This is a genomic window from Vibrio sp. dhg (genome assembly GCF_003443775.1).
Classification (GTDB): Bacteria; Pseudomonadota; Gammaproteobacteria; order Enterobacterales; family Vibrionaceae; genus Vibrio; species Vibrio natriegens.
In genome coordinates, this window is the sequence record NZ_CP028944.1 from 1,729,852 (window position 1) to 1,786,021 (window position 56,170).

Consider the following 56,170-nt stretch of genomic DNA (forward strand, 5'->3'; position numbering starts at 1 on the left):
ATGTTTACTGGTTTGGCGCTATTGACCTCGTTCTTAGGGGTGGCGATGGCCCTTTACGATCAAAATGCAGACTTGTTACAAGCGGGTAAGCCAGTGGTATTTGTCACCACGTTTATTTTACCGTTACTGGGAGCCGTGTTTGCACCAGAGCACTTCTTAGCCATCCTTAGCTATGCAGGTATTATTCTGGTATTCCTTGCGGTATTCGTTCCTTTGTCTATGACAATGAAAGTTCGTCGTGTACCAGTAGAAGATAACAGTATTTATGAAGCTGGTGGCGGCGTAATGGGAATGAGCATGATGTTCCTGTTTGGTTGCTTCTTGCTGGTTGCTCAAGCTGTGTAAGCTTTTACAGTCAAATTTAGTAGAGCCGCGCTGATAAAACAGCGCGGCTTTTTTATTTGTTATGAAATGTGTAGCTAAAGTGGGGGGGGCATAAGGAGAGTAATTGTTCTGACGTAAACCTGATATATGGCAAAAACTCTGACGGTTTGGTGAAAAACCTTAGCGGTGGTCTGACATGAGTAGGATAGCTGCTGCCTAAGATTAGAGTGGTAATTTCGATGAGAGGAACTGTTGTGTCAAAACAATTATCTGTTGCCATGGCTGGCGTTATGCTGACTTTAGGCATATTTAGTGCCGACGCGATGGCGGATCCGAAGCATAAGCATCGCTATGAACGTGAGCATCATCACTACCACGATGATCATGACCATGATCGTCACCACCATAAGCACAAGCGTAAACATAAGCATCGAGATGTAATAGTGGTTGAGCATAGACCACCAAGACACCGCTACTATTACCGCGATCGCGTTCCTAGTAATAGTGTCTTTATCCAAATTGGTAATTTGACCTATTTAAAAGTCGATGATCACTATTATCGTCGTTCAAATGATCGTTATGTTCACGTTGATTTAAGACTCTAGTCTGAATTAACAAGTGGCTGAAACAAAAACAGCGAGCCTAGCTCGCTGTTTTTGTTGCAGATGACGTTATACCGTAAATCGGTTGAGGATATCATCTTGCTTATGAACATCCTCCTGCTGAGTTCGCATCGCTTCGTTGGTTCGATTCGCTGATTCAGCGACCTGAGTCGACAGGTCTTTAATATTAACGGTATTGTTGTTGATCTCTTCAGCAACTAAGCTTTGCTCTTCAGCCGCAGAAGCGATCTGTAAGTTCATATCCGAAATTCTCTGAATAGCATCTCGAATACGTTGCAATGAGTTATTAGCTAACTCAGCTTTTTCCACGGCTTCAACTGCGCTGCCTTTACTTTGGTGCATTGCGCTGGCAACAGATGAAGCGCCAGACTGAAGCTGCTCAATCATACTGCGAATCTCCGTTGTAGACTCTTGTGTGCGCTGAGCCAACGTACGCACTTCATCAGCAACGACCGCAAAACCTCGGCCAGACTCACCCGCTCGAGCGGCTTCTATTGCTGCGTTTAGAGCCAGTAGGTTGGTTTGATCCGCGATATCGTTAATCACTTTAAGGATCGTTTCAATGTTCGCTGTTGCCGATTCAAGAACATGAACTTCTTCGACGGCCAAATCGATGCTGTCTGAAAGCAAGTTGATGGTTTGTGTCGACTCGCTTACGACGGATGAACCCTCTACCGTCGCTTGATCGGCTTCTTTCGCTGCACTTGCGGCACCTTGAGCATTGTTCGCCACTTCGGTTGCTGTAACCGACATTTCGTGCATGGCCGTTGCTAACTGTTCAAGCTCCTGTAGCTGAGTTTGAATAGCGCCTGCGGAGTCTTCAGCACCTTTGGCGGTAATTTGCGTACCACTTAGGATCTGGTCAGAAATACTCTTCGATTCAATGATTTGGTGCTGTAAATTTTCTATAAAGGTGTTGAAGTTTTTTGCAAGCTCAGAAAACTCCGGATCGGTATTGGTTTCCAGACGTTGAGTGAGATCGCCTTTTCCTGATGCCACATCTTTAATCGCGTTGTTGAGAGTATCAAGCGGGCGCATTAATGTGCGAATCAACAGAGTTAACGCGATAATTGACGCGATAATCGCAATAATTGAATAAATGATTGCACTGTTACGTAACTCGGCCACATCCGCATAAGCGATGGTTTCGTCGATCACTGATCCCAGATACCAGTCTTCACTCGGGATGTGTTCCAGGCTGACCATGTATGGGCTGCCATCAATTTCAATCTTCTGAGTTGTGCTCTCCAGTTTTACTTGCGGCAAGTAGCTGCTGATTTTCTCGCCATGGAGCTTGCTGTTAGGGTGTGCAATGGTTGTGCCGTCTGATGACACAAGAAATAGATAGCCCGCATCAAACAAGTTTACTTGATTGACCAAATCGGAAAGTGTCGTGAGTGCTAAGTCATAAAACATAGCACCTGTAAACTGGCCGTTGTTTTTAACTGGCGTCCCAACGGAGATGATTACGCTTTTTGTAGAGACATCAACGTACGGTGCGGTCACTACCAAGTCGCCTTTTCTTTTTGCGGCGGTAAACCAAGGACGTTTACGCGGATCGTAAGTCGCATCTGGCTCCCAGCCATCGTCGTTTTCGACAACCACTCCGTTACGCTCGTAGCCTAAACCAATGGCGATGAAGCTGGATTTTAGGGTTGGTTTCTCGACAATGCTCTTAACATAGTCCTGTGAGTTTGGGTCGAGCTCTATGATCTCGGTTGTGGCGCGAGCGAGATTCTTCTTGGCTGACATTTCTGATTCTACCGTGTTCCCTACGCTCGTTAAGATTTCTTGTACGCTAGAATCGATATGTTCGCTGGTTTGAGCTCGGATCGTTATGACCTGCTCTATCGACAGTAGCGACACAGTAATGAGCAACAAAATTGAAGAGGCGGTGACAACCTTGTGTCTGAATTTCATAGTTTTCCTCTGAGTATCCCTATGGCTTATCCCTGCTTTCACCTCTGCTTACTCGGGTGAATTGACAGCAAAAGAAACCGGTGTGTTTGGTTCTTCATTACTTATCGACAATATTGTGAAAAACTTGAAACCAAACATGCGCGATTTGGATGAAAAAACGCGTAATTTGGCACTTTGGTTATGGATGAAAAATAAAGTGGTTATTTATTGCTTGTATATGAATGAGTTAGAGGGTAGTGCTCGTTGAGGGGAAAATATCCAGACTGGTCTGATGAGAAAATACGCATCTCGGCAACAAGAGAAATTACTCTTTTCTAAGGTTGATATTGTTGGCCAAGATTGGAATTAAGGAGGGCGAGGGGCGTTGTGTTCAAACAAAAAAGGCCCCGCCGAAGCAGAGCCTTTATGAGAGCAAGTGACGTTAGAATATCAAGTGCGCCATACCAGCAATCACAGGTAGTGTGATTAGGGTACGTAGAATAAAGATAACGAACAATTCTACGATGTTTACCGGGATCTTACTGCCTAGCAGCAGCGCGCCCACTTCAGACATGTAGATAAGCTGAGTTACAGACATTGCCGCAATAACAAAGCGCGTCATTTCATTATCAATTGAAGCAGCCAGAATCGCAGGGATAAACATATCAGCAAAGCCCACAACGATAGTTTGCGATGCAGCAACCGCTTCTGGGATTTGCAGCAATTCAAGGTAAGGGATGAATGGCTGGCCCAAGATCTCAAATACTGGCGTGTATTCTGCAATGACCAAAGCAACCGTACCAAGACCCATTACTACAGGTAGTACGCCAAAGACCATGTCTATTGCGTTGTGAACACCTTCTTTAAATACAGACTGGAACGATGTCACTTCTGACGCCCGTTTCAGAGCCAGATCCATACCCCAAGAGAACGTTGTATGGCCTTCAGGAACTGCATCTGCATCTTTGTCTGGCTTGCTGTCATCAATGTAGCGATCTTTTTTCAGGCTTAGTGGTGGTAAGCGTGGAATGATCACTGCAGCAACAATACCTGCAAGACAGATGGTGCCGTAAAATGGCAAGAACAAGTGCTCAAGTTGAACCTGAGCGATAACGACTAAGCTGAACGTAATCGAAACTGCTGAGAAAGTGGTACCCACTACCGCAGCTTCACGTTGCGTGTAAAACTTGTTTTCGTACTGTTTACTGGTCAGCAAGATACCAACACTGCCATCACCCAACCAAGATGCCATACAATCGATAGCACTGCGGCCTGGTAGGTTAAACACTGGACGCATTATTTTACTTAGCAGTGCGCCAAACAGCTCCAACAGACCAAAGTTAAGCAGCAAAGGCAGTAATAGGCCAGCAAAGATGAATACCGCAAACAGTGTCGGTAACAGGCCTGTCAGAACCAATCCACCTGTGTTTTCTTCCCAGACGGCTTTAGGGCCGATCTCAAAGAAAGTCATCAACACGGCAGCTGCGCCAATTAAGCGAACAAGCAACCAAAGTGGGGATGGGTTAAACAAACCGTTAAGGAAACCATTACGAAGGATCGCAGCAGGCTGGAAAATTTTGCAAAGAACAGAAGCGACAGCCATAAAAGAGATGATAACGGTAATAATGGCAATCAATGTATCGCCAAGTACAGCAGGAATGACTTTAGCCATGACCGCAACTGGGATAGTAAGATCACCATCGTAAGAGATTGGTGCCATAAAAAGCAGAAGACCGATTAAGGATGGAATCAGGAACATCCAAAAGTTGCCTTTAGGTGCTTCAGTAGCATTAGTATTATTGTGCATAATTGTCTCGTGTTACTACTAGTCAATACTTGCCATAATCCATGACATAAATATTCACTAAACATCCGTATTTAATCGCAGGTTGCGGAGGGTACCCGCAAACTACATCCATTGCAATACTATTCATTAAATACATTTACTTATTCAGTCGATTTGTCGGAAAATTGATTGAATAATGCGTTTCTGTATACGAATATGTTGCTTGTGTTAGAAAATTGTATCATTAATTGGCTTGTGTGAAGGTAATTCTGAGAAGCAGTGTGATTGGAATAGTAAAAACGTGGCTAAGTGTGATTTAAATCACGCAACAATTGCGGGATTTTTCACCATTACACTTTCTTAACATAAGGACTTTCTCCTGACTCTCGGCAAGTTTGAGTGTTGAACACGGGAAAGGCAAAGTGAGGGATTGTCGTCAGATTTGGGATTGGAGTTTAGCGGCGTGTTTGTGGCGGTATTCAGTTGAGTTCCTGCTTGCAGCCTAAGCGTTATGAAGCCATTTGCACTTAGGCTGCTGTGCCATTGTTACTTGACGGTTTGTCTGAATTATCAAGACGTTGGGCTATGGTTTAGCCTGTACAAATACATCCAGTAAATGATGGCGGTTCCGAACGCTAAGAGCGCTGGAAATATCAATGTATGCAGACCATACACAGTAAAAAGCGCGGCACCTGCAACGCCACCGAGTAAAAATCCGGAAAAGATGAATAAGAACAATAGGGCCTTTCGACGGTCAAATTGACGTCCGCGCAAGCTTTCTCCAATCATAATGCCCAAATCAGTAATAATACCGGTCATGTGAGTGGTTCTGACTACAGCGCCACTAAACGTCGTAATCATCGCGTTTTGCAATCCGCAGGCAGCGGAAGCTAAATATTGGCCATAAACGTTGCCCTGTACCAAGAAGCCTAAACTAAGAAGAAGTAAGCTGCCTTCTATACACAGTGCGACCCCGTAACGACGTCCAAGTTTTAATGCACTGCTTTCGATAAAGAAACCACTGAACGCAGCACCAATCAAAAAGCTAAATACGATGAAGAGCAGGTGAATGGAGCTGTCCACACCTGTTAGTAAGCTATTCCCTAGCTGAGTTACGGTTCCGGAGATGTGTGTTATCGCTTGATGTTGAAAGCCGAGAAGACCGACGGCATTGACGCAGCCTGCGAGAAGGGCAAGTAGAAACGCGCCATATTCCACCCAACGAGGAAGTCTGGAAATCACAATAAAACCCCACTAAATGTTAGGAGCCGATTATAGCGCTCACATTGAGATACGAAACCCCTTACAGTACAACTCGGTTGATCATTCTCAAAAAAAACTCAAAAAAGCAGGGATAGGCCAATCACAACAAATGATTGATAAGAAAACGTGTCGGAAAAACGCTTGAGAACAAGTTACTTTTTGGAAAGCGTGTACCGTCCTAAATAAGGTTGCCACTCATTCGATGTGCTCCATCGTGCATTCGAAACTGACCCAGCCATGCTTTCGCTCTTCATAGATCGAAACGGTCGGTTCTTGAAATTCTTTGTCACTAAAGAGCCCGACAGGCACAACACTAATGTCGGGTGCAGCGGAGAGTAACAGGCGCATGGTGGTGCCACAGGCAGGACAAAATTCGTATCGGACTTCGCTCCCGTCATCGCTGATTCTGGTATAGCTAATTACGTCACCATCTAAAATGACGTGCTTTTTGGCGAAGCGAGCCTGAACGCCAAATACACTGCCAGTTCGCTTTTGACACTCAAAGCAATGGCAAATCGATGTACGCATGGGTTCACCTAAGCAGCGAAGCTGAATCAAGCCACACGCACACTCACATGAGTGGGTTCTGTTTGGTTTTGGCATCGTTAAAATTAAATAACCTCAAACTGTCTTCATGTCCCGTGGAGCACCTGTACTGGCAATCGAATGGTTAGTGCCACGCGGGGCTAAATCTTCTCAAGTTCTCAGAGAACAGTTTAGGACATTTAAGGCCGAATACCTCATGGCAGCGATCACCTTTCAAACGAAAACTCGAAGAACTTAGGCTGGCTAGGTCAGTTTTATTTTGAAACATTTGATGTATTGATTCGAAGGTTGTATTACGGTTATGGCTCTTTATTTGGTATATACTCCGAGCGCGATTTATAAAATATAAAAACAAGGAAGTCTTCATGGCCCGCAATAGAATTCTGCCTATTCCACTTATCCTTCTTATTCCCGTTGTATTATTAATCATCGTGATTGTTGCTGGTGTTTACCGATTTAGCCTCTCTGATGACGAAATATTAGCCAAGTTTCCGCAAAGCGAAGTTCAGACTAATACGATTATTTCGGACGTGCTAAATATCAAATCTTCAAATCCGTGGACAATTCAGGTTCCCGAACAAAATGCAGTGAGTTTCATTGATGAGTGGGATAAAGAACATGGTTATTTGATTGGTCAATACGATGCTGGGGCGACGAAAGGTAAGGTTTTGTTACCGACAGAATTTATTGTTCAACGCCAGATAGAAGACGTGCCTTGGATTGTTGCCCCTATGATTGTTACCTCACAGGGAACAGGATCGTTTTATTATATTGGTCTGTTTAAATTTGATGCTGTTCCAAGCCGAGTTATATTACTTGATAGTGTATTCATTGGCGATCGTATTAAATTTAATCAACTGGAATGGCGAGACGATACAATTATCGATGCCTCCTATCTGACGCACGATGAAAATCAAGCGATGTCTGAAGTGCCTAAACAATTAAATTCTGTATCGCTGAAGCGTGTAGGCAATTTCCTACATATGCAACAAAGATGAATTTATTTTACTTATGTAAAAAATAGGTGTTTTCTGAGCTAGATCTCGAAATTTCCTAGTGATTTCTTATGCGGGAATGAATAAGCTATTAGGCCTGTTTATAAGGAGATAGTAATTCCCGTGTCTACAAATGAAATTACAAGACGGTTGCCGAATCTGACAGGTCGTAGAGCGCTGCTGTTGTACTCCTTACCTGTTTTGTTCGCGATTGGTGTTTCCCACTCTCTCAAAGAGTCACCATTAACGAAAACCATCGCTTTAAACCTGCCGGAATCGCAGGTTGTTGAAAGAATTCTTGATGCGACGACTGCAGAAGTTGTCACCCCACCAAACTTTGAGTATCAAATCCAAGCAGGCGACAATCTTAGTACCATTTTTAGTCAGCTTGGTTTCGGCTACAGCTCGCTAATGAAAGTCATGGAAACGGACTTAAACTACCTTGCGCTTGATACGCTAAAACCAGGCAATACACTGCGATTTTGGCGTGACGATATCGAAGGTGAACTGCTTAAAATGGAACTGCAATTTTCCATTGCAGACAAAGTGGTTTATGAGCTGAACCGTGACGGCAATTATGACTTTACCGACATTTCAATTCCTGGCGTATGGAATCAAGAACCACTGGTTGGTGTGATCCAAGGCAGCTTCTCTTCATCAGCGAGTCGTCTTGGTTTAACTTCGGCTGAAATCAGTCAGGTTGTGACCTTGCTGAAAGAGCAATTAAACTTTGGCAAAGATCTTCGTGCCGGCGATCGCTTTGAAGTGGTTCGACGTTCACAGAGCATCAATGGTGTCTCTACTGGTAAGAACGAAATTGAAGCGATAAAGATTTATAATCGCGGTCGTGAAATTACCGCTTACCTGCATACCGATGGTCAATTTTATAACGCGAAAGGTGAGAGCCTACAACGAGCTTTCCAGCGTTATCCTGTGAGTCGTGGTTGGCGAATCAGTTCTGGGTTCAATCCTAATCGTCATCACCCCGTGACAGGCCGTGTCGCGCCACATAATGGTACCGACTTCGCAACACCAATCGGAACGCCTGTGGTTTCGACAGGTGACGGAACGGTTATCATGACACGTAAACACCCATACGCGGGTAATTACGTGGTGGTTGAACACGGTAGTAAGTTCAAAACCCGCTATCTACACTTAAGTAAGATCCTGGTGAAGAAAGGGCAAAAAGTGTCACGTGGTCAACGCATTGGTCTATCTGGTAAAACAGGCCGTGTAACTGGTCCTCATCTGCACTATGAATTGATCCAGTATGGCCGACCAGTCAACGCAATGAGAGCGAACATTCCAATGGCGAGTTCGGTGCCTAAGAAGGAAATGGCAACGTTTGTTGCTAACCGTGATGCGATGGATAAGCTTCTGAAGAATAAAGAGAAAGCGGTTTTATAACAGTCCGGTTTTCCCTTTGCGCAAAATTTAACCTTGAAAGGCCAGGCATTGCTTGGCCTTTTGTTTATTCACTTTTTTATGCGCTTTTAACTTGTCGTTTATTAATCAGCGTGATCATCTCGCTTACACGGCTTGGTTTGGCGTAGAAATAGCCTTGTATGTAATTGCATCCCATCTCAATGAGCTTGTCTGAGGCATTCTTATCTTCCACACCCTCTGCGATTAAGTTCACGTTGAGCAATTGGGAAAGTTGCACGATCAATAAAACCACTTGTTCAGACGTTTTGTTCGAAAGCATATTTCTCACAAACGTCGCATCAATTTTTATGATGTCGATAGGGTAGTTATGAATGTAGTTCAGGCTTGAATAGCCAGTACCAAAGTCATCCAAGGCGACTTGAAACCCGAGATAACGTAATGAATTCAGAACCATCTGTTCTTGCCCACTTAGGGACAGTAAAACGGTTTCGGTGAGTTCGATAACAAAGTCGCAGGTCGAGTGTTGGTACTTGTCTATCATGGACGTTAAATGGTTGATGTAGCGCTTAGAATCCACCAACTCATAAGCAGAACAATTTATCGATAACTTTACGCTGTGACCTAGTTGAGATTCCAATTCTTGTTTGGCAATACAAGCGAGCTCAATAATGCGCTCACCGAGCTCTACGATTAAGCCAGATTGTTCGGCTGCTTCTATAAACTCAGAAGGGGCGATGTTGCCCAATGTGTCACTTTCCCAGCGGGAGAGTATTTCAAAGTAATCCCACTGGTCAGCGTTGATGTCCACGATCGGTTGAACAACGACATACAGTTCATGATTGTCTGTAATGCTCGTTTTCAGCTGCTGACGTATCACCTCAATAAGTTGCGTTTGTCGATGATAAAGGGCACTAAGCTGCGTGTCATAGTGCTGTATACGCGTCTCTCGGTGTTTCTTGCAATCTTTCAATGCCAGGCTGGCGTTTAGGATAAGCCCATCTGTTTTTGGGCTGTGATTGGCGGCTCGCGCAATACCAATACTCACTGTGAACGAGATGTGGTTCGATTTATCAATGTAACCCGTTTCTATGATGTCGAGAATCTGCTGGCACACCGCAACAGGGTCTTCGTCATAGGTGATAAATGCAAACTCGTCGCCAGCAACCCGAAACGCGTTTTCTGGGGAGGACAGGCTTTCTTGGATCGCATTTGCCGTGAATTTTATAATCTGGTCACCAATATAATTCCCGTTTATATCGTTAATCGACTTGAAGTTATCGATATCCAGATAAGCAAGGTTAAAAGGGCGCGACGACTGTTGTGTTAAAGTTTCCAGGGTATCAGCCAGGCAACTGCGGTTAAGTAGTCCTGTCAGATTGTCGTGCGAAACTTCGTAACTCAGCTGGTTTAGAAGTTTATCCGAACGCTCACTGACCCATTTTTCTCGTAAACTGTGGATGATGACATTAGCGTAGAAGCGATGCAGTTCGAGCAATGCTTGCGCTTCTAGTGCGGAAAAGAGATGGGTAAAAGTAGATATCAAAATACCGAGTACATCGCCATTTTGTGTTTTCAGTGGCAATCCTAAATACGCTTCTATGCCAATTTCGCGAAACATTTTATCTTCGGATACATCACGATATACATGATCTTGAAAGAAGATATTCTCACCGATATCGTTAACCACTTCCTCGCATGGTGAGCCAGAAAGCGGGTACTCAAGGTGATCTTCGATTTTATCGTTTCTAGCAACCGATATTGTATGAGCTGAGTGCTGGAGATGAGCCACCTCGACAATACAGGTACAGTGCGTGTTCACCTGTTGATGAATATCTAAAATCACCCTGTTTAGTAGAGCACTACCACTCAGCTTCAAGATCTCATCAAGCTTTTGAAAACTGATTTGTACATGATCCATTGTACACGTCACCTAGCGTTGTTTGTTCTATATCGTGTGGCGTTGATTCTGACTAATTTGAAACGTATCAGACAAACTATCGTTTACTTAGGTGGATTTTTCAAACTTTGCCAGCGACTAAGTTACAGTATGGTTTACCTGTAAGTGTAACCAGTGGCACGATTTTTACTTCGCCAGGCCAGTGTTTGATTACTTTTCATCAAGCAAGGGACTGCTATTGGAGCGTTGTTAGTTATCTGAAATTATTCTCGTTTTTCTTCTTCTAATCGAGATTTTAGATAGTCGAGAAACAATTGAGTTCGGGTATGTTGATAGTCTAATTTAGGGTAGTAAGCGTAGACGATCGCTTCATCAGCCGTAATGTCTGGCAAAATAGGCACTAATGCTCCAGATTTTAGGTCATCTTTGATCATGACGTTGTTGGTCATGAGTATACCCATCCCTCGCTTAGCGCCATGAAATAAAGCTTCTGGATTTGTCGTTGCAAAGTTGCCGGATAAGCTTATCCGTTGGTTCTTATTGGTCTTAATTTCTCTTGAGGGTTTTTCACCCCATATAAGCACGTTGTGTCGGCTTAAATCTTCGACGCGTTCTGGTGTGCCGTACTTTTCTAAATAACTCGGGGCAGCATAAAACTGAGCTTTGTGTTTGAACAGAGGGCTAGCCTTAAAACTGAGTGAGTTGAGCTGATCTAACTCGCGGCTGATAAAGAGGTCCAAACTTAACTCAGGAAGTTGACCGGGCAATGTGGTCGTCAGTTGTAGTGTGATGTCCGGGTATTTTTCGAGAAAGTCATCCAGATAGTGGACAAGAAACTTCGAACCTACCGCGAGTGTAGCGCCAATTTTTAAAAGCCCTGCCGGCGATTGGTTCACCGAGCGAGTTTCGTCTAAAACGGACTGCCAGGAATCGAGCTGACTTTTAGCTCGCTCATAGAATAGAGCGCCAGCTTCCGTTTGGCTGATTGAGCGAGTCGTGCGTTTGAGCAGCTGCACGCCGACTTTGTCCTCAAGCCATTGAATCCGTTTGCTGATGGCTGAGCTGGTGGTATTGAGTTTTCGTGCTGCACCGTTAAAGCTGCCTTCTTCAACGACACGAATATAACTTTGTACACTTTGAATCCAATCCACTACTTCCTCCTAAGAACTAATTCATCACGATTTGAACCAATTATCAACGATGCGTGTCGAAATATACACTGTAACGTACAAGGCTGTCATCGTATGAGAGCGTGTCTAAATCATTATCTTTTGGGGAACTTTGTTACCTTTGGCGGGAAGAATGGCTGCTCCCTTATTAGAACCGGCCAGACGCAACGGTTTGAATCTTCTTGCAAGGGAGACATCACCTTTCTAAAATGCGCAGCAAACCGTCTTTAATCGTTAGGTGAAAGAATGCAACAAAACGAATTTGAAACGCTGGTAAAAGAAATTATCCAGCAAGAAAACATGCCTAAAGCACTTGAGATACTAAAAGCTTGTGAAGAAGAAGAGGTCGCGCAAGCGGCTCAGTCTCTTACAGGTCAGTTTGGTCTTGCGGAAGTCGATGGTGAAAAGCGTATTTACCATATGACAACTCAAGAAGATGAGTCTGGTGAAGAGCAAGAGTATGTGGAACATGTCATGAATGAAGGCGATCATTTAATCAAGTTTGCCGCTTGGTTCTTTGAAACCTTCTTTGAAATCAAACAGAAAGATACTTATGTTGCTGCTGGTAAAACCTACCAACAGCCGAAACGCTGAGTTAAATGTGTGTCCAGGTTAGTTAGGGTTGAAATTTAATTACAAAAACATGTGATTTAGATCTTGTTTTTGTCCTTTTGTGGTGTAATATTACCACATAAACAAGAAGGATAACTTCAGGAGAAGGTCATGACAAACGAACTTGGTGGCGCTTACATTGGCCAAATGATTGCTAAAGATGCAATGCACAAAGCACTTCACGGTAAAGCGAAGAAGAAAAAAGCTTCTGCTCTTTCTCGTTTAGTGAAAAAGCTAGCGAATTAATACAAAAAGCCCTGATTACTTAATCAGGGCTTTTTGTTTCCATAATTACTTCAGCGCTTCTACAAACAATATCAATCACAGTCAGTGACCGAAATAGAATAGGTAAAGGTTTAAGACCAATGTCAGACTATGCAGACTGACTCGGTATCTCTACAACATTATTCGGGACTTTATCTAGCCCCTTTGCTACTAACCACTTTTCCAGACTATCAGCACCTCCAATATACTTACTTTCTAGCCAGATCTGAGGCACAGTGACGGGTGTTTTTTCACCTATGATGGCTTTGACTTCCGGGATCATTCTGTAAAGTGCGGCACTGTCTTTCACCACATCGTAATATTGGTATGTGATACCTGCATCATCAAGCAGTTGCTTGGCCTTCTTACAATGTGGACACGTAGCTTTTCCGTAAACAATATTCCCTTTGAGGCTATCTCGTTTAACCCACTCAGCAATAACCGATTGTATTAATACACCTCGGTTTAATGCTTCACCTTGGCTGATCACCTTACCTTCTACTATCAGAATAGGAGCGTGCCAGGCGCCTTTCTTTAAGGGTTCCCACCAGTGGGATAACCAATCTTTGACTTCCAGCTCTACAGGCACATCTGACAGCTCATTTTCAAAAGTATCGGTTAAAATATCGTGGGTTAGCGTGCATTCTCCGCAAGGGATGTTCACTTTGAAAGGTCCCCAGCTTCCTGCCCATCGATAGAGTGTGATTTTGATTGGTTGTGTCATGCGACGCTCCTCATTTCCTTCTCTGAAAATATAGAACTCAAAAGCGGGGTTTTTCTTTCAATTCAATGGGTATTTTTACTGTTTGAACCTGTGGTTTAGGCCAAAGGTGCGGCGATTGTTTGTGAAGTCACTGGGTTATAATGGATTTTTCTGCTGATTGAACTGTGGAGCATACGCGCTATTGGTCTTTACGCCAACAAAAAGCGCCAATAAAAAAAATGCCTCCCATAGGGAGGCCACATTACCAATTCAAAGGACGTGCCTGTTAAAACAGGTACAAAGAACGAGAAGCACAAACGCTGCCATGCATTTGCAATATCTATATTGCAGTTCGCGTGCCAACTTTTATCTTGTTGAAATATAAGCATATTTATTTTTAGGTTCTATACCTCTTAGGAGGTATGCACTAAGTCTGTGAAAAATTGCATTAAAACAGGGCAGGGAGAAGAAGAATATGTGGGAATAAATCGCGTAAGTGAATGAAAGTAGTTAAGGAAGGATTGGGAAAACTACTTTTATGAAGCAAAAAATGGCCGACAAAGGTGCCGGCCAAGGACTCGCTCTAGGACAAGAGAGAATTAGAAATCGTAACGTACGCCTAGACGTAGCGTGTCTTCACCTTCTACAACTAGACCTTCTGCATCTTTCACTTCATCAAGTTGGTTGAAGTAGTAAGCAAGGTAAGTACGGAAGTTGCTGTTTAGTTTGTAGTAACCAACCAGTTCGAAACCATCAGTTGAGTCGTATTTGCTCGCGCCGTCTGGATCGTTTTCTTGGAAAGTGTACATACCCGCAATCGTTACCTGGCTAGCGACTTTGTAGCTTGCAACTAATTCGTAAGCAGTGAAGTCTTCAGAATCAGATAGCTGACCTTGTGAGTAAGTACCTGCAAGGTATAGGTTATCCAGAGAGTAAGCGATACCACCAAGAAGTTGGTCTTCAGAGTTGTCTGCGTCAACATCGCCACCCGAGTATGCAAGACCTAGGTCTAGACCCATTGGCAGAGAGTACATACCTGAGATGCCATATTTGTCTTGGTTATCATCAGAGTTTGCTTGGTAAGTCGCTTGCAGTTGTAGAGCATCGAACTCACCACGGTATGCGAATACGCTGTCTTGCTTGTCAGAAGATGAATCGATAACTTGTTGAACACCAGAAAACTCAGTGATATCCGTCATATCAGAGATGATTACAGCAGCCATATCTTGACGACCTACTGAGAAAGCACCTGCATTTGAATCTACACCAGCGTACATGTAGCGGTTTTCAAACTCGCTTGAACCTGTATCTTGCTCAGCTTCGTATACACCAAATGCTGAAAGGCCGTTACCGATGTCTGTTTTACCTTTAAGGTTTACACGAGCACGGCTTTTATCTTTCATTGAGCCTTCTACTTCTTCACCGCCTGAACCGATGAAGTCACCGCGAAATTCAACACGACCACCAACTTTTAGCTCAGTGCCATCGTTTGAGTAAACGGTTGCTGCGAAAGATGGTGCGGTTACCAATGCCGACAGAATCGCAGTAGTGAGTGCTGCTTTTTTCATTATCTTAATACCTTATTTGTTATAAATGGGCTTTCTTGCCTGATGTGTTGATGACGCTAAGGTAAACGGTGAAAATGAAAGATAGATTTCTGTTGTGTGATGATTCGATTTCAGTTTTATTGCTAATAAATTGCTGACTTTTCTATATTTTAATCAATATCAGCACATCACTTTACTCAATATCCAAACATCGCCCTTCAAACTCAACAGCCTGAATCAAAAACGCTCTGCTTCAGATTGGTGACACAAAACTCAAAATAAGCCGAATTGCTTGATTTTAAAAAGCGGGTATGCGATCAAGTGTCGTTAACTCTTAGAATTTGTGTATGTTTTGTTTTGCAGGGACGAGCAATGGGTGAAATTCAGGTCGAAGAAAATAAAGTTAAAGTGGGTAAAGTGCTGTGCGTAGGTCGAAACTATGTCGAGCACATACATGAGCTTGATAATGCGATACCAGAACAGATGGTGGTGTTTAATAAACCTTCCTCATCCATTTCTGCAACCTTGCATTCATTTCATCAAGAAACACTGCATTACGAAGCTGAAATCTGTTTTTTAATTCAAAATGGTCAATACGCTGCGGTCGGTTTAGGGTTAGATCTAACTAAGCGCGGCTTACAATCGACTCTGAAAAAGCAGGGGCTACCTTGGGAACGAGCAAAGGCATTTGATGACTCTGTTGTGTTCAGCCGTTTTGTTCCTCTTGAAGGGATAGATATTAACGATCTGAATCTCGAACTTTTGATCAATTGTGTTCATGTACAAAAAGGGCACGTAAAGCAGATGCTATATCCTCCTTTTACTATTCTGGATGAACTGAGCAGCTACACCCGTTTAGAAGATGGTGATGTGGTCATGACGGGCACACCTAAAGGCGTTGGAGAAGTTCATCAAGGTGACGTTTTTCTCGGACGCCTAAAATGTGGCGACGTCACCTTGTTTGAAACTGAGTGGGTTGCTGATTAAAGCAGAACTCTTAGAAGGAGAAATGCGACCATACTTACAATCGTCGTCATTAACACGTTTTTGGTCAGATAAGCGATTAAAACGGCGATAATGGCGGCGAGCAAAAATGGATTTTGTAAGCTTAGTCCGAGTTCACCTTCCGGAATAAAAACAATAGGAGCCCAAATTGCTGTCAGCACTGCTGGGCTCGCGTAACTCAAAATCTTTTGCGTGCGTACGCCGAGTCGAATTGGCAGTTTAGGCTCAAGAAACAAGTATCGGCTGGTGAATACAAGCGCCGTCATCAGTAAGATCGATAACATAATCATGAGTTTTTCTCCGTAAACTGTTCCACAAAGTATCCGGTTAGCATTGCCAAAATGCTTGAAATCATCAGACTGCCTTCGACTTGGTAATAAGTAAGAGCGACGGAAGTTACCAATGCAATGACGACACTGGCCAGTACTGCTGCATTTTTTATGGTTGGTACGACGATCGCAATAAACGTCGCAGCCACTGCAAATTCAAGCCCCATTTCATTCAGCTCGGGGATCATACTTCCCGCCACGATGCCTGTTAACGTGGCCGCATTCCAAAAAAGGTAAAAACTTAAACCACCACCAAGTGCATACCACCGGTTAAACTGCTTGTCCGAGTGATGGCCAACAATGGCAAACAGCTCATCGGTGAGCAAAAATCCGAGTGAAAGACGCCACTTTAACGGAAGTGGTGAGATCTTACTGCGCATAGACACGCTATACAGAAAGTGTCTGGAAGTAATAAAGAAAGTCGTTAGCAACATGGTTGTTAATCCAGCCCCAGCTTTTATCATCCCCATCGCGACCAGTTGTGCGGAGCCTGCAAATAGGATTGCCGACAACGCTTGTCCTTCAAGCGGAGTGAGGCCGGTATCTATTGCAAATGAGCCCGCGAGCAGCCCCCAAGGAAGGACAGCAATGCTGAGTGGCATCATGGCTATCGTGCCTTGCCAAAACAGTGCGGCTTTTGATTGTGCTTCTAAAGGCAAAGTATTTTCCATTTTATTTTCTTATTTTTTCAGAGTTCAGGTTTAACCTGAAAGTAGCGTGAATATGATTCCACGCCTTGTACAAATTTGCTGAGATTAACAATAGCGAGCGTATTGGCCTGGTGTCACACCCATTGCTTTTTTAAAGTGACGATGTAAGTGGCTTTGGTCATGAAAACCACACTCTTGAGCGACATCAGAGATCTTCCCGCCTAGCTTTAGCAGTCTCTTCGCCATTCGTAAACGTTGCTGAATTTGAAAAGCATGGGGTGGGAAGCCAAACTGCTTTTGAAACTCTCTGAGCAAATGAAATGGGCTTAGCGCGGCAAGTTTGGCTAATTCTTCCAGCGAGACATCGGCTTGAGGAAAGTCCTCTAAAAACTCTTTCACTAATGTTACTTGTTTTTGTGCTTTGGTCGACTGCTGCAGTGGCGAGCGGTGGGTACTGTGTTTGCTCGCTAACTTGATGAGCGTGCCATACACCAGCGTTTCTCTCAGCAGTCGATTGTCCGACTTTTCTAATGTCTCAAATACCAGCCGTAGCTGACCGGCGAGTTCCGGATCGTACACTACTGGTTGAGGAAAGTAGGGAAGGGCAATGTTAGGAGACGCAAGCTCTTGCCCTAGAGTCTGAAACTGGTCCGGGACTGGGTACATGGCTTTGTACTCCCATCCTCCTTCTGAAGCAGAGTGGCCGCTATGCACTTCATCAGCGTTGATTAAAATGATGCTGTCTTGCGGCGCGATGTGGTTCCCCCCAGTACGGAAGAATTTTTGCGCGCCCTTTTCAATCACGCCGATGGTATAACCTTCGTGACTATGGCGAGAAAAATGCTGCTTTTCGTACTTCGCATCGAGCAATTCTAAGCCTCCGAGTTCTTGAGCAATCTTGAATGTCGCGATTTCCTTATTCTTTTTTTTCATGATGCCTCATTTACTCAGGAGTTCAGGCTGGAGAGTGTAACGGATCTATGGTGCTTATTTTTGTACAAAATTGCTATGTGTTTTAAAAACTGCTGGTTGGGCGCTAAAAGGTTAATAGGTTGCTACGTTATAACTTTGTGAATTAATGTATTGGTGAACACCTTTATCGCGGAATATATCTATTGTTTTTTGTTATCTCGTTGATATATGATCCGCCTCCTTTTTTATTGCACTCATTTTCTTTCATGATTGATTTAGTTGTACTCCCTGTTTATCTGACTGCCGTTCTGGCGTTATTGATGTTGCCTGGTCCTGATATGTTACTGATTGCCAGTTCAAGTATGAGCTACGGCAAAAAAGTTGGGCTGTTTGCCAGCCTTGGCAATGCGACCTCAGGTGTCATTTTAACTCTGTTGGCAGCGATGGGCGTCTCCACGCTTGTCGCAATGAGTCCGGTTGCGCTAAAGGTGCTGCACTTGCTTGGCGGTGCTTACCTGCTAAAAATGGGGTGGGACTGTATGAGAGCGCAAGCTTCGTCGGCTCCAGAGCTTGATCAAATGAGTAAAATGGCCACGACCTATTATCAGCGCGCTTTGATGAGCAACTTACTCAACCCAAAAGCATTAGTGTTTTTTGTTATGTTCTTGCCGCAGTTTGTTTCCAGCAACATTACGGCATCATCGGGTGAGCAAATGCTAGCGCTTGGCTTGTTACTTAACGTTATGGGCCTTCTGTTTAATCTGTTACTTGTCGCGTTGGCTGGCAGTGTGGGTAAGGGGCTGATTGAAAATGATAAGTTCCGCATGGTCCAACATAAATTGATGGGATTGGTGTTTGTGATATTAGCATTGTGGATGTTGAGCAGTTTCGTTCTGTAACCTTTCAAAAGCGAAGAAAACAGCCAGCAATTATTGCTGGCTGTTTTTGTTTTTGCGTCTAGAGATTTTTACTTACAAGCTTTTTTGGTGGGCGTCGATAAGTTCATTCATCTTCGCTTCTGCAGCTTGCTGGGCTTCTTCATAGCTCATGTTGTCCGGAAAATCAGAGATGACTTCGTAGTAACATTTCAATTTAGGCTCAGTGCCTGAAGGACGAACGATCACGCGTGATTGGTCTTCGAGGTGGTAGATCAATACATCACTGGAAGGTAAATCGATCGCTTCTTCAGAGCCGTCGTCATACGTTTTCACGGATGTTTTTAAATCTTCTGTTATTGCTACTTTTTTCCCTGCGATATTTTTTGGTGGCGTTGCACGTAGCTTGTCACCGATAGGTGGCGATTTTGGATCCAAAGCAATACTGCGTTGTGCGTTGAAGTAGAATCCGTGCTGACGGTAAAGCGCTTCCAGTTTGTCCCATAGCGTTTGGCCTTGAGCTTTCAGTTTTCCTGTCAGCTGAGAGAAGGCAACGATCGCAGAGAGCCCATCTTTGTCCCAGACTTTATTACCAACTGTGTAACCCAGAGCCTCTTCGTAAGCGAATAAGAATGGGTGTTGCTCTGTTTCTTTCTCCATGGCGATGTTGGTCAGCCATTTAAAGCCCGTTAAGGTTTGGTAGTATTGTGCACCATGTGCTTTGGCGATGCTGCTTAATAGGCGAGAAGAGACGATGGTATTTCCCACCAGCGAGTTTGGTTGTTGTTCCAGCAAATAATCACCAAATAGTGAGCCGACTTGGTCACCAGTGAGCATTTGATACTCACCATCAGGACGTTTAACCGCGACTGCAAAACGGTCTGCATCTGGGTCGTTAGCACAGGCGATATCGGCGTCTACTGATTTACCCAGAGCCATCACCATGTCCATTGCACCTGCTTCTTCTGGGTTCGGGAAGTTAACCGTTGGGAAGGTACCATCAGGCTCACGCTGCTCTGTTACACTCGCCACTTTCTTAAATCCGGCATCTGCCAAAAGCGTCTCTGCCATATCGGCACCGACACCATGCATGGCTGTGTAAGCGATAGAAATATCGGTGTTGGAATCTGGTGTGAGCAACGCATTTTCGTTCATGGTTTGGCGATAACTCTGGTAGTAGTCATCTTCCAGCCAAACCAGTAATCCCTGTTGTTTCGCATCGTCTAACGACATCAGCGGTAGAGGTTTGGTCGTTGCCAGGTCGATCTCAGCGGCAATCCCCGAGTCATGCGGTGGAATAATTTGCGCGCCATTCTCCCAGTAGACTTTAAAGCCATTATATTCCGGCGGGTTGTGACTTGCTGTTACGACAACGGCTGCGGCAGCGTTCAGTGTACGTACACCAAAGGCAACGATTGGCGTTGCAGCCACTTTATGAGTCAAATAAACCTTGATGCCAAGTGCGGTCAGTACAGACGCAGTATCGTGCGCAAACTGCTTTGAGTCTGGTCGACCATCGTATCCAATAACAACGCCGCGTGATGTTGCGTCTTGAACCTGGTCAATTAAGTAGTGGCCAAGTCCGGTTGCGGTTTCCTGAATAACGAGTCGGTTCATACGGTTTGGACCCGCGCCGACTTTTCCTCGTAATCCTGCGGTACCAAAAGCAAGGCGTGAACCAAATCGGTCGTTGATCTCTTGCTGATCATTTGTGTCGACGAGGTGTTGCAGCTCTTCACGAGTTTTAGGATCGGGGTCTCGTGCTAGCCATTGATCAATTATTGCGGTCATGTCTGTCTTTCCTTAGGTGTGGGGGCCTACCTGTTTCGACTTTACGTCATTAATTGCAATTAATGTAAATGGTTATCAATTCCAATTCAAAGAGGGCAATCGATAAACCGAATTTATTTTTTAATTATCGAACAAAATTTATTCGCATTTTATTTCTTGAAGAACTTTAGAACTATAACTAGCCTTTTAACATAAATATAACAAACCATGTTGAAATCGCAGTTTTTGCGATTTTTAGTAAATTTGTTCGATATTTGCATCGGGACGCAAGGAAGCTCGCGTAAGCGTAGCGGCTGAGCAGAGGAGAGATCTTTTGAAAAGATTAGCGACTACTCTTGCCTTAACACTGAATGTGATTTTAATCACATTCTCCTCTTATGGATGGTCAAAAGACAACGACTACAACATGACCAAAGGGGTCACAGCGATCAGTGAGCAAGTGTATGAATTGCATATGCTGATCTTCTATATTTGCTGTGCGATTGCCCTTGTGGTCTTTGGTGTTATGTTCTATTCCATCATTCGTCATCGCAAGTCAAAAGGAGCAGTTGCCGCTCATTTCCATGAAAGCACCAAAGTGGAAATTATTTGGACTGTTATCCCTATCATCATTCTTGTCGCAATGGCGATTCCCGCAACAAAAACTTTAGTTGCAATGGAAGATACCAGCCAATCGGATCTCACTATCAAAATCACTGGCTCTCAGTGGAAGTGGCATTACAACTATTTTGGTCAAGACGTCGAGTTCTTTAGTCTGCTCGCAACCAGTCAGAAGCAGATTGACGGAATCGAAGCCAAAGGCGCTCATTACTTACTTGAAGTGGATCAACCTCTGGTTCTTCCGGTCAATCGCAAAGTCCGTTTTCTCCTCACGTCAGACGATGTGATTCACTCGTGGTGGGTACCTGATTTTGCAGTGAAGAAAGACACCGTACCTGGATTCATTAATGAAGCGTGGACAAGAATTGATGAGCCTGGTGTGTACCGCGGCCAATGCGCCGAGCTCTGTGGTCGTGCTCACGGGTTTATGCCGATTGTGGTACATGCGATGGAAGAGCAAGAGTTCGACCAATGGTTATCGGGTAAAAAAGAAGAATTAGCCCTTCAAAAAGCCGCCGCTCAAGAAGCATTAACCCAAGACTTGTCCATGGATGAGTTGATGGCAGAAGGTGAAGCGATTTACACCTCGCGTTGCGCAGTGTGTCATCAGGCGAATGGTGAAGGTATTCCAGGCGCATTTCCTGCAATTAAAGGTAGCCCAGTGGCCACAGGTAATGTGACTGAGCATATTGGAGTGGTTGTGAATGGTCGCGCGGGAACCGCGATGCAGTCTTTTGCTAACCAGTTAAGCGATAAAGAGATCGCAGCTGTCATAACCTACCAGAGAAACGCGTGGGGTAATGATACGGGCGATACCGTTCAAGCATCTGACGTCAATGCCTTTAAGGCACAAAAGAGTGCTAAGGAGGAAATATGAGTAAGCCAGCAGAAAAAGCGATAAAGTCTGCGCCGATTGAAGCGCAAACGTCGGCAAATTCAACCATTGCTCTTGATGATGATCACGATGTTCATCACGCACCAAAAGGACTTACTCGTTGGTTGTATTCGACGAACCACAAAGACATCGGCACACTTTATCTCTGGTTTAGTTTCACCATGTTCCTCACCGGTGGTGCGATGGCGATGGTCATTCGCGCAGAGCTGTTTCAACCAGGCTTACAATTGGTAGAACCTGAGTTTTTCAACCAGATGACGACAGTTCATGGCTTAGTTATGGTCTTTGGTGCGGTGATGCCTGCCTTTACGGGCTTAGCGAACTGGATGATACCGATGATGATTGGTGCGCCAGATATGGCTTTACCACGCATGAACAACCTGAGCTTTTGGATTCTACCTTTTGCGTTTCTCATATTATTAAGTTCGCTGTTCTTGCCAGGAGGCGCGCCTAACTTTGGCTGGACATTCTACGCACCGTTGTCGACCACCTATGGCCCGGACAGTACGGCGTTGTTTGTGTTCTCTGTCCATATCATGGGTATTAGCTCGATCATGGGGGCGATCAATGTCATCGTCACTATCGTGAATATGCGTGCGCCGGGCATGACGTGGTTCAAAATGCCAATGTTTGTTTGGACTTGGCTCATCACTGCATTTCTGCTGATTGCGGTAATGCCGGTATTGGCTGGTGCGGTAACCATGGTACTGACAGATAAGTATTTTGGCACCAGCTTCTTTGATGCGGCGGGCGGCGGGGACCCGGTGATGTTCCAGCACATTTTCTGGTTCTTTGGTCACCCAGAAGTGTACATCATGATCCTACCTTCCTTTGGCATTATCTCGGCAATTGTTCCTGCGTTCAGTGGTAAAAAGCTATTTGGTTACCATTCTATGGTGTACGCGACGTGCAGTATCGCTCTGCTGTCATTCCTTGTATGGGCTCACCATATGTTTACCACAGGGATGCCGGTGTTTGCCGAAATATTCTTTATGTATTGCACCATGCTTATCGCAGTGCCAACCGGGGTGAAAGTGTTTAACTGGGTTGCGACCATGTGGCGCGGTGCACTGACGTTCGAAACACCAATGCTGTTTGCGATTGCGTTTATCGTCCTATTCACTATTGGTGGGTTCTCTGGGCTAATGCTCGCGATTGTGCCTGCCGATTTCCAATATCACGATACCTATTTTGTGGTTGCGCACTTCCATTACGTTCTGGTTTCCGGGGCAGTCTTCTCCATTATGGCGGCGGCTTATTATTGGCTTCCGAAATGGACGGGTAACATGTATGACCACAAGTTAAGTTTGTGGCATTTCTGGTGCTCGCTCATTTCCGTCAATGTGTTGTTCTTTCCGATGCACTTCTTAGGGCTAGCTGGCATGCCGCGACGAATCCCTGATTACTCCATCCAGTTTGCTGATGTAAACCAAATCGTCTCTATTGGTGGCTTCGCCTTCGGCCTTTCTCAACTGATTTTCTTATGGGTGGTCATCAAGTGTATTCGTGGTGGTGAGAAAGCAACCGCGAAACCTTGGGAGCGAGCAGAAGGTCTCGAATGGACTGTGCCAAGTCCTGCGCCGCACCATACATTCACGACACCTCCTAAAGTCGATTAAATGTAGGAGGCAAGCGTGACTCAATCTAATCCATCGAATAAGAAACTGACTATCAAGCTACTGATAGCCACAGTGCTGATGTTTGGTTTTGGGTTTGCTTTGGTCCCCTTGTACGACGTGATGTGCGATGCGTTGGGCATTAACGGCAAAACTAATGATGTGGCCGCCATTCAGCCCACAGGCATGGAACCGGACATGAGCCGTACGATTCGAGTGGAGTTTATGGCGCACGTCAATCCGGATATGCCATGGGAATTTAGACCCAAAGTCATTTCTATGGATGTTCATCCCGGTCAGGTCATACAAACTGAATACCTTGCGTTTAACGAGAGCGGACGCAAATTGGTTGGACAGGCTGTTCCGTCTGTGTCGCCAGGTAATGGTGCGGCTTACTTTAATAAGATTGAGTGCTTTTGCTTCAACCAGCAGCCGTTGGAAGGCAATCAACACGCACAAATGCCACTGATTTTTTACATTGAGCCTGATATTCCTGACTCAATAAATACGTTAACGCTGTCTTACACACTCTACAAACTGCCTCCACAGGAAGGGAGTTAGCCTCTCATAGAGAGCGCAGACCAATTAACGTCTGTAAGGAGAGAACTCATGAGTAATAAACCTGGGACTTATTACGTTCCTGCTCAAAGCAGCTGGCCAATTCTTGGCGCGTTTGCTCTGTTCTTAGTCGCTGTCGGTGCAGGTATGACCGTACAGGGGACTCAAAGTGAAGGTCCGGTCGGATCGATTGGTCGTGTTGTTTTGGCCGTGGGATTTCTGTTTCTGCTGTACATGTTAGCGGGCTGGTTTAGTAACGTGATTACCGAGTCCCTGACCGGTAAGTACAGCTCCCAAATTACTCGCTCTTTTCGTCAGGGGATGAGTTGGTTCATTTTCTCCGAGGTGATGTTCTTTGGCGCATTTTTTGGTGCGCTGTTCTACGCAAGAATGGTCGCCGTCCCATGGTTGGGAGGGGCGGACAATAACTTCATGACTAATGAAGTTCTCTGGCCCAATTTTGAAGCGATGTGGCCACTGACGACCACGCCTAGTGGCGAAACCACTCAAGCGATGCCGTGGCAAGGCATTCCGCTCACCAATACCATCATTCTTCTGCTCTCTTCCATCACATTGCATATGGCTCACATCAGTTTGGAGCAAAACAAACGTACTGCGCTGATTGTCTGGCTGGAAATCACCATTGTGCTGGCGGGCTTCTTCCTATTTTACCAAGCGGAAGAGTACATCCATGCTTATCAGGAAATGGGGCTGACTTTGCAGTCCGGGGTTTACGGTAATACTTTCTTTATGCTGACGGGTTTCCACGGCATGCACGTTTGTCTTGGAACGATTTTCTTAATCGTATTGCTGTTCAGAATTGCGAAGGATCACTTTTCTCCGAAAAACCATTTTGCCTTTCAGGCGGGCAGTTGGTATTGGCACTTTGTTGATGTGGTTTGGTTGTGCCTGTTTGTTTTCGTTTATGTGCTTTAACGCCCCAGCTGAGGCTAGTAAGGGCGAGGGTTAGGGTCTATCCATCCAGACGTCAGTGCGATAAGGAGCAGGATAACAACTAGCGCAGAAAACATGACTCGTCGGCCCAAATAGTGACTCATGGGTTTATGGTCACGGTCGGGATTATCAGGATCTTCACGAACCATTTCGATAAGGGCTTTGGCGAGGTTGAATATGATGAATAGCAGCAAAAGGATGAGCGTCAATTTGAACAAGAATACGGTGGACATGGAACCTCCGGTTTCAACACTACTTTTATCGAAGCGGTTTTGGGGTGCGGTTTGTTTAACTGTGGCTGTGTTTTCTCTGTTGGTCAAACTGGGCTTTTGGCAATTAGAGAGAGGCGAGGAGAAACAAGCCCTTGAGCAGACCATTCTCTCGCGTTCTGACCAGCCTTATCAGGCGATGCATGTCGTACTCGATAACAATGATTGGCGTGAAGAAAGTGTCATTGGCGTTAAGGTCGAGGCGCAAGTGACCCCTGAACCTTTGCCTGTGATTTTGTTGGACAACCAAACCTACAACGGAAAAGTGGGTTATCTGGCGTATCAGGTGGTTTCTGTTAGCCAGCAACAGAACATATTGGCACTTATGGAACTGGGTTTTGTGGAGGGAGAGCGCTCCCGCTCTGAACTGCCAGTTGTCAAAGAGTTAGAGACGCCAGCTATGGTGACAGGGCGTTTGTACCGCAAATCAATGAACCCTTTGAGTTCCGAGTTGATGCCCGAGCTGGGCGATGCCATTCGTGTGCAAAATCTTAATATCTCTCAATTGAACGAGATGATGAATGTCGAGTTAATGCCAGCGGTTTTGCAGCCAGATAATTTAGAGAACTGGCCATATGAATTCCCTTGGAACCCGTTACCGCTAACAAGCGCTAAACATTTTGGCTATTCCGTACAATGGTTTGTCATGGCAGGTGTCTTTCTCCTACTGACTGTCGTGGTCTTTATTCGTTGGTTAAGAGCGGTCTCATCACATGGAGGTGAAAAATGACTTCGAAAGTAACAAGAGGGCGTTTAGTTCTGATCTCGTTAGTGTGTTTGTTCGCTCTACCTGCGTTAATTGCAAAGTTGATCTTGAGTCAGGGTTGGTATCAGAGTGGCGTGACTAACCGAGGTAAACTCATTGAACCTTACACTACGCTCGAACAGTTAGGTCAAACAGCCCCGCAAACGCTACATGGTTGGCAATTGGCGTATGTGGTGCCCAATCATTGTGAGCAGCAGTGCCAACAACAGTTGCATCTGCTTAAACAAAGTCATATCGCCTTAGGAAAATATCAAGAACGTGTTGTGCCTGTGCTTTGGACATTGGAATCGTCAGACTCGGTAGATACATCGATGGAGAGGATGGTCATAAACGCGTCTGTGGCAGAAAAAGTTGAACAAGGGCAAGTGGTCATCGTTGACCCGTTGGGGCAGTTAGTCATGTCCTACACACCAAAGCAAAACGAAGATTTGGTTAAGCTTAGCAAGGATATGCTGGCTGATTTGCGCAAACTGCTTAAGTTGTCCCGAGTGGGATAGGGGGAAACCATGACACTAATTCGACTAGTGAGAATCAGCTTGTGTCTTACACTGGTGGTGATCATGCTCGGTGCTTATACTCGTTTGTCCGATGCTGGTCTAGGCTGCCCTGACTGGCCGGGTTGCTATGGTCATTTGTCGGTTCCTCATCACGAAGATGATGTCGCAAGAGCCAACTTGAATTTTCCTGATCGTGTGGTTGAACATGAAAAAGCGTGGCTGGAGATGATCCATCGTTATTTCGCCGGAACGCTTGGGATTGTGATTTTTGTTATGGCTGTTCTCGCATCACGTTCAGAACGCGTTAATGCTTCGATACCTTTTATGCTCTGTCTGCTGGTGGTAGGGCAGGCAATGTTGGGGATGTGGACCGTTACGCTCAAATTGATGCCGGTAGTCGTAATGCTTCATCTACTCGGTGGTTTTACGTTGTTGGCGCTGCAAGCGGTATTTCATTGTCAGCTTAAGGCGCAAGGCAATCTCTATTTTTCACCCTCCACCAATACGGTGCGTTTATTCTCTATGGTCGCATTTGCAGTGGTGCTCTTGCAGGTGCTGCTGGGCGGTTGGACTTCTTCAAACTATGCCGCTTTGATGTGTACCACATTGCCCATTTGTGAAGGCGATTGGATGAGTTACCTATCCTGGAAAGAAGCATTTTCATTGTGGCAAGCCGGATTCGAAAATTACGAGTTTGGTGTTTTGGAATATCCGGCAAGAATGACCATACACGTGAGCCATCGAATTGGAGCCATTGTGACGGCGCTGGTGGTTACATCGTATTGCGTACTTTTGTTCAAACAAGACTCTCATTACTCCCGGACGTCAGGCATGTGGATTGGCATTGTGCTTATCTGCCAGATCATGCTCGGCGTAAGCAACGTCGTGTTTCAGTTGCCTATCTACGTCGCAGTGGCCCACACATTGGGCGCTGCAATTATGTTGAGCTTGATTTGTGTGAGTCAATTCTACTTGTGGCAAGGAAAAACACAGTGGAGTCATCAAGCGAAAGGAGTTCGCTATGAATAAAGAAATTGCATTGTCTTTAGAGGGACAAAAGCGAATCGGTTCTACTTACCTAAAACTCACCAAGCCAAAAGTGGTCGCACTCATGCTGGTCACCGCTGTCGTTGGTATGAGCCTAGCTCCTGTGGCTGTTTTCCCTTGGCTACAAGCTGCGATAGGGCTAGTCGGGATCGGTTTGATGGCAGGTTCTGCTGCGGCATTTAATCATCTGATCGACCGTCATATAGACGCGCGAATGGCTCGTACTCATAAGCGTCCGTTGCCTTCTGGGGACACCAACCCGAAGTCTGTGGTGACATTTGCTGTTTGTTTAGGCGGAGTAGGGTTTATTCTGCTGTATGCTTGGGTAAACCCGTTGACCGCATGGATGACATTATTGAGTTTGCTTGGCTATGCGGTTGTCTACACCATGTATCTCAAGCGGGCTACGCCACAAAATATTGTGATAGCCGGCATAGCTGGTGCGATGCCACCACTATTAGGATGGACAGCGGTAACTGGCGAATTGCACGGTAATGCATGGCTTTTGGTGATGATTATATTCATCTGGACGCCGCCCCATTTTTGGGCTTTGGCGATTCACCGAGTGGAAGAATATCGTAAAGTGGATATCCCTATGCTTCCTGTAACGCATGGGATCGAATACACCAAAACCTCAATTCTGTTGTATTCCGTACTGCTTACTTTGGTATGTGTGATGCCAGTGTTAGTGGGGATGGTGGGCTTTATCTACTTATTTACCTCACTTCTTCTTAACGCAGGGTTTATTTACCACGCGTGGAAGTTGAAGTTTGCACCGGAAGAACGGAGCGCGATAGAAACCTTTAAGTTTTCTATCTACCATCTTTTTGTGTTGTTTATCGCTTTACTTGCAGACCACAACCTCAATTTATCAATGGTGTGAACCTTTGTGACATTCTGAATAGAAAAACGCCGGATTGTAGTCATCCGGCGTTTTTAATTTTTTTATTGAATTTCTAGCAACTCAATATCAAAGATCAACACACTGGCTGGTGGAATTGGACCCGAACCACCTTTGCCGTAACCGAGAGTGCTTGGTACGAACAGGCGAATCTTTTCACCTTCCACCATGTACTGAACACCCTCTTGCCAGCCTTTAATCACTTGGTTCAGACCGAATGAGATAGGCTCGCCGCGGTTTACTGAACTATCGAAAACCGTACCATCAATCAGTGTGCCATGGTAATGCACTTTTACTTTGCTTGTTGCTGTTGGGTGAACGTCACCCGTACCTTTCTCTAGCACCATATATTGCAGGCCACTTTCTGTTGTGATGACCCCGTCTTTCTTGGCGTTCTCTAGTAGGAATGCTTGTCCCTTGGCAAAGTTTTCATCGGCCACTTTATGGTTTGTCCAAGTGCGATAAATGAAAAATGCCGCAAGAACAAAAATAATAATAGGAAACAAAAATTTAGACACGTTGGCTCCTTGTCTATTTAGGTTGCTTTAGTAAGTAGTTAATTGTTTCAGCCATAGCTTCAATACTGTCATGACCGCCGCTAATTACCTGATATTTACCGTTGACGATAAAGGTTGGCACTGAGTTGATTTGCCCTTTAGTCGTAATTGCATCAGCATTGTTTATGTACTCGAAAAGCTGTTTTTGCTGTGCTTCGTCAAGTTGATAAGGGCTGATCAGGTTACGAGATTCAAACGCTTTTTCTACCGCTGCTTGGCGTTCATCAGCGGTGGCTTCAGGTGCCATTTGAACCGCAGCAAACAGGTCAGCCATAAATGCCTTATCTGGAGTCGCCTCTAGCTGCATTACCGCCGTATAGAAAATGATAGCGCTGATCTGAGCACTTTCGTTAAACGTAACATGCACTTTTTCAACGTCTTGCTCAGTCAGAGACTCAAGTTGAGGGACAAACTCTTCCATCGAGCGACAGTGACCGCAGGTCAGAGAAAAAGCTTCGGTAACAGGAGCGAGTTGGTACTCCTGAAGTGAGGCTGGCAGCACTTCATACTGTTTGCCTTGAAGCGGCTGTGAATTGCCGTTGTCACATGCTGAGAGTGCTGTCACTGCGGCAAAAAAAGCAAATCCTTTCAAAATGTTTTTGAACATATTAACGCTCGATTGAGAAATTTTCGCTAGTTTATCGGTTAACGATGACGACTAAAACCATTAAAACCGATTGTTACACTAAAGTGAGATGACAATGCCCAAATAGAAATCAAACTCGCTGCTAAAAGCATCACATGGCTGGCACGAACAGTGCATTTGTTTCGATGTTTTAATGTCATTTGACGTTATGCCTGATATTGAACTGACGAAAGCGCTAAAGACAATGCGTATTGAGTCGACATAATGAATAAGAGTTTTTCTACGTTGGGAACGGTATGAAGCAGTGGTTTTTAATTGTTTGTGGCATTCTTGGAGGATGCGGCAGTATCAGTCAAGACATAGTGCCTGGTGGGAACATGTTAGATACAGCCCCGAAGACGAACACAGAACTAAGACACCCTGAGTGGGGGTATGGTAATTCATCGAGTGTCATGAACATCGCTGCTCAGCCGACTACGAACGCTGCTGTGGACGAATCCTATTCCATAACTTCACTGGAGATGTTTTTAGATCGGCACAATATTGCCCATGAAACCATCAGTGGGGGACACTTGATGGTACGCTTGAAAGATCAAGTTCACTTTCAGACTGGTTCTGCCCAATTATCCGCACAATCTCAAGGCTGGCTGAGCAGTCTAGGGCACTATCTGGCAGGACGTACTGATGTTGACGTGGTGATCGATGGGCATGCAGACAGCACCGGGGCGGCAAGTTTTAATGACACATTGTCCGAACGACGAGCTCGCGAAGTTGAAAAGCAGTTGCTGGCAACCAGTATTCCACGTCAAAGAGTTTTCTCGCGTGGGTTTGGTGAGCATGCTCCCCAATGCAGCAATGCGACCGCCAGCGGAAAAGCATGTAATCGCCGTGTGGAACTGATGCTGATCGTCAGCGACTAATCGCCGTTATTTGTTCTGATAAATAGAAAAGAGGCACCAATGATTGGTGCCTCTTTTACATCCGCCAATGTTCTTAGGGGGAACTAGGCAAATTCTTTTTCAATATGTGCGACGATGTCTGAAGACTCGTAAAGCCACTGTGTCTCACCATTTTTTTCGATTCGAAGACAAGGAACTTTAATTCTACCGCCACCTTGCTCGAGATCTTGACGATGAGCAGGGTCGTTCTTCGCGTCACGTAGTTCGATTTTTACCGACTGTCGTTTCATTGCACGGCGAACTTTCACGCAGAAAGGACAAGCTTCAAACTGATAAAGCGCATATTGCTTCGCTTTGTCGTCAACGCTCATTTGTTCATTAGCATCACGCTTGATTCCACGAGGTGAAAAAACAGCGTTAAGCAATAATATGATTTTTCCTAAAAACCAACGAATAAACTTCATAATGAGTCCCTGATGTTCAAAGGATGATGTCCTTTACGAATACAATTACGACAAGTGTCGCGCCGGAGACGCAGTCTATCAGTTGTTTACTGTAGATAAAACCATGCTTTTTATATGGAAAATAGTCGTTTGAACCAACCTAAAAAGCCGCCACTTTTGGCTGGATTTGCTTCTCGTCCCAAATAAAAGCTACGCATCAACTCGGTTCTAAACGCGTCGACATCAATACGTTGAATCACCAGTTCATGTTGGAGCGTGTTCTGAGTTTGCTCTGCATGATCGTGAGCCAGGCTGAAATCCATATTCAGATACCCTTGCGTAAAGAGCCACAGGTGGGTAATCAGAATAAGGTCTTCAGCAGATTGATTGGTGAACTTGCTCGCGTGTTCGTCACCCACTGACTCACTGATCGCTATCTGCATTTGTTGGCTAGCGTGCGCGTTTTGCTCGTAGCTAGCACTAGCTTCAATGTGAGATTTAGTCAGCAATCCCAGCAGGTGAAGTGCCGGGGCTGTTGATGGCTTATTCTCACACACTCTAGTGAATAGCGCGTTCTGTTCGTCCAGCCAACGTTTCTTTGCCGTCTTATGCTCGGTTACAAAGGGAATCGTTTTGAATCCCATCTCTTGAAACAGTGTATTAAGTGGCGTCATGACTTTGCAGTTCCCTCACCGTTACTTCGATATGTTGATCGTTAATATCAACAAATATAGACGTACCAGTGATCATAACAGAAAGGCTTGCGCCACGGTCAAGGTGCTGACAAATTGTGTCAATGGAGTCGTAGTCAAAACTTTCTACGCTTACCGGAAGCATGGAAAACTTGCCTGATACTTTCTCCCACCATACCGAAGCCTTAGTGTTATAGCTGTAGACTTTGACTTGCTTTGAAAGGCGAGTGGCTTTTTTGATTCGATCTGCGTCTGGTTCACCGATTTCAATCCAGTGTTTGATGCTTTGATCGTCTTCGATGTGCCACAGGTCAGGCTCTTCAATGGTTGATAGCCCTTTTGTAAACTCTAAATCGCTCGTCGCATTGAGGCAATAAGCCAAGACGCGGGCGATCATACGTTGTGGTTTTTCTGAAGGGTGTAGAGCGATGGTCAGTTTGTGCGAATTATAATAATCGTTGTTCATATCGGAAATATCGATACGAAACTTATAAATGGTTGGTTTTAGCGCCATGTTGTTATCAGTGACCGGAAAGAAAATTTCGTTATAGATAAAAAAATAGCCAGCTTAAAAGCTGGCTACAGTATCAAATTCTTTAAGAATTAAAGTACTTTGATTTGCTCTGCTTGAGGGCCTTTTTGACCTTGAGAGATAACAAATTCTACTTTCTGGCCTTCAACTAGAGTACGGAAGCCGTCACCAGTGATTGCAGAGAAGTGAGCAAATACGTCAGGACCGTTTTCTTGTTGGATGAAACCGAAGCCTTTAGTTTCGTTGAACCACTTAACTGTGCCAGTAGCTGTGTTAGACATGTCTATTTTCCTAAATATCTAAATTTGTGTAATCTTTCGCCTCAACGGCGCTTATAGCGTGGAAAAATAAATTGCTATTGCGTACCACAGGACGACGGAGTTACAAGTAATCCAACGAAATGTGAAAACAAAGAACTTTCTTTCTAGCCGTGTTTGAGTCTAGGTTAAATACGATAAGAGTCAACAGATATTAGTACTTTAAGGGGAAATATTTGTATGCAGTCACTATTTAATCTGCTTGTTTTAGAGTAATTTTCAATTAAATGACGTCGCTGTGAATTTTTCACGCATAAAATTTAATTTACTCAATTAAATTGACTTATTTTTCTAATTATTGTCCAATCTGGCCCGACCATTAAGGAGGATTTATGGCAAAGTTAAAAGCTAGTCCTCAGTCGAATGAGTTTCAGCATGATACCGAATTCGGCAGAGGTAAAATAAAAGATAATGCGCTTAAAGCAGTTGTTACGAGTCAGTTATTTAAAACGAGAATCGTTAACGCCAAAAAAGGTAAAGGCAGCTTCAGTCGGAAAATGAAGCATAAAGGCGAAGAGCCCTATTCAAAGTACTCACATTGTGGATTTTGAATAGGGCTTTTTCTTTATCCTAATAACCTGCACTCAAGTTATTAGGTTTGATTCTGCATGATTATTGATGCTTGTTGATTCTCGTTCTTATTATCTATTTCGTCCTAATCTCACTACATATCACACACCTGAGTTTTTCTACTTCACATCACCTAAGCGCAATGAGTTCCTTGCTATACTCAATTGAATTTCATGTTTTTATTGTTATTTGTGTTGTCGACGTAAAGCCAATATGAGTGAGAGGAGCATTATGTTTAAAGCGTTTGTGATCCTGCTATGTATTATCACTTCACCGCTGGCTTTGGCGGCAACGGCATTTGAGATAGTTCAGAAGTCGGATCAAACCATGCGAGGTGAGTCGAGCTACAGTGAAGCGACGATGGAGATTATCCGGCCAGATTGGCGGCGCTCAATGACGATGAAGAGCTGGACTAAAGGGACAGAACTTTCGTTAGTGCTGGTGACCGCTCCAGCAAAAGATAAAGGCAGTGCGTCACTCAAACGTTATCGAGAGATGTGGAACTGGGTACCAAGTATTGAACGAATTATAAAGATTGCGCCATCGATGTTGAGCCAGTCGTGGATGGGTTCTGACTTCACGAATGACGATCTCATTAACCAATCCTCTATCGTCGTAGATTACCAACATACTCTACTCGGAGAGGATACCTTTGACGGAGATAAGGTTTGGCGGATTGATGCCTTAGCTAAGCCTGACGCGCCAGTCGTCTGGAATAAAGTCACCTTGTGGATTTCTCAGGCGACTTACTTACAGCGAAAAATCGAGTTTTATGATGAGTTTGATGATCTGGTTAATGTCATGACCACTTTTGATATCAAAACCTTAGGAGGAAGAAAGGTTGCTACCCGCCTGGAAATGCGTCCAGTTGATAAGCCGGGTAACCGAACCGTGTTGACTACGCATCAAGCCCAGTTCGACTTTAAGATTGATGATGACTTTTTCTCTCAACAGCAAATGAAGTTACTCCGGGATTAGGTCGTGTGCATGAGTAGGGAAGGCAATAGCGTATGCTGATGAAACTTGCTTGGCGAAATTTATGGCGGCAAAAACGGCGGACGTTACTAACGGCCACAGCATTGGCATTAGTACTTTTCCTTTCCCTGATAACACGCGCTTTTCAAGAAGGCAGTTATACGTCGAACATAAAAAATGCGGCAAAGTTCTATACGGGGTTGATCCAATTACAGAATCCAGATTTCAGCGATACCTTGAGTATTGATGATGTTTTGCCACAAACCGAGTCCTTTATCTCATCTGCGAAAGATAACCCAAACATTGATGTTGTTCTGCCAAGAGTTGAGTCGTTTGCTCTCGCTGCTAAAGATGAACATTCAAAAGGGGCTTTGGTGTTGGGAGTAGACCCCGAAGCCGAAGACGACTATTCCAGTATCAGTGACAAAATAGTCAAAGGCACTTACATCGCTGCGGGAGAAAATGCAGTGCTGGTTGGGGGACGTTTAGCCCAATACCTCCATTTAGACGTTGGTGATGAATTGGTTTTGTATGGCATGGGCTATCATGGGCAAACCGCAGCGGGCTTGTATCGCGTCGCGGGTATTTTGCATTTCCCGCTGCAGCAACTCGACTCTCAATTGGTATACATGCCGCTCGATACCGCTCAGGCTCTGTATTCCCTGGATAAGCAAGTGACAGCTTGGGTTCTCAATACCGAAAACTTACGTGGTTTATCGAGTGTTGTTGATCAACTGCGCCGGGATTATGGTCGAGACGTCGCGGTGAAAGACTGGAAGGCCTTATCACCTGAACTCTCGCAACAGATTGCGCTCGATAAAGCTGGGGGAATATTTTTAATTTATATCCTCTACGGCATTGTTGGGTTTGGCCTGTTTGCCACGATTCTGATGACCACGTTAGAAAGGCAGCGTGAGTTTGCGGTTATGTTGGCGACCGGGATGCTCAGAGGCAAACTAGTTTCTCTACTGGTTATTGAGTCTCTGTTTATATCGGTCATCGGCGTATTGCTTGGCTTGATGTTCAGTGCCCCGGTTTTGACTTACTTTTACTTTAACCCGATTGAAATTACCGGAGAGGCTGCTGAGGTGATGCTAGAAACGGGGTTTGAGCCAATCGTGCCTGTTTCGCTCGACCCGCATTTGGCAATGACTCAAATTATGGTTGTGCTTTTTATCCTCTTCTTATGTCTTTTATATCCTATGGCGCGCTTATTACGTCTTCCTATCGCAAGTGGTCTCAAAGGAGGCTCGCATGTTGATTAAGTTGGCGTGGCGGAACTTGTGGAGAAACAAGCTCAGAACATCAATCATGATTGGGGCAATGGTGTTTGGTCTGATGGGTGTGATTGCCATGATCGGATTTATGAATGGTTTGGTTGATAGCATGATCAAAAATGCGATTTCCTGGCAAACCAGCCACTTGCAGATCCATCAAAACCAGTACTTGGTTAACCCTGAACTGGAGCAAACCATTCCAGACGCTCATGTGATCGCGGCGACCTTAGCCAATCAGCAACAAGTGAAAGCGGTGGCTGAGCGTTTTCTTGTGGACGGAATGATCGCCTCTGCTCGGAGTACACGCGGTATTCGCATCAATGGTATCGACATTGTGCAAGAGCCATTAATCACGCCCTTGGCGCAACACATACAGCAAGGGCAATGGTTGGATGAAGACGGTAGAAATCCTATTTTAGTTTCCCAGAAAACTGCCAAGAGATTAAATCTGCGTGTCGGTTCCAAAGTGATTGTGACGCTTTCCGATATTAATGGGGATGTCTCGGGAGCGGCGTTTCGCGTCAGAGGGATATTTAAAACACCGTCGAGTACGTTTGACGATGGTAATGCTTATGTGCGCAAAGCAGATTTAGAGAAAGTCGCCGGGTTAAAAGGCGCTAACGAAATTTCTATCCTTCTTAATTCAAACGACGAGAAAGTGTTAGAGAAAACAAAAAGGTTTACACAGACGCTGCTATCTAACACAACGAAAGATCATTTAGTGGTGAGGAAGTGGGAAGAAATACAGCCTTTACTCTCTACGATGATGAGTTCCATGGACATTTCGAATCAGGTCATGCTGGTGGTGTTTGTGTTGGCGATGATGTTGGGCATCATCAATATCATGCTGATGTCAGTATTCGAGCGTACCAGAGAATTTGGCGTGCTGATGGCTGTGGGTATGCAGCAACACAAAATCCGCTTACTTATCATTTTAGAGACGCTGTTTCTCGGGCTGTCGGGCTGCATGTTTGGATTGATAGGAAGCGCCATCATGCTGAAAATTTTGAGTATCACAGGGTTGTCGCTTAGTGGCCTTGCCGACGGGTTAGGTGCTTATGGTGTGGATACCTTGCTGTTCCCAAGAGTGTCTTTTTATGAGTACCAGATGATCATTGTGGCGATTTTTGTCGCGAGTCTGTTTGCTGCTTGGTACCCGTCGCGACAAATACTCAAACATCGACCTGTGGATGCCATGGCGGAGAAAACTTGATGACGATTAAACTCGAACATTTAACCAAAACCTACAATCCCGACAGTGATTTTCCGGTGCATGCTGTTAAGAGTGTCGATTTGGAAATCAAACAGGGGGAGTTTGTCGCTATTATGGGGCCGTCTGGTTCGGGAAAAACCACGCTACTCAATATGCTTGGTGGCATTGATGCACCGACTGCAGGTCGAGTGGAAATTGATGGTTGCCTTATTTCCGAAATGTCGGAAAAAGAGCTGATCGCATATCGCAGGGATAACATTGGCTTTATCTTTCAGGACTACAGCCTATTGCCTGTGTTAACGGCATTAGAAAATGTCGAGTTCGTAATGCAACTTCAGGGGAAAAGTGAAAGAGAGTGCCGCGAGCGTGCTTCTTCATTACTTGAGCAGGTTGGATTGGCTGAGCAAATGCATAAACGCCCGAGCAAAATGTCGGGCGGGCAACAACAACGTGTGGCCGTCGCACGAGCACTCGCACCTAAACCTCGCTTTGTTATGGCGGATGAACCAACGGCTAATTTAGATGCGAAAAGTACCGCAGAACTTCTCGATATCATGGAGCAGTTAAGTGAACAAGAGGGCACGACGTTTATCTTCTCCACACATGATCCCAGAGTGATCAAGCGGGCGCATCGAATTATCGTTTTTGAAGATGGGCGTTTAGCGAGAGATTTCAGTAATATTGGTAATCATGCGGAGAGATCTCATGCTTAGGTGGAGGTCAAACGGTTCAAAGCCGAATATCAAAGTGAGTCGCTATCTAGCGTTGAGTTTACTGTTTCTAAACTCGCAAACTTCCGCCTCGATTCCGGGTGTCGAGCCAGAAAAAGCATGGGACTTCGATGGTTATATCAAGTACATGGCCACTTATAACATTCCGGATAGTCACAGTAATACACTCGATCACTTGATTCATAATCGCTTCAATCTTGAATATCGATTCTCACCAGACTGGCGTATTAATGTTGGGATGAGAAACCGTGCTTTGTGGGGTGATTCACTCGATTTCGACCAATATGCAGATCTGGTCGCATTGGATAACGGATACTTTGATCTGAGCAAAAACTGGCGAGATGACAGCGTAATTCTCAATACTCAGTTTGATCGACTTTATATCACCTGGCGTGAGGAAGACTGGAGCGCAACGGCGGGTCGTTTTCGTGTCAATTGGTCGATGAACACGATCTGGAACCCAAACGATATCTATAATGCTTACTCTATTTATGACTTTGATTATGAAGAGCGAGCGGGTACCGATGCGCTAATGGTAAGCAAGAAGCTAGGGTTTGCCGATGGCATCGATTTAATTTTCGCGCCAGCGGAGTCACCAGATAAGAATAGTATTTCGCTACGCTACTTTGCTAATCAATCAGGCTGGGATTATCAGGTGATTGCTGGGCGGACAAACCGGGACTTTGTACTTGGAGCTGGGTTTGCAACCGACATCCACGAAGCGGGTTTACGTGGTGAGTTATCCTGGTTTGATCCGATAGAAAAGCAATACCAAGGCGAATTGACTCAATCATCCATGGTAGGAAGCCTTGAATCGGACTACAGTTTTGGAGGAAAACGCAGCTGGCTTGGTCGTGTGGCGTGGTTATTCATTTCAGAGCCAGTTGATGCTTCTAGCGCCATCGCTTATCTAAACTTACCTCTCGATGCGAAAACCCTCAGTTTTACCCAGCACACACTTTATGCTGATTTAAGCTTTGATCTGACTTCCCTTAATCGCCTGATGGCATCCGTAAGTTATTACGATGATGGCTCTTATTTTGCGGGTCTTTCGAGTAATTACTCACTTGCTAATGACTGGCAGTTACTCACGGTTGTTCAATGCTTTACCGGTGAAAGTGACAGTTTGTTTGGTGAGACGCCTGCGACACTATTGTTTGCGAACATTCGCTACAGTTTCTAGCAAGCGCATTCATCTAGTCATTGTCTCTAAATACTTTTGTTAATAGCAAATAAAACCTTGTTTTTATGGCGTTTTCATCCCTTAGGGTTAATCTTTTTGTAAAAGTCGTTATATTTGTGGTTCATCGTTAAAAGGAGTTTATGGATGAACCTTACGATTTCAGGAAAGTTACAGCTGAGTTTTATGTTGTTAGCTGTTCTTTTTATTGCGTCTGCGATCTTTACTTATCGAAATATCACTACCGTCGAGCAGCATGTCTCTTCGTTGCTTGCTTCCGATCTGCCGACAGTGGATACCAGTAGAGGTATTCAGCAATCTGTTCAGGCTTCATTATCTTCTATCCGTGCTTATATGCTACTCGGGGCCAATGAGACGACCGGAGCACAATTAAGTCAAGATGTACAAAATATCATGGTTTCCACTGATGAATCTTTGCCAACTTTGCAAGCGTTGATCCCTGAGCAAGACTTTCTCACAATCCAAAGTCAATGGGGGGCAATGAAAGCCTCTCTGAATACATTGCTTAAGTTAAGTCACAGCGAAGAAAACCTACCAGCACACAATTTATTTATTAACGAAGCCGCCCCGATTGCTGAAGTGGCACTGGATCAGATCCAAAGCTTGATAAATGAAGAGTCAGGAAACCAGTTTGGTGGTGAACGTAAGCGACTTTTCAAAGTCTACGCCGATAGTTACACGTCACTTGCGAACGCATTATCGGCATTGCGTGACTTCCTGTTGTACGGCCAGCAATATCACCTTGAAAAATATCAGGACCTTATCAAGTTCCATAATCAATCCGTCGCTGAAATTGATGGCAAGCTCGACATGCTCTCAGACAACGACAAGTCGTTATGGGCATTGTTCAAAGAGATGCAAGCGCTTTACTTTCCGCTCGCCGAGGAGGTGATTTCATTGCGACGTTCTCCAGAATGGAACGAAGCTAATCTTCTGATGGCGAACGAGTTATTACCAGCAGCCAACGCACTCGACGAAAGTTTAGAGTCCATCGTATCTGTTCAACAACGTCGGGCAAGTCAAAGTGGTGATGGCATCAGCCAGTCGATTCAAAATGTACTGACTTCAGTACTGATAGCGGCAGTATTTGTAATTATTGCTGCCGTCGTGATCTCAAAATATATGGGCAACACGATTGGTCGCAGAGTGAAAAACTTATCACAGCGTGCGCAGACCATCGCCTCTGGTGATATTTCGCAACCTCCGCTTAACGTTGTCGGAAATGATGAACTCGCCGTCCTTACCGAGTCTATCAACCGAATGAATGAATCTCTGGCCAATATCGTTGTAGGTGTAAGCAGCAAAGCGTCGCAAGTTGACAGCAACATGGTAGCGTTACTGGAGTCCGCTCAGGTTACATCAACCAATGTAGAGAGGCAGCAAAGCAACATCGTTGAAATGGGACGTCAACTTGAAGAGATCGCTATTGCCGCTAGAAATACTCTTGAACAAGCACACCAGTCTGTACAAAAACTGTCTGATTCGAAAGGTGAAATAGAGCAAGGTCGTGATGCGTTAGAGCAGAATAAAGGGACGATGGAAAACCTGCATGGCAGCATTGAAAACGCAAGCTCTCGAGTAATGCAGCTAAGTAAAGAAAGTGATGCAATTGGTCGGGTGACCGAAGTGATCGAAGGTCTCGCAGAGCAAACCAATTTATTGGCGCTGAATGCAGCGATAGAAGCAGCAAGAGCTGGAGATCAAGGTCGAGGCTTTGCAGTTGTCGCGGACGAGGTGCGAATGCTGGCAACCAGAACCACGCAATCTACTACGGAAATAAACGATATCATCCATGCTATTCAACGCTCAACACAGTCGGTTGTTCAGGAAATTGAGCATAGTCAGTCACTGGCAGAAACTGGTGCAGAACATATTGAGAATGCAGTGACCAAGTTAATCTCGACTACAGAGCAAATCAACTCTTTAAACGGACAGATGGCTGAACTGGCTGCAGCGGCTGAACAACAATCTCACGCCACCCACTCAATTACGGGATTGATGGATGAGATAACGCATTCCGTTAATGAGGTGTCCAGCAACAGTCATCATGCTTCTAAAACTTCGCTTCAGGTTAAAGAGCAGGTAACAGAGTTGAATCAACAAATGGCAGCGTTCAAAACCGTATAACGATTCAACCCATCTACACATACTTAAACAGCAGCCCAACCATTTACTCTTTGTCGTTAAGTGGTTGGGCTTTTTTATGTGGCTGCGGTCACTATAGAATTTACTTATCAAAGCTATAGCCAGAACCGAATTTCGTTACTCAACGCTTCGATCTAATATAACTCCATCAGCAGAAATCACTGCAAATAAATTTTTAATTACATACAGGAGCAAGATATGAGCACACAAGTAAGCCTAATTGGTCTAGATCGCGAACACTCTGAGCAACTAGCACAACAGCTGAACCAGCTACTTGCCCATTACCAAGTGTTGTACATGAACACACGCGGTTATCACTGGAATATCAAAGGCCATCAGTTTTTTGAGCTACACGTGAAATTTGAAGAAATTTATACCGACCTGCAAGTAAAAATCGATGAACTGGCAGAGCGTATTTTGACATTAGGTCACACGCCAGCACATGCATTCAGCCACTATCTGGAATCAAGTGAAATAAAAGAGCACCAAAACGCAACATCGGGTGACGATTGCGTCAAAGGTTTGGTTGATGGCTTCGGTATCCTTCTGCTTAATCAGCGTGCAATTCTATTCAACGCTGGCGAGGCGGGAGATGAAGGTACGGCTGCATTGATGGGCGACTACATTCGCGAGCAAGAAAAACTGATGTGGATGCTTAACGCTTACCTTCAATAAGGCGTGAATAAGAATCGGGAAATAAGACAAAAGAGCACTGAGGTGCTCTTTTTTTATTTTTGTAAAGTGGGCTAACTGCTTTGTCTTAAAAGGGATGATTCTAAGTAAATCAACAGATCAGTGAGCTCTTTTACCGCAAGAGACGCGCAAGAGTGGAACTCAGTTAAGTTTCCATGATGGACAAGACAAGAGGGCATTTGTGCGTTATAAGCCGCTTGTAAATCATATAAGTAGTCGCCGACGTAAAGTACTTCATCGGGCATCAACCGCCACTCTTTTGCTAAAACTTGCAAAGACAAAGGGTCGGGTTTTGGTGGGTAGCATTCGCGCGTGATCACTCGCTCAACTTCGATTTGGTTATGCTCAAGTTTACGTTGGGTGGCAATCAGGCAATTACGTGTCACGATGGCTGTTTTCATCGCTTTTTGATTCAGGAAAGCCAAAAGTTCGTGACAGCCTGTCATGGGTGCAGATTGCTCGGCATCGGAAATTTCGTGATCAAAAATCACATTGTGTGCATGCTCTTTGTGGTGAGGATGTTCCAGTTTTTCTACAAAGTCTAATAAGTCTTCTGACTGTGGACACCCTAGTTGTTGGCGCAGAACTTGAAAGTTCATATCGGAGCTCACAAGGGTGTTATCTAAATCAAAAATAACGGCTTTAATTTTATCGACGACTAGTGGAAAAGGAACCATTCTGACCTCATGCATACTGTTTAAAGTATCTTTAAAACAACAGCTTAATTATAAGCTAAATTTGATTTACTTCTGCTCCAGACGAAATATTTTCCCGGTGTCGGTCGAAAAATAGAGATAACCATCGGGACTGATCGTGACGTCTCTGATTCGCTCGCCAAGATCGTCCATCAAGCGCTGATATTCGGTCAGTTTTCCATTCTCGATAGAAACCACATTGAGGTGCGTTAGTTTAAGAGCTCCTGCAACGATTTTCCCGTTTAGGTCAGGGTACTTGTCGCCACGGTATACCACTAAGTTACTTGGGGCGATAGAAGGGATGTAAACCAGTTTGGGATCTTCCATACCCGGCAGGGATTTCGCTTCGCCGACATCAAGCGGACCCCAATATTCTTTTCCTTGGGAGACTCTGGCCCAGCCGTAGTTCGAGCCTTTCTTTATCAGATTAATCTCATCGCCTCCTCTTGGGCCGTGTTCGATTGACCAAAGCTGATTCGTCGCTTGGTCGAAGTACAAACCTTGAGGATTACGATGACCATAACTCCAAATCTCAGGCTTTACGTCAGACTCAGTGAAAGGGTTGTCTGCCGGGACAGTGCCGTCCAGATTTAAACGTAGAATTGACCCTGCATGAGTTTGTCTGTTTTGCCCGTTATCACGATCCCCTCGATCCCCAATCGAGAAGTAAACTTTATTATCGACAAACGCTATACGGCTACCAAAATGACGTCCGGTATCAGTAATCGCATCAGCAACAAAAAGGTCTTTCCATTGTGTCAGTTGATTGTTGTGTAAAGTCGCGGTCGCGAGCGCCACCGTGTTTCCTTTGCTGGTTCGCTTACTGTAGGTAAAGAAAAGCGTTGGCTGGGTTTTATCTGTATTGGGTGCGAGGGCAACGTCAAGTAAGCCCGCTTGACCAGTCGTACTCACGCCTGAGACTGAAAACAGTTTTTCACGTTGACCCGATTCGACATTCAGCAAAGAAATGGTACCGTTTTTCTCGTTAACGACGGCCTGCTTCTCATCGATAAATTCTATTCCCCAAGGAACATTGAATCCATTCGCCACTTCCTTTGCCTCATAGTCGGCAGCATGGCTGGAAAAGGTAAAACAAACGAGCAGGGTGGTGATAACGGTTCTCATGGCGGTGTCCAATTTAAAGCGTGTCTGTATTTAAAGCTAACACTGAATTCCTATGTTTGTTAGGCGTTAAACTGTATACAGATGTAAAAATCCCCGACACGAGATCGGGGATTGTATGACGTTGCGAGAGTGAACTCTGATTCGATTACATTGCCGCTTCGAATATTGCAGAGATCTCTTCGTGAGTCGCTTGTTTAGGGTTAGTGAAACCACACGCGTCTTTAAGTGCGTTATCAGCCAGCGTTGGAATATCTTCTAGTTTCGCGCCAAGCTCCTTGATGCCAGCAGGAATACCCACGTCTTTCGCTAGTGTAACGATCGCGTCGATCGCGGCTGCTGCACCTTGCTCTGCTGACATGCCTTCCACGTTAACGCCCATTGCTTTCGCCACATCAGTCAGACGTTCAGGGCAGACTTGCGCGTTGTAGCGTTGTACGTGAGGAAGCAGGATGGCATTACACACACCGTGTGGTAAATCGTAGAAACCACCTAACTGGTGAGCCATTGCGTGGACGTAGCCCAGTGAAGCGTTGTTAAACGCCATACCCGCCATAAACTGCGCGTACGCCATTTGTTCACGAGCTTCCAGATTTTCACCGTTTTTCACTGCTGTGCGCAGGTGCGCTTGAATTAACTCAATCGCTTTAATCGCAACGGCATCCGTAATTGGTGTTGCCGCAATAGAAACGTACGCTTCAATAGCGTGAGTCAGCGCGTCCATACCCGTTGCAGCAGTCAGAGACGCTGGTTTTGCAAGCATTAACTCAGCGTCGTTTACTGAGATCAATGGCGTGGTGTGCTTATCTACGATTGCCATCTTAATGTGACGTTCTTCATCGGTGATGATACAGAAACGAGTCATTTCCGATGCAGTACCCGCAGTCGTATTGATGGCGATAAGTGGCAGCATTGGTTTTGCAGATTGATCAACACCCTCGTAGTCAGAAATGTGTCCACCGTTTGCAGCCACAAGTGCGATACCTTTCGCACAGTCGTGTGGTGAACCACCGCCAAGTGAGATTACAAAGTCACACTCGTTTTCTTTTAATAGTGCTAAGCCGTCGTTAACGTTGTTAATCGTTGGGTTTGGCTGAGTGCCATCGAACACTACGGTTGCGATGCTTCTTTCGTTAAGAAGGCCTTGAACCTGCTCAACCACACCGATTTGGTTAAGGATTTTATCGGTAACGATCAACCCTTTTTTAAAGCCTTGTGATTGAATACTGTCCGCGGCGTCTTTAAGACAGCCTGCGCCCATAAGGTTTACCGTAGGGATAAAAAATGCACTAGTCATATTGGATTGCTCCGTCGTTCTTTATAAGTTGTTATTAATTGGGAATTACTGTCGCACACCTTTTTCGGGTTCCAACTTGATCCAGAACAAATTAAGCCAGTTGGGACTCGTTTCACTACAGGAACTGTGACAGCGATCTTGTTGCACAGCATGTAGGTGCAACATAAATATAACGTAGCTTAAATATGAAACTAGTAACGTAAAAAATTGTTAATAATGAAGATCTATTGATGATTTATATCTAAATTAGACTAAAGTATAAGAAATCCCCATTGATATTAGATTTATCAATGGGGATGAAAGAAGTGTTTTTAACTTATCTATCAATAATTATGCTATTTCGACAAGTTTAGATACGAGTTTTTCGATGCCTGAAGCTGCTTGAGAGATATTCTCGGCTAACATATAAGCCGGTGTAGAAAGAACCTTATGTTGCTCATCAAAAACAAACTCATCAACGGTACATTCGATGTGCTCACCACCCATTTGATTAAAGGCGGCAGAAGTCGCTTCATCATTGCCTATTGTTCCTTTTACACCCTGCTCATAAATCATCGGGATAATGATAGGTGCGATGCAAAGATAAGCTGCGGGTTTGTTGGCATGAGCAAATGCACGGCAGGCTTGAGCAACGTGTGTGTTGATTGAGCATTCCGCCCCAGATACCGCAAAGTCAGTTAGGTTTTTTGCTGCGCCAAAACCACCAGGTAGAAGTAAAGCGTCGAAATCTTCGACATGCAATCGCGCCACATCTTCAATATTTCCTCGCGCAATGCGTGCTGATTCCACCATTACGTTCCTGGTCTCATCCATTTCCTCGCCAGTCAGGTGATTGATTACATGCAACTGGTCGATATTAGGAGCGAAACAATGCCAGCTAGCGCCTTCTTTCTCAATAGCGTGGAGTGCCAATACAGCTTCGTGCAACTCTGTTCCATCATAAACACCAGAGCCGCTGAAGATAACCGCAATTTTTTTCATTTGAGAGTCCCTTTAGTCTGAGTATTCTGTCTGTTGCTCTTGCATTTACAGACTGATTATCCTCCACAATTTCACTTGTGAGTTCTTTTCATCATAGTCGCTGACTAAAAAGGGGTTAAGCAGAATTCGTAAAAAGTGTTTTATATTTGTTTCAAACTCGTAACGGAATAATTTCTATACTGATTTTTTATAAGATTGTCTGTTGTAGCCGCTCCTTTTTGCGTTAATCTGATGGCTACTTTCGCATTCATAAGCTGTAGGTCACATGAAATCTGCGCAATTTCAATTCACTCTTTATGGTTGTATCGCCATTATTTCCTGGAGCTGTTTACTGGGTATCGCCAGATTGGTGACGGAAAGCCTGGGAACAGTCGGAGGGGCGGCCATGTTGTATTCTGTCAGCTCTATTTTTCTAATTATTGTGGTAGGTATTCCAAAGCTATCTTACTTTTCTCCGAAGTATCTTATTTTAGGCGGAGCGATGTTTGTCTGTTATGAGATCTTTCTTGCTCTGGCGTTAGGGTATTCAAACTCACGAGCTCAGGCGATAGAAGTGTCCATCGTAAATTACCTCTGGCCTGCATTGACGGTGTTATTTGCGGTGTTAAGCAGTAATAAAAAGCCAAGCTGGTTACTTTATCCAGCCGTAACCCTAGCGTTCTTAGGCGTTGCGTGGACGGTGAGTGGGGATTACGGTTTATCAGTGCAGCAAATAATAGACAACGTTAACAGTAATCCATTGGTTTACTTTATGGCTCTGACTGGCGCAGTGATCTGGGCGGTATACTGTAACCTGACTCAAAAGCAACAGTCCAAACACAATGCGATTACGCTGTTCTTTATTGCCACGGCTGTGTCTTTGTGGGTGAAATTTTTAGTAACGGATCAACCAGCAATGACTTTCTCTTGGTCTGCAATGGGCTACTTGCTAGCTTCTGCGGCTTTGATGGCGGGAGGCTATGGGTTGTGGAACATTGCGATTGTTGGCGGAAATATGGTGTTTCTTGCGACGCTCTCTTACTTCACACCAATCTTTTCGGCTCTGTTTTCTTCCGTCATTCTCGGAGTGACCTTGAGTCAGAGCTTTTGGCATGGTGTGATGATGGTAACGGTTGGCTCATTATTGTGTTGGCTAGTCACAAAAGAGAAACGAGCCTCTGCAGTGGAAGAGAATATCGACCCCGTAAATACAAAAAAGCTCCCAAATTAGGGAGCTTTCTTTATTTGTTCTAAGCGACGTTTAGCTGGAGCTGCAGCTTGAATCTGTGCTTCGACAAGCGTGTTGTTAGCTGTTTACGCGTCTTCTCCAACGTATCCAACTCTAGCGTGTCATCGTCGACATGCAGATCGATATTCACTCGTAGCTCTTGTCCAACTTTGGTGATGCCAGCAACTTTTAGCTGGTGGTCTGATACTTTCTCGATCTCTAGTACATCGTTACCAACCACCTGACAAAGCTCTTTGCTCGGCGTCATCATCAGCAGCTCGCGTAGTGCGCCACATAACATATCAAACGGTACTTTTAAAAAGTAGAAGCCCATCAAAAGCATCATCAGTGGATCAGCATAAGCGGCATATTGAGCGAATGGAGACAGCGACACCAACCACGCGGCCACAAAACCTACCGTGACAGCAACACTTAACAAGGTGTCCATTTGCCACTGTTTTGTCTCTGCTTCGATTAGACCTGATGAGTAGTTTCGGCTTCTTTTCGCCATAAACCACCATGCGTAACCACAACCCAAAACGTTTACAACACCAAAGATTGTCGCAATAGACGCATCGACTTCTCTACCGCCTGTCATCAGTGCGGAAATCGCAGAGTAAAGAGAAAATAGCACAACAATCAAAATAACTGTTGCCTTGATCGCAATAACGATTGGCTCTAGTACGGCTTTACCAAATGGAAACACTGACTTCGATGGTTTGCTAATGTAATAAGAGGCTGCCAGTGACAATAATGTTAACAGTAAGCTGACTAAAGAGTAGACACCATCAAAAACGATCACAATTGAGCCAACAAGCAAGCCTAGTACCATACCACCAGCAGCGAAGCCTGAAGCTAAAAGGGCTGAAATGGTTAAAATATGGTTTTCGTTTCTGCTTGTCCTGACACACATGAGATATACCTTGTAGTTTTTGTTCCGCTATATTCTTTGCTTACAAGGCTATTTAGGCAACCAGAATTTGACCAGTAACTTGTTGAGTGAGAGGGGTTTGAAATATTTTATAATAAAAACAATATGATACAGCAGGATCTTACTGTCACAAAAATTGACACTCAGTGCAAAGTGTTTAGAAGTCAAATAAATAATCGCTGAGTTTGTCCGCTAACCACGTCATAGCAGGGTGTTCAATTTGACCATTTGTAGAAAACATACAGTAGTCTTCTTGTGTTAAACCGTAGGTGTGTTTAATTACCGCCAACTTTTGTTGACGTAGATAGTGACGAATTAGGGGCTCAGGTAACACGCCCCATGCATCTTCTTCTAGGATGGTGTTTAACATGTAATCAAAACTTGAGAAGCCGATGTAGCGTGTTGAGAAAGGCTGTAGTTCTGGGTTGTCTTTCTCATTTAAGTAAACCATCAGCGCTTGCATTTGGCTGCGCAGCTCTTCATCCGATACGCGACGCATTTTGCTTAACCGGTGATCGGCGCTGCACACAGACATCATGCGTATTTTACCTAGTGGGTTATAGACGATATGGGGATCGTCGACTCGCTCGTAATCAACACCAAAAGCAAAATCCACTTGATGCGTGCTCACCAGGTTGGCTAAGTCACCACTTGATGCGAGGATGATGTTAAATGTGGTGGAAGGGTAACGGTTGTTCAGCTTGTGTGATAAGTCTTGCCACAGGTCGTCGGGTAGGGAGTCGTCTCGTGCAACCCATACCTCGGCGTTGAAACCCTCTGAAATTTGGCCACACGTTTTGCGAATACGTTGTGCTATCACCAAAAGGTACTCACAGTCTTTGTAAATCGCTTTTCCCGCTTCAGACAACGTGAGTTGATTGCCTGTTCGGGTAAACAATTCGACATCGAGATCCTTTTCCAACGCTTTTATCGACATGCTGAGTTTGGTTCGGTTACAGTCCAACTGCCTTGCAGCTTCGGACACCGATCCACAATCAGCGATAGTACAGAAGGCTTCTACTTGCGTTAAGTTCATGATTTGACACAACCGAAAAGTAATTTGAAATCAAAAGGGATACGGTACAGGTCGATTCCCAAAGCTGTGAAAGGTTAACGAAAAAAACACGATTTCGCCAGATAAGTCTATGGTCTTTTTGTGGTTTTGGGGTACCCTATACCAAGTATGCGTTGATATAGGTCTGACGCTCAAAAGAAGTCAATCATTGTTAGACTTCTTGTGTCACGCTAAAAGTGGATTGCGCTTTGTCACAGGGAAGAACAGTGTTCTCCCATCAATTCAAGCACTTTCGGCGTCACACGGTGAGATGTGAGATATCAGAAGTGAACATGGAGGCCACGATGGCACAAGATTGGGACGGCTTAGCAAAGAGTTGGGAATCAAATCCCGCAACCACGCAATTTGCTCAGTCAGTGTTTGAACAGTTACAACAGTTAACTCAGCTTGATGGCATTAAAGTATTAGATTTCGGATGCGGAACCGGGCAGTTAAGCCAGTTATTGTCTCCATTGGTTAAAGATATCGTGGCACTAGATTCATCTGAAGAGATGATCGAAGAGTTAGATAAAAAAGAGCTGGCGAATGTCGAGCCAGTTGTTGATACCTTATCTCGAGGTCTTGTTGCGCAGCATCCTGCGTTCCGTGGGCAATTTGATTTGGTCGTTGCATCATCAGTTTTATCCTTCTTGGATGATGCCGATTCAGCATTAAGCATTGCGCATTCATTACTTAACCACGGTGGTCATTTCGTTCATTTTGATTTTGTATCAGAATCCGGACAAGATGGCTTTACAGAGGCGAGTTCAGAAGCTGCCCTCATTAAAGCGGGCTTTACTGAAGTAGAAACAAAGAATGTGTTTGAAATCACATCAGATGGTAAATCGATGTCAGTAATAATGGGTGTTGGGCGCCGTTAATCCCTAATGAGAACATCAAAAAGCGAGCTTCAAGGCTCGCTTTTTATTTGCTTGCAACCTTTCCATTAGGACCTAATCAGGCTGACACCAGCTTTTTTATCTCATCCAAAACATGTGCGTTTGCGATGGCACCAATGTTTTCCACCTCTCTGCCATTGATAACTTGTTTGACAGCAAGCTCAACTAATTTACCCGACCTCGTTTTAGGAATGTCACTGATGGCAAAAATTTCACTTGGAACGTGTCTCGCTGAGCAGGCAGATTTCAACTGAGCTTTAATTTTCGCGATCATTTCATCGTTCAATTTTTCGGTAGTGGCTAGCTGAACAAACAGCCAGATTTGCTCGTTTCTATCTACCTCTTTTCCGACCGCGATTGAGTCAACAATCCCTTCTATCGAATTAACCTGCTGGTAAATTTCTGCTGTGCCAATCCTAACTCCACCAGGGTTTAACGTTGTGTCACTTCGCCCGTAAAAGAGATAACCGCCCGTTGAGGCATTTCTTTCAACATCATCGCCGTGGTGCCAAACGTTTTCGAACTTGTCCCAATAAGCGTTATGGTAACGCTCACCACTGTCATCCCAGAATTTAGCTGGGAAATTAGGGATGGAATTGGCACACACTAGCTCGCCTCGGTTACCAATAATATCTTCGCCTTGTGGACTGAAGACTCTTGTATCGACACCTAAACCTGCACACTGACATTCACCACGGTAAACCGGGGAGATAGGGTTACCTAATACGAAGCAACCACAAATATCTGTGCCACCAGAAATAGAAGCTAAATGAACGTCCTCTTTCAAATGTTGATAAACGTAATCAAATTGCTCCGGGTAAAGTACAGAGCCCGTGGAACATATGGTTTTTAGTGATGGAAGCGGGTCGCTTCCTTGATTGGAATAGCCCGCTTTTTCCATGGCTTCCAAGTATTTTGCCGAGGTGCCAAAAAGTGATACATCTGCGCGTTTAGCCAAATCCCACAATACCTTGTAATTTGGGTACATCGGGCTGCCATCAAAAATGACCAAACACGCGCCACTGGCTAGGGTGGAAACATGCCAGTTCCACATCATCCACCCACAAGTGGTGTAATAGAATACGCGATCTTCTGGCTGAATATCGCAATGAAGCTGATGCTCTTTAACATGGTTAAGCAGGGTGCCGCCTACAGAATGCACAATACACTTTGGTTTCCCAGTTGTGCCGGATGAGTAGAGTATGAATAAGGGATCATTAAAGTTGATACGCGTGTAAGTGACGGGCTGCGGTGGGTATTGATTTAATATGTATTGCCAGTCTTGGGTGCAAACATCACATTCGTAGCTGCGAGGATTGAGATAGTTGATCTGGCAAACGTGCTTTAGACCATCTAAGTGATCGGAGATATGATGGTTTTTATCTGTCATATCGAACACTTTGCCGTTAAATGTGTAGCCATCGCAAGTGAACAGAACTTTAGGTTTTACTTGGCCAAATCGTTCCAAAACGCTTTCTATGCCGAAGTCAGGCGATGTCGCGGTCCAAGTCGCACCAAGGCTGGTCGTGGCTAGCATTGCAATCACGGTTTGAGGCAGGTAAGGAAGGTATCCAGCAACCACATCGCCTTTTCTTACACCGCAATCTTGCAGCCATCGTTGTATGCTAGAGACTTCATCACACAGCTCTTGCCAAGTATAAGTTTGTCTCTCTCCACGCTCGTTCTCAAACCAAATCGCAATATCATTAGGGTTGTGATAGGCAAAACTAAGAAGGTTTTCCGCATAATTAATTTGGGCGTCAGGAAACCAGCTTGTGTCGCGGTTGGGAACCGGCTGCTGCCATTTACTCTCAGCTTGGCATTTTACCGTGTCACCCGAGTTTCCGATTACATCACAAAACAGCCACACTTCTTGCCAAAACTGTTCGGAATGATCCAGTGACCATTGATGGAGTTCGGCATAGTTTTTTATGTCATTTCCTTGCTTGTTTATGTGTTCAATAAACTGGGTGATATTGGCTTCTTCGATGCGGCTTTCGCTCGGTTGCCATAATTTGTTGTACTCGCGCATAGGTTCCTTCTATAACAAGCTGATAACACATTAAGTCTGAAAGCAATCACTAACAATGTCAAACTTGCGTTAAAGTATTTGATGTTAGCAATATCATAGTCTTACGTGTAAATGTAAATGTAAATAATTTGTTACACTCAAATGCGCGGGCGAAAATGGTTTAGGGATTGGAAGCAGTCAGGAGTACAGATAGGCTTAATGTAAAGGATTTGTTAATGGAGAAAGGTCATGACGCAATATCATTCTAAACCCGTTGACCAGGATGGAAGGGTAGAATGGAGCCTCGAAGAAGATACAATTTGGCGAGATTTAGTCACCAGACAGATGAGTGTTATTCATAACCGCGCTTGTCAGGCTTATCTACATGGTTTGACATTACTCGATTTGCCCGAGGATCATGTGCCACAACTTCCTGATATCAATCGTGTATTGATGGAAACGACAGGATGGCAGGTCGAGCCTGTTCCAGCGCTTATCGATTTCGATCGTTTTTTTAATCTGTTAGGTAATAAACGCTTCCCCGTTGCGACATTCCTGCGTAGTCGTGAAGAGTTTGACTATCTGCAAGAACCCGATTTCTTCCATGAAATATTTGGCCACTGTGCCATGTTGACTAACCCTGATTTTGCCGCGTTTACTGAGCATTATGGGCAGTTGGGCCAAGCCGCGACGCCTAAACAGAGAGCGTATCTTGCACGACTATACTGGTTTACCGTCGAGTTCGGCCTGGTTAAAGAAGGCGATCAGACCAAGATTTATGGCGGAGGCATTCTCTCTTCTCCGGGAGAAACTATCTATTCGCTAGAAAGTGAAGATGCGATTCGTGAAGGTTTCGATTTACAAACCGTGCTGAGAACGCCTTATCGCATCGATATCATGCAACCGAAATACTATGTAATCGACGATTTTTCACAGCTTTATCAAATCAGTCAATTAAACCTATTAAAGCAAGCCGATATGGCTATTGGGACCGGATTGTTGCCACCACTATTTGAACCAAAGGAACCTGCTCATGTTGAATGAACAAAAATGCGAAGCTTGTAGTCTTGATGCCATTGCGCTGAGTAAAGAGGAGCAACAGTCACTGCTGCTGCAACTTACTGATTGGCAGATTTTTGAAAGAGAGGGGATTCCTCAGTTAGAAAAAGTGTATAAGTTTAAAAACTTCAAACAGGCTTGGGCGTTTAGTAATAAAATTGCTGAACTGGCAGAAGATGAATTTCATCACCCTTCGATTTTACTAGAGTGGGGTAAAGTCACGGTGACATGGTGGAGCCATTCAATAAAAGGGCTGCATAAGAACGACTTTATCTGCGCATCGAAATGTGACGGTTTAGCTCTTACCGAATAAGAGATATTTAGCTTTATACTAGGCGCCCGAACATAAGTTCGGGCGTCTTTTTTAGAGCTATTGGGCCTTAGAGCTCGATACGATAGACAGAAGTCGTGCCAGAAACTTCATTCCCTACTGCGATAAAGTGATCACCGTTACGGGTGAAGTAATTAATCGACTCTGGTCCAAGATCGCCAGCTTTTGGATTGTAGGTATCATTCGCGCACTCGCTCTCTTCCACTTGTGTGCAAACCGGCTGCTCGTAGTTACGGTGGTTCACGTAGTGAAGGAAGACCGCTTGGCTTGGCTCACTAATATCGTAAACCATGATTCCACCTTGGCGCTCAAGGCCAATAAATGCGTAGTAACGTCCGTTTATTTCTGCGGTTTCGATTGCTTCAGGTTCAATACCTTTGTCATCACTGCGATCATCACCGCTACTATTGCTGTCGTTGGTGCTGTTAAAGTGTTTTCCTTCATTCATTAAAGCGATGGTTGCAAAGTCATCACCACTGTCGAAAACCAGTTCACCATCTTCATCCCATATTGAAAAAGAACGAGTACCAAACGCTTGTACATTATCCGTAGCAGATAACGTCTGTTCCGGTTTGATGACTTTTAGTCGCGCTAGAAGTGAGTTGTCTTTTAGTGCTGCTGCCAGTGGGTGATCGCTCGCGACTTTAAGCTTTTTACCACGAACCTCATCGACGTGACTGAGACAAGTGCCTTCTTTGCTGGTGTAGTCGCTTGTACCTTGATAGTCACCTTCATCCCACTTAAAGTTGGCCTTGTCACAACGCTCTTGTGTGGTTTTGATGCCATACTCACGACCGTCTCCTTCGTTGGCAGAGACGATGTAGCTTTTACCATTCACTGAATAGCTGTCGAGGGTGTCTGGCATATATAAGCCAACCAATTGCGGGTAGCTCTTAAAGTTGCCGACTATTTTGTCTTTGTTGGATGCATCCAATTTAGCGTCAGACCATGATTTCCCGCCTAACCCGACAATTTTCTCAACCGATTTGTTTTCAGGATTAATGATTGCCATGGCATTGTTTTCTTGTAACGCTACGTAAATTTTACCGTTGTCAGCAAAGGTCAAGTATTCTGGTTCTAAGTCTTGAGCCACGCTTGCGTTCGGTCCAGATATACGCACGCTATCAGATAATTCACTGGCACGAGGACCATCAAATTGCTCGAAACCAATTTGCGTTACTTCGGCGTTGGTGATCCCTTGGCCTAAATCCACTAATGTAATACTGCCTTTGGGGTCAACACGGTAATCACCGCTTGGCTCTCCTTCATTGGCGGTCGCGATGTAACGGCCATCCTTTGAAAACCCGACCATATCTGGCAGCGCGCCAGCAGGATAGGTCGTTACAAGAGACAAGTTATCCGATCGATAAAGCGCGATAATGCCGCTTTCTTGTTTGTTGCTGTTCTCAATAGCAACCGCAACGAGGCCATTGGAGACAGCTACACTGTTGGCGGCGCCGATATCAATCGATGCGGCTTCACCAGCGCCATTTAAATCTATAAACGCGGTTTGCGATGGGCGGCTGTTTTCGTCCAAGGATAGGACATCGACGCGTTTTGCCTGAGCATTGACCACATAAAGTTTATCTGTACACCCGTCATAGTTAACAATCTCTGCTGCTGATGTATCAAAAGGTGCATCCGCGATAGACGTTCCTACTAGCGTCAGCCCTTGAATAGAAGTTTCGCCAGCAATCGGTGCAGTGGTCGCTTTACACTGAGCACGGAAGGATGCCAATGTATCCTCTGGCTGTGAAGAACATGCGATGGCAAGTGACGAAAGTGCTAAAACACCTATTGCTTTAAATGGGGTGGACATGATATCTCCTTATCAATCCGATACAATGTGGCTCAATGCATAATTTTTTAATAAATATTCACTAATCTTCGTGAATGCTTTTGAAGCATTGATTGACGTATGTTTTGGTAAGGCTATGAATATATGTATGATTAATGACTCTTATATTGGCTTTTTATTAAACAAATATGTCATCGGTATGTTGGCATAACAAATTGGAATGAAAATGGAACTACAACAATTTTTAGATGCAGTAGCGTCGACACCAGAAAAGATTGAATTTGAAACGACCATCGCGGTGATAGAGGCGAACTACGAGTTCACACCAACTGCATTTACTAATGGTGCGACCGAAAATGGAGCCGGTGAAAACAATGGCTCATGCAAAATCTTTGCATTTGGTTTGCTTAATAACTTAGACAAGGAAGCCACACTGGCCTGTTTTGGACGTTTTTACCGTGAAGATGTTTTACAACATCCAGAAAACGATGATCATCAGAACATTCGTAATTTTATGGTGAGCGGCTGGGATGGTGTTAAGTTTGAATCGCCAGCACTAAAAGCTAAGTAATCAAATAGAGCCAGTCGATTAAGCGACTGGCTTTTTTTCCAAACATTTTCTACACAAACACAATTGGCCTTCGTCAGGCTTGGGTAAATCTCTGGTCTCGACACCGAAACACCAACAAGTCTCTTTTCCTGCTGAGATGTCACAGTGTGCTTGAGTTCCGCATTCTGGGCATGAATGGGTAGACTCACCACCGGCAATTTGATTGATCAGACTATCTCGTTGTTCATCCGTTTTGTCTTTCCACTGGATGATCTCTTCCATCGTTCTGTGACAACCAGAACAGATGCCGCCATTGTTTTTACAGGCAGCACGACAAGGTGACTTCATTACTTTCTCGTTCTATTTTCGAATGCGGCCTACTTTAGCATAAAGCACAGTGAAACTGGTCGGGAGATCGCACCAGTGATACCCTAAGGATAATTACGTTAACCACAGTCCGACTTATGTTAGAAAAAGAAAACCTGATAAAACTAGCAAGAATGCAAATGCCTTTTGGGAAATACGCGGGAAGAGTGTTGATTGATCTTCCAGAGGAATATTTGCTGTGGTTCGATAAAAAAGGGTGGCCAAGCGGTGAGCTTGGGGACTTGCTCAAGTTGTGTTTAGCGCTAAAAATCGAAGGCTTAGATAGCGTCGTTAAGCCGCTAAAGCGAATGTGAGGCCAAAAAGCCTATTCACAGATGCTAGATACAACAAAGCCACCT

59 protein-coding genes and 1 pseudogene (1 of these 60 cut by a window edge) are annotated in these 56,170 nt (G+C 44.7%); 32 read left to right on the forward strand and 28 right to left on the reverse strand.

Annotated features, from left to right (window positions below):
• Window positions 1–345, forward strand: partial view of an amino acid permease gene (locus tag DBX26_RS23430; RefSeq protein WP_118121066.1) — the end only. Its footprint begins 813 nt before the window's first position; 345 of the gene's 1,158 nt are visible here — the last part of the coding sequence; the start codon falls outside the window, past its left edge; it ends in the stop codon at window positions 343–345.
• A gap of 233 nt (window positions 346–578) precedes the next feature.
• Complete coding sequence (locus DBX26_RS23435; protein WP_118121067.1) at window positions 579–929, forward strand: hypothetical protein; 351 nt, start codon at window positions 579–581, stop codon at window positions 927–929.
• A gap of 66 nt (window positions 930–995) precedes the next feature.
• Here the strand turns inward: DBX26_RS23435 and DBX26_RS23440 are convergent, their stop codons facing one another.
• Window positions 996–2,867: a methyl-accepting chemotaxis protein gene (locus DBX26_RS23440; protein WP_118121068.1), complete on the reverse strand. Its 1,872-nt coding sequence runs from the start codon at window positions 2,865–2,867 to the stop codon at window positions 996–998.
• A gap of 82 nt (window positions 2,868–2,949) precedes the next feature.
• On the opposite strand from DBX26_RS23440, the gene DBX26_RS25560 reads away from it, so the two are divergent.
• Window positions 2,950–3,114 carry a hypothetical protein gene (locus tag DBX26_RS25560; RefSeq protein WP_162889764.1) on the forward strand — a complete coding sequence of 55 codons (165 nt, stop codon included), beginning with the start codon at window positions 2,950–2,952 and terminating at the stop codon, window positions 3,112–3,114.
• Between the two features lie 174 nt (window positions 3,115–3,288).
• Here the strand turns inward: DBX26_RS25560 and DBX26_RS23445 are convergent, their stop codons facing one another.
• From DBX26_RS23445 to DBX26_RS23460, 3 genes are all read right to left on the reverse strand, one after another.
• Window positions 3,289–4,653 carry a YjiH family protein gene (locus DBX26_RS23445; RefSeq protein WP_014234663.1) on the reverse strand — a complete coding sequence of 455 codons (1,365 nt, stop codon included), beginning with the start codon at window positions 4,651–4,653 and terminating at the stop codon, window positions 3,289–3,291.
• Window positions 4,654–5,202: 549 nt separating this feature from the next.
• A complete protein-coding gene (locus tag DBX26_RS23455; protein ID WP_014234662.1) occupies window positions 5,203–5,874 on the reverse strand; it encodes a YoaK family protein in 672 nt (223 codons plus the stop codon).
• Between the two features lie 216 nt (window positions 5,875–6,090).
• Window positions 6,091–6,423, reverse strand: coding sequence for a GFA family protein (locus tag DBX26_RS23460; RefSeq protein ID WP_254063576.1), 333 nt, complete (start codon window positions 6,421–6,423; stop codon window positions 6,091–6,093).
• Between the two features lie 383 nt (window positions 6,424–6,806).
• Between DBX26_RS23460 and DBX26_RS23465 the strand changes: the two genes are divergently transcribed.
• Window positions 6,807–7,439, forward strand: a complete 633-nt coding sequence (locus tag DBX26_RS23465; RefSeq protein WP_020335313.1) for a hypothetical protein — start codon at window positions 6,807–6,809, stop codon at window positions 7,437–7,439.
• Window positions 7,440–7,559: 120 nt separating this feature from the next.
• On the forward strand, window positions 7,560–8,843 hold the full coding sequence (locus tag DBX26_RS23470; protein WP_014234659.1) for a peptidoglycan DD-metalloendopeptidase family protein: 1,284 nt from the start codon (window positions 7,560–7,562) through the stop codon (window positions 8,841–8,843).
• 76 nt (window positions 8,844–8,919) lie between these two features.
• On the opposite strand, the gene DBX26_RS23475 is transcribed toward DBX26_RS23470, so the two are convergent.
• Both DBX26_RS23475 and DBX26_RS23480 read right to left on the reverse strand, forming a co-directional pair.
• The gene (locus tag DBX26_RS23475) at window positions 8,920–10,740 is read right to left on the reverse strand and encodes a bifunctional diguanylate cyclase/phosphodiesterase (protein WP_118121070.1); all 1,821 of its coding nucleotides are present in this window, start codon (window positions 10,738–10,740) and stop codon (window positions 8,920–8,922) included.
• A 242-nt stretch (window positions 10,741–10,982) separates the two neighbouring features.
• Window positions 10,983–11,870, reverse strand: a complete 888-nt coding sequence (locus tag DBX26_RS23480) for a LysR family transcriptional regulator (RefSeq protein ID WP_014234657.1) — start codon at window positions 11,868–11,870, stop codon at window positions 10,983–10,985.
• 264 nt (window positions 11,871–12,134) lie between these two features.
• On the opposite strand from DBX26_RS23480, the gene DBX26_RS23485 reads away from it, so the two are divergent.
• Entirely contained in the window at window positions 12,135–12,482 is a 348-nt protein-coding gene (locus tag DBX26_RS23485) for a hypothetical protein (RefSeq protein ID WP_014234656.1), read from the forward strand.
• A gap of 129 nt (window positions 12,483–12,611) precedes the next feature.
• A complete protein-coding gene (locus DBX26_RS25775; protein WP_014234655.1) occupies window positions 12,612–12,746 on the forward strand; it encodes a hypothetical protein in 135 nt (44 codons plus the stop codon).
• Window positions 12,747–12,873: 127 nt separating this feature from the next.
• Here DBX26_RS25775 and DBX26_RS23495 read toward each other — a convergent pair whose 3' ends face one another.
• Complete coding sequence (locus tag DBX26_RS23495) at window positions 12,874–13,488, reverse strand: glutaredoxin (RefSeq protein ID WP_020335311.1); 615 nt, start codon at window positions 13,486–13,488, stop codon at window positions 12,874–12,876.
• Between the two features lie 578 nt (window positions 13,489–14,066).
• Window positions 14,067–15,035, reverse strand: a complete 969-nt coding sequence (locus tag DBX26_RS23500; RefSeq protein ID WP_065301360.1) for a porin — start codon at window positions 15,033–15,035, stop codon at window positions 14,067–14,069.
• A gap of 351 nt (window positions 15,036–15,386) precedes the next feature.
• Between DBX26_RS23500 and DBX26_RS23505 the strand changes: the two genes are divergently transcribed.
• Complete coding sequence (locus DBX26_RS23505) at window positions 15,387–16,001, forward strand: fumarylacetoacetate hydrolase family protein (protein ID WP_118121071.1); 615 nt, start codon at window positions 15,387–15,389, stop codon at window positions 15,999–16,001.
• On the opposite strand, the gene DBX26_RS23510 is transcribed toward DBX26_RS23505, so the two are convergent.
• The 3 genes from DBX26_RS23510 to DBX26_RS23520 all read right to left on the reverse strand — a co-directional run bounded on the left by DBX26_RS23510 (window position 15,998) and on the right by DBX26_RS23520 (window position 17,931).
• Entirely contained in the window at window positions 15,998–16,309 is a 312-nt protein-coding gene (locus tag DBX26_RS23510) for an AzlD domain-containing protein (RefSeq protein ID WP_014234651.1), read from the reverse strand. The genes DBX26_RS23505 and DBX26_RS23510 overlap by 4 nt on opposite strands.
• On the reverse strand, window positions 16,306–17,019 hold the full coding sequence (locus DBX26_RS23515) for an AzlC family ABC transporter permease (protein WP_118121072.1): 714 nt from the start codon (window positions 17,017–17,019) through the stop codon (window positions 16,306–16,308). The genes DBX26_RS23510 and DBX26_RS23515 overlap by 4 nt, the downstream gene beginning before the upstream one ends.
• Window positions 17,020–17,103: 84 nt before the next feature.
• A complete protein-coding gene (locus tag DBX26_RS23520) occupies window positions 17,104–17,931 on the reverse strand; it encodes an AraC family transcriptional regulator (protein WP_065298282.1) in 828 nt (275 codons plus the stop codon).
• A gap of 245 nt (window positions 17,932–18,176) precedes the next feature.
• Here DBX26_RS23520 and DBX26_RS23525 point away from each other — a divergent pair, with 245 nt between their 5' ends.
• Complete coding sequence (locus tag DBX26_RS23525) at window positions 18,177–18,809, forward strand: LysE family translocator (RefSeq protein WP_065298283.1); 633 nt, start codon at window positions 18,177–18,179, stop codon at window positions 18,807–18,809.
• A 72-nt stretch (window positions 18,810–18,881) separates the two neighbouring features.
• Here the strand turns inward: DBX26_RS23525 and DBX26_RS23530 are convergent, their stop codons facing one another.
• Entirely contained in the window at window positions 18,882–20,576 is a 1,695-nt protein-coding gene (locus tag DBX26_RS23530) for a phospho-sugar mutase (RefSeq protein ID WP_118121073.1), read from the reverse strand.
• A 313-nt stretch (window positions 20,577–20,889) separates the two neighbouring features.
• Here DBX26_RS23530 and coxB point away from each other — a divergent pair, with 313 nt between their 5' ends.
• The 4 genes from coxB to DBX26_RS23550 all read left to right on the forward strand — a co-directional run bounded on the left by coxB (window position 20,890) and on the right by DBX26_RS23550 (window position 25,181).
• The gene (coxB, locus tag DBX26_RS23535; protein WP_020335302.1) at window positions 20,890–22,053 is read left to right on the forward strand and encodes a cytochrome c oxidase subunit II; all 1,164 of its coding nucleotides are present in this window, start codon (window positions 20,890–20,892) and stop codon (window positions 22,051–22,053) included.
• On the forward strand, window positions 22,050–23,690 hold the full coding sequence (gene ctaD, locus DBX26_RS23540; RefSeq protein ID WP_020335301.1) for a cytochrome c oxidase subunit I: 1,641 nt from the start codon (window positions 22,050–22,052) through the stop codon (window positions 23,688–23,690). Before coxB ends, ctaD begins: the two co-directional genes overlap by 4 nt.
• A gap of 78 nt (window positions 23,691–23,768) precedes the next feature.
• Window positions 23,769–24,248: a cytochrome c oxidase assembly protein gene (locus DBX26_RS23545; protein ID WP_049794707.1), complete on the forward strand. Its 480-nt coding sequence runs from the start codon at window positions 23,769–23,771 to the stop codon at window positions 24,246–24,248.
• Between the two features lie 48 nt (window positions 24,249–24,296).
• Window positions 24,297–25,181, forward strand: coding sequence for a cytochrome c oxidase subunit 3 (locus tag DBX26_RS23550; protein ID WP_118121074.1), 885 nt, complete (start codon window positions 24,297–24,299; stop codon window positions 25,179–25,181).
• 14 nt (window positions 25,182–25,195) lie between these two features.
• Here the strand turns inward: DBX26_RS23550 and DBX26_RS23555 are convergent, their stop codons facing one another.
• Window positions 25,196–25,432, reverse strand: coding sequence for a DUF2909 family protein (locus DBX26_RS23555; RefSeq protein WP_014234642.1), 237 nt, complete (start codon window positions 25,430–25,432; stop codon window positions 25,196–25,198).
• Here DBX26_RS23555 and DBX26_RS23560 point away from each other — a divergent pair.
• From DBX26_RS23560 to cyoE, 4 genes are read left to right on the forward strand one after another with little or no spacing between them, the layout of a single operon-like run.
• Window positions 25,431–26,198: an SURF1 family protein gene (locus DBX26_RS23560; protein ID WP_065298289.1), complete on the forward strand. Its 768-nt coding sequence runs from the start codon at window positions 25,431–25,433 to the stop codon at window positions 26,196–26,198. The genes DBX26_RS23555 and DBX26_RS23560 overlap by 2 nt on opposite strands.
• The gene (locus DBX26_RS23565; protein WP_014234640.1) at window positions 26,195–26,731 is read left to right on the forward strand and encodes a hypothetical protein; all 537 of its coding nucleotides are present in this window, start codon (window positions 26,195–26,197) and stop codon (window positions 26,729–26,731) included. Before DBX26_RS23560 ends, DBX26_RS23565 begins: the two co-directional genes overlap by 4 nt.
• Window positions 26,732–26,740: 9 nt before the next feature.
• Window positions 26,741–27,760, forward strand: coding sequence for a heme A synthase (locus DBX26_RS23570; RefSeq protein ID WP_118121075.1), 1,020 nt, complete (start codon window positions 26,741–26,743; stop codon window positions 27,758–27,760).
• A complete protein-coding gene (gene cyoE, locus DBX26_RS23575; protein ID WP_118121076.1) occupies window positions 27,753–28,661 on the forward strand; it encodes a heme o synthase in 909 nt (302 codons plus the stop codon). The genes DBX26_RS23570 and cyoE overlap by 8 nt, the downstream gene beginning before the upstream one ends.
• A 62-nt stretch (window positions 28,662–28,723) precedes the next feature.
• Here cyoE and DBX26_RS23580 read toward each other — a convergent pair whose 3' ends face one another.
• Together DBX26_RS23580 and DBX26_RS23585 are read right to left on the reverse strand one after the other, a co-directional pair.
• Entirely contained in the window at window positions 28,724–29,197 is a 474-nt protein-coding gene (locus tag DBX26_RS23580) for an FKBP-type peptidyl-prolyl cis-trans isomerase (protein ID WP_020335296.1), read from the reverse strand.
• Between the two features lie 13 nt (window positions 29,198–29,210).
• A complete protein-coding gene (locus DBX26_RS23585) occupies window positions 29,211–29,843 on the reverse strand; it encodes a thiol:disulfide interchange protein DsbA/DsbL (RefSeq protein ID WP_065298293.1) in 633 nt (210 codons plus the stop codon).
• Between the two features lie 554 nt (window positions 29,844–30,397).
• On the opposite strand from DBX26_RS23585, the gene DBX26_RS25695 reads away from it, so the two are divergent.
• A complete protein-coding gene (locus DBX26_RS25695; protein ID WP_237708186.1) occupies window positions 30,398–30,742 on the forward strand; it encodes an OmpA family protein in 345 nt (114 codons plus the stop codon).
• A gap of 83 nt (window positions 30,743–30,825) precedes the next feature.
• Here DBX26_RS25695 and DBX26_RS23595 read toward each other — a convergent pair whose 3' ends face one another.
• The 4 genes from DBX26_RS23595 to DBX26_RS23610 form a co-directional block, all read right to left on the reverse strand.
• On the reverse strand, window positions 30,826–31,185 hold the full coding sequence (locus DBX26_RS23595; RefSeq protein WP_020335293.1) for a glutaredoxin: 360 nt from the start codon (window positions 31,183–31,185) through the stop codon (window positions 30,826–30,828).
• Window positions 31,186–31,295: 110 nt separating this feature from the next.
• Window positions 31,296–31,838 carry a hypothetical protein gene (locus DBX26_RS23600; RefSeq protein WP_020335292.1) on the reverse strand — a complete coding sequence of 181 codons (543 nt, stop codon included), beginning with the start codon at window positions 31,836–31,838 and terminating at the stop codon, window positions 31,296–31,298.
• Complete coding sequence (locus DBX26_RS23605) at window positions 31,825–32,370, reverse strand: YaeQ family protein (protein ID WP_118121077.1); 546 nt, start codon at window positions 32,368–32,370, stop codon at window positions 31,825–31,827. Before DBX26_RS23605 ends, DBX26_RS23600 begins: the two co-directional genes overlap by 14 nt.
• An 89-nt stretch (window positions 32,371–32,459) precedes the next feature.
• Window positions 32,460–32,669, reverse strand: a complete 210-nt coding sequence (locus DBX26_RS23610) for a cold-shock protein (protein WP_005375625.1) — start codon at window positions 32,667–32,669, stop codon at window positions 32,460–32,462.
• Between the two features lie 368 nt (window positions 32,670–33,037).
• Between DBX26_RS23610 and DBX26_RS23615 the strand changes: the two are divergent.
• The 8 genes and pseudogenes from DBX26_RS23615 to DBX26_RS23650 all read left to right on the forward strand — a co-directional run bounded on the left by DBX26_RS23615 (window position 33,038) and on the right by DBX26_RS23650 (window position 41,492).
• Window positions 33,038–33,279: pseudogene (locus tag DBX26_RS23615) on the forward strand (alternative ribosome-rescue factor A).
• Between the two features lie 227 nt (window positions 33,280–33,506).
• Window positions 33,507–34,253 (forward strand): outer membrane lipoprotein-sorting protein, encoded by a 747-nt coding sequence (locus DBX26_RS23620; protein WP_118121078.1) that lies wholly within the window; start codon window positions 33,507–33,509, stop codon window positions 34,251–34,253.
• A gap of 32 nt (window positions 34,254–34,285) precedes the next feature.
• The gene (locus DBX26_RS23625) at window positions 34,286–35,515 is read left to right on the forward strand and encodes an ABC transporter permease (RefSeq protein ID WP_118121079.1); all 1,230 of its coding nucleotides are present in this window, start codon (window positions 34,286–34,288) and stop codon (window positions 35,513–35,515) included.
• On the forward strand, window positions 35,505–36,740 hold the full coding sequence (locus tag DBX26_RS23630; protein ID WP_118121080.1) for an FtsX-like permease family protein: 1,236 nt from the start codon (window positions 35,505–35,507) through the stop codon (window positions 36,738–36,740). Before DBX26_RS23625 ends, DBX26_RS23630 begins: the two co-directional genes overlap by 11 nt.
• Window positions 36,740–37,453 carry an ABC transporter ATP-binding protein gene (locus DBX26_RS23635; RefSeq protein ID WP_014234627.1) on the forward strand — a complete coding sequence of 238 codons (714 nt, stop codon included), beginning with the start codon at window positions 36,740–36,742 and terminating at the stop codon, window positions 37,451–37,453. Before DBX26_RS23630 ends, DBX26_RS23635 begins: the two co-directional genes overlap by 1 nt.
• Window positions 37,446–38,654 carry a hypothetical protein gene (locus DBX26_RS23640; RefSeq protein WP_118121081.1) on the forward strand — a complete coding sequence of 403 codons (1,209 nt, stop codon included), beginning with the start codon at window positions 37,446–37,448 and terminating at the stop codon, window positions 38,652–38,654. Before DBX26_RS23635 ends, DBX26_RS23640 begins: the two co-directional genes overlap by 8 nt.
• A gap of 144 nt (window positions 38,655–38,798) precedes the next feature.
• Window positions 38,799–40,799 (forward strand): methyl-accepting chemotaxis protein, encoded by a 2,001-nt coding sequence (locus tag DBX26_RS23645; RefSeq protein WP_118121082.1) that lies wholly within the window; start codon window positions 38,799–38,801, stop codon window positions 40,797–40,799.
• 216 nt (window positions 40,800–41,015) lie between these two features.
• Window positions 41,016–41,492, forward strand: coding sequence for a Dps family protein (locus tag DBX26_RS23650; protein ID WP_118121083.1), 477 nt, complete (start codon window positions 41,016–41,018; stop codon window positions 41,490–41,492).
• Window positions 41,493–41,563: 71 nt separating this feature from the next.
• Here the strand turns inward: DBX26_RS23650 and DBX26_RS23655 are convergent, their stop codons facing one another.
• The 4 genes from DBX26_RS23655 to elbB form a co-directional block, all read right to left on the reverse strand.
• The gene (locus DBX26_RS23655) at window positions 41,564–42,187 is read right to left on the reverse strand and encodes an HAD family hydrolase (protein ID WP_020335284.1); all 624 of its coding nucleotides are present in this window, start codon (window positions 42,185–42,187) and stop codon (window positions 41,564–41,566) included.
• A 66-nt stretch (window positions 42,188–42,253) separates the two neighbouring features.
• The gene (locus DBX26_RS23660; RefSeq protein ID WP_014234622.1) at window positions 42,254–43,330 is read right to left on the reverse strand and encodes a PQQ-dependent sugar dehydrogenase; all 1,077 of its coding nucleotides are present in this window, start codon (window positions 43,328–43,330) and stop codon (window positions 42,254–42,256) included.
• Between the two features lie 145 nt (window positions 43,331–43,475).
• Window positions 43,476–44,624: an L-threonine dehydrogenase gene (yiaY, locus tag DBX26_RS23665; RefSeq protein ID WP_118121084.1), complete on the reverse strand. Its 1,149-nt coding sequence runs from the start codon at window positions 44,622–44,624 to the stop codon at window positions 43,476–43,478.
• A gap of 330 nt (window positions 44,625–44,954) precedes the next feature.
• Window positions 44,955–45,605 (reverse strand): isoprenoid biosynthesis glyoxalase ElbB, encoded by a 651-nt coding sequence (gene elbB, locus DBX26_RS23670; protein WP_014234620.1) that lies wholly within the window; start codon window positions 45,603–45,605, stop codon window positions 44,955–44,957.
• 265 nt (window positions 45,606–45,870) lie between these two features.
• Here elbB and yddG point away from each other — a divergent pair, with 265 nt between their 5' ends.
• Complete coding sequence (gene yddG / locus DBX26_RS23675) at window positions 45,871–46,815, forward strand: aromatic amino acid DMT transporter YddG (protein ID WP_118121085.1); 945 nt, start codon at window positions 45,871–45,873, stop codon at window positions 46,813–46,815.
• 19 nt (window positions 46,816–46,834) lie between these two features.
• Here the strand turns inward: yddG and DBX26_RS23680 are convergent, their stop codons facing one another.
• Both DBX26_RS23680 and DBX26_RS23685 read right to left on the reverse strand, forming a co-directional pair.
• Window positions 46,835–47,725 (reverse strand): cation diffusion facilitator family transporter, encoded by an 891-nt coding sequence (locus DBX26_RS23680; protein ID WP_014234618.1) that lies wholly within the window; start codon window positions 47,723–47,725, stop codon window positions 46,835–46,837.
• A 175-nt stretch (window positions 47,726–47,900) separates the two neighbouring features.
• Entirely contained in the window at window positions 47,901–48,779 is an 879-nt protein-coding gene (locus DBX26_RS23685; RefSeq protein WP_014234617.1) for a LysR family transcriptional regulator, read from the reverse strand.
• 245 nt (window positions 48,780–49,024) lie between these two features.
• On the opposite strand from DBX26_RS23685, the gene DBX26_RS23690 reads away from it, so the two are divergent.
• A complete protein-coding gene (locus DBX26_RS23690; RefSeq protein WP_367947065.1) occupies window positions 49,025–49,678 on the forward strand; it encodes a class I SAM-dependent methyltransferase in 654 nt (217 codons plus the stop codon).
• Window positions 49,679–49,754: 76 nt separating this feature from the next.
• Here DBX26_RS23690 and DBX26_RS23695 read toward each other — a convergent pair whose 3' ends face one another.
• A complete protein-coding gene (locus DBX26_RS23695; protein ID WP_118121087.1) occupies window positions 49,755–51,728 on the reverse strand; it encodes an acetoacetate--CoA ligase in 1,974 nt (657 codons plus the stop codon).
• Between the two features lie 228 nt (window positions 51,729–51,956).
• Here DBX26_RS23695 and phhA point away from each other — a divergent pair, with 228 nt between their 5' ends.
• On the forward strand, window positions 51,957–52,751 hold the full coding sequence (phhA, locus tag DBX26_RS23700; RefSeq protein WP_118121088.1) for a phenylalanine 4-monooxygenase: 795 nt from the start codon (window positions 51,957–51,959) through the stop codon (window positions 52,749–52,751).
• Entirely contained in the window at window positions 52,741–53,079 is a 339-nt protein-coding gene (locus DBX26_RS23705) for a 4a-hydroxytetrahydrobiopterin dehydratase (RefSeq protein ID WP_014234613.1), read from the forward strand. The genes phhA and DBX26_RS23705 overlap by 11 nt, the downstream gene beginning before the upstream one ends.
• A 67-nt stretch (window positions 53,080–53,146) precedes the next feature.
• On the opposite strand, the gene DBX26_RS23710 is transcribed toward DBX26_RS23705, so the two are convergent.
• A complete protein-coding gene (locus DBX26_RS23710; protein WP_118121089.1) occupies window positions 53,147–54,916 on the reverse strand; it encodes a choice-of-anchor I family protein in 1,770 nt (589 codons plus the stop codon).
• 205 nt (window positions 54,917–55,121) lie between these two features.
• Between DBX26_RS23710 and DBX26_RS23715 the strand changes: the two genes are divergently transcribed.
• Complete coding sequence (locus tag DBX26_RS23715) at window positions 55,122–55,466, forward strand: HopJ type III effector protein (protein ID WP_014234611.1); 345 nt, start codon at window positions 55,122–55,124, stop codon at window positions 55,464–55,466.
• A gap of 18 nt (window positions 55,467–55,484) precedes the next feature.
• On the opposite strand, the gene DBX26_RS23720 is transcribed toward DBX26_RS23715, so the two are convergent.
• Entirely contained in the window at window positions 55,485–55,793 is a 309-nt protein-coding gene (locus DBX26_RS23720) for a cysteine-rich CWC family protein (protein WP_118121090.1), read from the reverse strand.
• A 116-nt stretch (window positions 55,794–55,909) separates the two neighbouring features.
• Between DBX26_RS23720 and DBX26_RS23725 the strand changes: the two genes are divergently transcribed.
• Window positions 55,910–56,125: a DUF3820 family protein gene (locus DBX26_RS23725; protein WP_005375557.1), complete on the forward strand. Its 216-nt coding sequence runs from the start codon at window positions 55,910–55,912 to the stop codon at window positions 56,123–56,125.
• Window positions 56,126–56,170: the final 45 nt, after the last annotated feature.

Excerpts from the sequence above, each read along its gene's own strand:
- DBX26_RS23440 (WP_118121068.1), bottom strand. The coding sequence starts at position 2,867 with ATGAAATTCAGACACAAGGTTGTCACCGCCTCTTCAATTTTGTTGCTC.
- DBX26_RS23445 (WP_014234663.1), bottom strand. The coding sequence starts at position 4,653 with ATGCACAATAATACTAATGCTACTGAAGCACCTAAAGGCAACTTTTGG.
- DBX26_RS23460 (WP_254063576.1), bottom strand. The coding sequence starts at position 6,423 with ATGCGTACATCGATTTGCCATTGCTTTGAGTGTCAAAAGCGAACTGGC.
- DBX26_RS23465 (WP_020335313.1), top strand. The coding sequence starts at position 6,807 with ATGGCCCGCAATAGAATTCTGCCTATTCCACTTATCCTTCTTATTCCC.
- DBX26_RS23475 (WP_118121070.1), bottom strand. The coding sequence starts at position 10,740 with ATGGATCATGTACAAATCAGTTTTCAAAAGCTTGATGAGATCTTGAAG.
- DBX26_RS23485 (WP_014234656.1), top strand. The coding sequence starts at position 12,135 with ATGCAACAAAACGAATTTGAAACGCTGGTAAAAGAAATTATCCAGCAA.
- DBX26_RS25775 (WP_014234655.1), top strand. The coding sequence starts at position 12,612 with ATGACAAACGAACTTGGTGGCGCTTACATTGGCCAAATGATTGCTAAA.
- DBX26_RS23495 (WP_020335311.1), bottom strand. The coding sequence starts at position 13,488 with ATGACACAACCAATCAAAATCACACTCTATCGATGGGCAGGAAGCTGG.
- DBX26_RS23500 (WP_065301360.1), bottom strand. The coding sequence starts at position 15,035 with ATGAAAAAAGCAGCACTCACTACTGCGATTCTGTCGGCATTGGTAACC.
- DBX26_RS23505 (WP_118121071.1), top strand. The coding sequence starts at position 15,387 with ATGGGTGAAATTCAGGTCGAAGAAAATAAAGTTAAAGTGGGTAAAGTG.
- DBX26_RS23510 (WP_014234651.1), bottom strand. The coding sequence starts at position 16,309 with ATGATTATGTTATCGATCTTACTGATGACGGCGCTTGTATTCACCAGC.
- DBX26_RS23515 (WP_118121072.1), bottom strand. The coding sequence starts at position 17,019 with ATGGAAAATACTTTGCCTTTAGAAGCACAATCAAAAGCCGCACTGTTT.
- DBX26_RS23520 (WP_065298282.1), bottom strand. The coding sequence starts at position 17,931 with ATGAAAAAAAAGAATAAGGAAATCGCGACATTCAAGATTGCTCAAGAA.
- DBX26_RS23525 (WP_065298283.1), top strand. The coding sequence starts at position 18,177 with ATGATTGATTTAGTTGTACTCCCTGTTTATCTGACTGCCGTTCTGGCG.
- DBX26_RS23530 (WP_118121073.1), bottom strand. The coding sequence starts at position 20,576 with ATGACCGCAATAATTGATCAATGGCTAGCACGAGACCCCGATCCTAAA.
- ctaD (WP_020335301.1), top strand. The coding sequence starts at position 22,050 with ATGAGTAAGCCAGCAGAAAAAGCGATAAAGTCTGCGCCGATTGAAGCG.
- DBX26_RS23545 (WP_049794707.1), top strand. The coding sequence starts at position 23,769 with ATGTTTGGTTTTGGGTTTGCTTTGGTCCCCTTGTACGACGTGATGTGC.
- DBX26_RS23550 (WP_118121074.1), top strand. The coding sequence starts at position 24,297 with ATGAGTAATAAACCTGGGACTTATTACGTTCCTGCTCAAAGCAGCTGG.
- DBX26_RS23560 (WP_065298289.1), top strand. The coding sequence starts at position 25,431 with ATGGAACCTCCGGTTTCAACACTACTTTTATCGAAGCGGTTTTGGGGT.
- DBX26_RS23555 (WP_014234642.1), bottom strand. The coding sequence starts at position 25,432 with ATGTCCACCGTATTCTTGTTCAAATTGACGCTCATCCTTTTGCTGCTA.
- DBX26_RS23565 (WP_014234640.1), top strand. The coding sequence starts at position 26,195 with ATGACTTCGAAAGTAACAAGAGGGCGTTTAGTTCTGATCTCGTTAGTG.
- DBX26_RS23570 (WP_118121075.1), top strand. The coding sequence starts at position 26,741 with ATGACACTAATTCGACTAGTGAGAATCAGCTTGTGTCTTACACTGGTG.
- cyoE (WP_118121076.1), top strand. The coding sequence starts at position 27,753 with ATGAATAAAGAAATTGCATTGTCTTTAGAGGGACAAAAGCGAATCGGT.
- DBX26_RS23585 (WP_065298293.1), bottom strand. The coding sequence starts at position 29,843 with ATGTTCAAAAACATTTTGAAAGGATTTGCTTTTTTTGCCGCAGTGACA.
- DBX26_RS25695 (WP_237708186.1), top strand. The coding sequence starts at position 30,398 with ATGGTACGCTTGAAAGATCAAGTTCACTTTCAGACTGGTTCTGCCCAA.
- DBX26_RS23595 (WP_020335293.1), bottom strand. The coding sequence starts at position 31,185 with ATGAAGTTTATTCGTTGGTTTTTAGGAAAAATCATATTATTGCTTAAC.
- DBX26_RS23600 (WP_020335292.1), bottom strand. The coding sequence starts at position 31,838 with ATGACGCCACTTAATACACTGTTTCAAGAGATGGGATTCAAAACGATT.
- DBX26_RS23605 (WP_118121077.1), bottom strand. The coding sequence starts at position 32,370 with ATGGCGCTAAAACCAACCATTTATAAGTTTCGTATCGATATTTCCGAT.
- DBX26_RS23610 (WP_005375625.1), bottom strand. The coding sequence starts at position 32,669 with ATGTCTAACACAGCTACTGGCACAGTTAAGTGGTTCAACGAAACTAAA.
- DBX26_RS23620 (WP_118121078.1), top strand. The coding sequence starts at position 33,507 with ATGTTTAAAGCGTTTGTGATCCTGCTATGTATTATCACTTCACCGCTG.
- DBX26_RS23625 (WP_118121079.1), top strand. The coding sequence starts at position 34,286 with ATGCTGATGAAACTTGCTTGGCGAAATTTATGGCGGCAAAAACGGCGG.
- DBX26_RS23630 (WP_118121080.1), top strand. The coding sequence starts at position 35,505 with ATGTTGATTAAGTTGGCGTGGCGGAACTTGTGGAGAAACAAGCTCAGA.
- DBX26_RS23635 (WP_014234627.1), top strand. The coding sequence starts at position 36,740 with ATGACGATTAAACTCGAACATTTAACCAAAACCTACAATCCCGACAGT.
- DBX26_RS23640 (WP_118121081.1), top strand. The coding sequence starts at position 37,446 with ATGCTTAGGTGGAGGTCAAACGGTTCAAAGCCGAATATCAAAGTGAGT.
- DBX26_RS23645 (WP_118121082.1), top strand. The coding sequence starts at position 38,799 with ATGAACCTTACGATTTCAGGAAAGTTACAGCTGAGTTTTATGTTGTTA.
- DBX26_RS23650 (WP_118121083.1), top strand. The coding sequence starts at position 41,016 with ATGAGCACACAAGTAAGCCTAATTGGTCTAGATCGCGAACACTCTGAG.
- DBX26_RS23655 (WP_020335284.1), bottom strand. The coding sequence starts at position 42,187 with ATGGTTCCTTTTCCACTAGTCGTCGATAAAATTAAAGCCGTTATTTTT.
- DBX26_RS23660 (WP_014234622.1), bottom strand. The coding sequence starts at position 43,330 with ATGAGAACCGTTATCACCACCCTGCTCGTTTGTTTTACCTTTTCCAGC.
- yiaY (WP_118121084.1), bottom strand. The coding sequence starts at position 44,624 with ATGACTAGTGCATTTTTTATCCCTACGGTAAACCTTATGGGCGCAGGC.
- elbB (WP_014234620.1), bottom strand. The coding sequence starts at position 45,605 with ATGAAAAAAATTGCGGTTATCTTCAGCGGCTCTGGTGTTTATGATGGA.
- yddG (WP_118121085.1), top strand. The coding sequence starts at position 45,871 with ATGAAATCTGCGCAATTTCAATTCACTCTTTATGGTTGTATCGCCATT.
- DBX26_RS23680 (WP_014234618.1), bottom strand. The coding sequence starts at position 47,725 with ATGTGTGTCAGGACAAGCAGAAACGAAAACCATATTTTAACCATTTCA.
- DBX26_RS23685 (WP_014234617.1), bottom strand. The coding sequence starts at position 48,779 with ATGAACTTAACGCAAGTAGAAGCCTTCTGTACTATCGCTGATTGTGGA.
- DBX26_RS23695 (WP_118121087.1), bottom strand. The coding sequence starts at position 51,728 with ATGCGCGAGTACAACAAATTATGGCAACCGAGCGAAAGCCGCATCGAA.
- phhA (WP_118121088.1), top strand. The coding sequence starts at position 51,957 with ATGACGCAATATCATTCTAAACCCGTTGACCAGGATGGAAGGGTAGAA.
- DBX26_RS23705 (WP_014234613.1), top strand. The coding sequence starts at position 52,741 with ATGTTGAATGAACAAAAATGCGAAGCTTGTAGTCTTGATGCCATTGCG.
- DBX26_RS23710 (WP_118121089.1), bottom strand. The coding sequence starts at position 54,916 with ATGTCCACCCCATTTAAAGCAATAGGTGTTTTAGCACTTTCGTCACTT.
- DBX26_RS23715 (WP_014234611.1), top strand. The coding sequence starts at position 55,122 with ATGGAACTACAACAATTTTTAGATGCAGTAGCGTCGACACCAGAAAAG.
- DBX26_RS23720 (WP_118121090.1), bottom strand. The coding sequence starts at position 55,793 with ATGAAGTCACCTTGTCGTGCTGCCTGTAAAAACAATGGCGGCATCTGT.
- DBX26_RS23725 (WP_005375557.1), top strand. The coding sequence starts at position 55,910 with ATGTTAGAAAAAGAAAACCTGATAAAACTAGCAAGAATGCAAATGCCT.